This is a genomic window from Sphingomonas astragali, from assembly GCF_051400615.1.
Classification (GTDB): Bacteria; Pseudomonadota; Alphaproteobacteria; order Sphingomonadales; family Sphingomonadaceae; genus Sphingomonas.
In genome coordinates this window covers 389,287-444,561 of record NZ_JBLFFH010000003.1, presented here as the reverse complement: position 1 = coordinate 444,561, position 55,275 = coordinate 389,287, and the positions used below count along the sequence as shown (strand labels likewise).

Below are 55,275 nucleotides of genomic sequence, written 5' to 3'. Positions count from 1 at the left end.
TCAACGGCGCATAGAGCAGGCCAAGGCGCTGATCGCCGCCGGGGACATCTATCAGGCCAATCTGACCTTCATGGCCGAGCTGGCCTTCGCGGGCGATCCCCTCGCCCTCTATGGACGTCTTCGCACCAGTCAACGCGCCGCGCATTCGGCGCTGATCTCGACCGGGGACGAAATGATCCTGTCGCTTTCGCCCGAACTGTTCTTCTCGATCGACGGCGACACGGTGACGTGCCGGCCCATGAAGGGCACGGCACCGCATCGCGGTGCCGGCGACGCGCAAAGGCTGGCGAGCGATCCCAAGCAGCGCGCCGAGAATCTGATGATCGTCGATCTGATGCGCAATGATCTCGCACGGATCGCCGAACCCGGTAGCGTTGCCGTTCCCGAGCTTTTCGCGGTCGAGCATTACCCGACGGTCCTGCAGCTCGTCTCTTCCGTCACGGCGCGGAAACGCCGGGACATCGACACGGTCGCGGTGCTCGAGGCCCTGTTTCCTTGCGGCTCGGTGACCGGGGCGCCCAAGATTCGCGCGATGCAGGTGATCGGCGACCTCGAAGACGGCCCGCGCGGCGTCTATACGGGCGCGATCGGTCACATCGCTCCAAGCGGCGACGCGCGCTTCAACGTGGCGATCCGAACGTTGCGCCATGTTCCTGGGACTGGCCGCATGACGATCGGGCTCGGATCAGGAATCGTCGCGGACTCCGATCGCGCCGACGAATGGGCGGAATGCCTGGTGAAGGCGCGGTTCCTCGATGCGGCGAGGCGCGATCTCGATCTCGTCGAGACGATGGCGTATGAGCCTGAGGAGGGACTGCGTCATCGCGATCGCCACCTCGCACGGCTGTCGCGCAGCGCCGCGGCGCTTGGGTTCGCCTGCGATCTCGCCGCGATCGAGCGCCAGCTCGACCGGACGCTCGATGGCACAAACGACCCGCGACGTGTACGCCTTGCCCTCGCCGGAAGCGGGGCGGTCACGATCGAGATCGCCGACATGCCTGCCGCGGTGAGGGGCCCGGTATCGGTCCGATTGATGCCCAGGATCGCCGGCGCCGGAGATTTCCGCCTCATGCACAAGACGAGCGATCGCTCGCTCTATCGCTGGCCCGAGCGCGAATCCGAGGTATTCGAGTATCTGCTCGTCGACGAGCAGGGCTATTTGACCGAGGGAAGCTTCACGAGCATATTCGTCGAACGAGACGGCGTGCTGGTGACGCCGCCGCTATCGCGCGGGCTGTTGCCGGGCGTACTCAGATCGGTGCTGATCGAGACCGGACGCGCGGTCGAAGGCGAGTTGCGTCCGGACGACTGCCGGACTGGCCTCGTGCTGGGAAATTCCTTGCGCGGACTCATTCCCGCGCGATTGCAGGTGTGAGAGCCAGAAGAGAACTGGCGACCAACGGCAACTTTCGACTATGCCGCGCTCGCTTACGGTGACGAGACGTAGCGCGCCAAGTCGACGCGAGCTATTCGACCGTCACCGACTTGGCGAGGTTACGGGGCTGGTCGACGTCGGTGCCCTTGGCCACGGCGACATGATACGCCAGCAGCTGCACCGGCACGGCATAGACCAAGGGCGCGATCAGGGGATGGACTTCGGGCATCTCGATCGTCGCGATCGTGCCCTCGCCCGCCTGGGCGATGCCGGCGGCGTCGGAGATCAGCACCACCTGTGCGCCGCGGGCCTGGGCCTCCTGCATGTTCGACACCGTCTTGTCGAACAGCGGGCCTGACGGGGCCAGCACGATCAGCGGCACCTTGTCGTCGATGAGGGCGATCGGGCCGTGCTTCATCTCGCCCGAGGCATAGCCTTCGGCGTGGATGTAGCTGATCTCCTTGAGCTTGAGCGCGCCCTCGAGCGCCATCGGATATTCGGGGCCGCGGCCGAGGTAGAGCACGTCGCGGGCGCCGGCGATGGTGTGGGCCATCTCGGCGATCTCCTCGTCATGGGCGAGCGCGGCGTTGATCGCGGCGGGAGCCTCGATCAGGTGGCGGACGATCTCGCGCTCCTCCTCCGGCGTCAGCTTGGCCTTGGCGCGGGCGAGGTTGACCGCGAGCGCGGCCATCACCGCGAGCTGGCAGGTGAAGGCCTTGGTCGAGGCGACGCCGATCTCCGGCCCGGCATGGGTGGAGAGGAGCAGGTCGACCTCGCGCGCCATCGAGCTGGTCGGCACGTTGATGATGCCGGCGGTGGTGACGCCGTTCGCCTTCATATGGCGCAGCGCCGCGAGCGTGTCTGCGGTCTCGCCCGACTGCGACACCACCACGCCGAGGGTGCCGGGCGACAGCACCGGATCGCGGTAGCGGTATTCGGAGGCGACATCGACCTCGACCGGCAGCCGCGCGAAGCGCTCGATCCAATATTTGCCGATCATGCCGACATAGCTGGCGGTGCCGCAGGCGATGATCGCGACGCGATCGATCGCGCCCAGATCGAAATCCATGTCGGGCAGCGCCACCATCTGCTCGACGGGGCGGACGTAGCTCCTGAGCGTGTCGCCGACCACGACCGGCTGCTCGTGGATCTCCTTGAGCATGAAGTGGCGGTAGTTGCCTTTGTCGATCGTCGCCGGCGACACGCCCGAGACGACGATCTCGCGGGTGACAGGGTTGTTGTCGCGGTCGAAGATCTCGATGCGCTCGCGGGTCAGGACGGCCCAGTCGCCCTCGTCGAGATAGGCGATGCGCTGGGTGAGGCCGGCGAGCGCATGGGCGTCGGAGCCGAGATAGTTCTCGCCCTCGCCGTAGCCGACCGTCAGCGGGGCGCCGAGGCGGGCGGCGATCAGCAGGTCCGGCTCGCTCGCGAACAGCACCGCGAGCGCGAAGGCGCCATGGAGGCGCGGCAGCACCGCCGCCACCGCCTCGCGTGGAGGCTTGCCGGCCTGGAGCTCGCGGTCGACGAGATGCGCGACCACCTCGGTATCGGTCTGCGACCTGAACTCGCGGCCGGCGGCGATGAGCTCGTCGCGGAGCGGCTTGAAGTTCTCGATGATGCCGTTGTGGACGATCGTCACGTCGCCGACGATGTGCGGATGGGCGTTGTCCTCGGTCGGCGCGCCGTGCGTCGCCCAGCGGGTGTGGGCGATGCCGATCGTGCCCGGCAGCGGATCGGCGGCGAGGCGGGCGGCGAGATTGGCGAGCTTGCCCTCGGCGCGGCGGCGCTCGATGCCGCGGCCGGTGAGCGTGGCGATGCCCGCCGAGTCATAGCCGCGGTATTCGAGGCGCTTCAGCCCCTCGAACAGGCGCTGTGCGACCTCGCTGGTGCCCAGGATACCGACAATTCCGCACATGGCGCGATGCTCTCCCCCGCGCCTCAGCGCGCAAAATTGGTGTCGACGAAGGTCCGGACGAACTCGCGCGGGTCCGGTTCATGGCCCTGCGTCTCGACGAAGCGCCGGCGCCCCTTCGTCCACAGCTCGCGAAGCGCGCCGGGCATCCCGTCGGGAAACTTCATCTCCGCGGCGACCATCTCCCGCCAGCCGCCCGACAGGCCGTAGGTTTCGCGCACCGCCGTCTCGGCATCGCGCGCGGCCGCCTCGCCGTCGCGGTCGAGGAAGCCGATCGCGTCGAGCACATAGCTGTCGAGCAGTCGCAGGAACGGCTTGCCGTCGTACCGGTCGGTCATTTGGCGGCCTTCTTGCGGGCGAGCATCATCTCGCGAAAGCGCTTCGCCCAGCCGGGCTTGGCGGTCTGCTCGGGGCGGGCGAGAGCGAGCGCGTCGGGCTCGACGTCCTTGGTGATCACCGCGCCCGCACCGGTCATCGCACCGGCGCCGATCGTGACCGGCGCAACCAGAGCGCTGTTCGAGCCGATGATGGCGCCCTCGCCGATCTCGGTCCGGTATTTGAAGAAGCCGTCGTAGTTGCAGGTGATCGTCCCGGCGCCGATGTTCGCGCCCGCTCCCACCGTCGCGTCGCCGAGATAGGTCAGGTGGTTGGCCTTGGCGCCCTTGCCCAGCACCGCCTTCTTGGTCTCGACGAAGTTGCCGACCTTGGCGCGCTCGCCGATCACCGTACCGGGACGGAGGCGTGCATAAGGGCCGATCTTGGCGCCCTCCCCCACCACGGCGCCTTCGAGATGGCAGAAGGCGTGGATCGTCGCGCCGTTGGCGATGCTGACGCCGGGGCCGAACACGACATTGGGCTCGATCGTCACGTCGCGGCCCAGCTCGGTATCGTAGGAGAACCACACGGTCTCCGGCGCGATCAGCGTGGCACCCTCGGCCATGGCGCGGGCGCGGCGCTGCGCCTGCCAGAATGCTTCGACCTCCGCGAGCTCGGCACGGCTGTTGACGCCGGCGACCTCCGTCGCGTCGGTCTCGATCACCGCTGCGACGCGGCCGTCGCCGACGGCGAGCATGACGATGTCCGGAAGGTAATATTCGCCCGCGGCATTGGCGTTGCCGACGCGGGCGAGCAGCGCGAACAGATCCTCGTTGCGCACCGCCATCAGGCCCGAGTTGCACAGGGTCTCCGCCCGCTCCTCGGGGCTCGCGTCCTTGAACTCGACGATCTTGACCATGCGGCCGTCATCGTCGGCGATCACGCGGCCGTAAGCGCCCGGATCGGGCGGGCGGAAGCCGAGCACGACGCAGGCGGGCTGATCCGACCCATGGAGGCGCTCGATCATCCGGCGCATCGTCGCGGCGGTCACCAGCGGCGCGTCGCCGTAGAGGATCAGCACGTCGCCCGCGAACCCGCCGAGCGCGTCCTCGGCCTGCGCGACGGCATGGCCGGTGCCGAGCTGCTCGGCCTGATGGACGATCTCCGCCCCGACCGGCGCCACCACCGCCTCGACCTGCTCGCGGCGCGCGCCGACCACCACCAGCGTGCGCTCCGGCGCCAGCTCGCCGACGCCGGCGATGAGGTGGAGCAGCATCGGCCGCCCCGCGATCGGGTGCAGCACCTTGTGAAGGTCGGACTTCATCCGCGTGCCCTGGCCGGCGGCGAGGATGATGGCGGCGATCGGTCGAGGACTGGTCACGTCGGCGCCCCTGCCACGAACGTCTTGCCAATTCCATAGCGATGCGGCCATGCGCGGCGGCGATGCGTGATTTCCCTTTCGCGATCGTCGGGTTCGACCTCGACGGCACCCTGCTCGACACCTCCGGCGACCTGACGGCGGCGGTCAACCATGCCCTGGGCGAGGCCGGGCGGCCGCTGCTGACCCGCGACGAGGTCGAGCCGATGATCGGCGGCGGCGCCAAGACCATGCTGCGCCTCGCGCTCGATGCCACCGGCGGCTGCTCCGACGAGGAGTTCCGGCGGCTCTACAAGCTGCTGCTCGGCTTCTACGAGGCGCATATCGCGGTCGAGAGCCGGCCCTTCCCCGGCATGGTCGAGACGGTCGACGCGCTGCGGGCGATGGGGGTGAAGGTCGGGATCGTCACCAACAAGTTCGAGGCGTTGGCCGAAAAGCTGATGCGCGAGCTGAACCTTCGCGACCGCTTCGACTGCCTGATCGGCGGCGACACGCTCGGCAAGGGCAACGCCAAGCCCTCCGCGGCGCCGATCCTGCGCATGATCGCGCTGCTGGGCGGCGGTCCGGCGGCATTCGTCGGCGATTCGATCTATGACGTGCAGGCGGCGCAGGGCGCCGGCATCCCGGCGGTCGCGGTCAGCTTCGGGTTCCTCATGCAGCCGGTCGAGAAGTTGGGGGCGGATGCGGTGATCGAATCCTACGACCGGCTCGTGCCGGTGCTGCAGGGATTGAGCTCGGCGACGACTTAGCTCCTCCCCCGCACGGGGAGGAGCTTTGAACCACCGCTTGCTCGCCGCCCTATCGCATTGCACGCTTGACGTTTAAGGCATTCCCATGGGGTTCGGCTTGTCCGCACGTGCGCTCGTCGCCTTCGGTCTGATCGCGATCGCCGCACTGCTCGGCTATCTGCTCAACGGTGACGTTTCGGCGATGCTGCTGGTGATCGTCGCCGGCTTCGCGGCCGTGCTGTTGCTCGCGGCGCTGCCGGAGGGGGAGCGTCGCGTGTCGGAACCGGCGCCGCCACCAGCGCCTCCCGCCGCCGAAGCGCTGATCGAGGCGATCGGCGAGCCGTTGCTGGTGATCGCCGGCACCCGCGTCACCCACGCCAACTCCGCCGCCCGGCAACTGCTCGGCGAGCATATTCTGGGGGAGGACGTCCGTCTCGCGATACGCCATCCGGCGGCCGCCGAACGGCTGGTCAGCGCTGGCGGCGACGAGGCTCATCCGCCGACCCATCTCGTCGGGCTGGGTGCCCGCGACCAGCGCTGGGCGATGCAGGTCAGCGCGCTGCCCGACGGCCGCCGCATCGTCCACCTGACCGATTCGACCGGCCGCCATGCCGCCGAGCGCATCCGCGTCGATTTCGTCGCCAACGCCAGCCACGAACTGCGCACGCCGCTTGCCGCGCTGCTCGGCTTCATCGAGACGCTCAGCGACGAGGCCGGCGACGATCCGGACATCCGCAAGCGCTTCCTCGGCGTGATGTTCGACGAGGCGCGGCGGATGCAGCGGCTGATCGACGACCTCATGTCGCTGAGCCGGATCGAGGCGGAGAAATATCGCGCGCCGGAGGAGAAGGTCGACCTCCGCACGCTGGTCGAGGAGGTCCGCGCGGAACTCGCCGCGACGCCGGATCCGCGGGGAGCGGACGTGGTGGTCGAGGCCGGGGCAGTCCCCGCGGTGATCGGCGATCGGGCGCAGCTTTCGCAGCTCCTCCATAATGTCGCCGGCAACGCGATGAAATACGGGAAGGTCGGAACGCCGGTCAGGATCGCCGTCGCGCCGGCCGGCAGCACGATGGTACGGCTCACCGTCAGCGACCTGGGCGAGGGCATCCCGCCGGAGCACCTGCCGCGGCTCACCGAGCGCTTCTACCGCGTCGATTCGGGGCGCAGCCGCTCGGTCGGCGGCACCGGCCTGGGGCTCGCCATCGTCAAGCACATCGTCGAGCGGCATCGCGGGCAGCTCGACATCGCCAGCCAGGTCGGGCGCGGCACCACCGTCTCGATCCTGCTGCCGGCAGCGGTGTCATCAACACGTAACGCGACTGAAACACAGGACGCCTGAGGGCGGGCACGAGTCGGCCCATTCCTCTGGAGGCATCGACATGGGCATGTTGGGGAAGCTGGTGGCGGCGGCGCTGCCGGTATTGGCGCTCGCCGGCTGCGGCAGCCAGTCGCGCGACCAGATCAAGATCGTCGGCTCGTCGACGGTCTATCCGTTCACCACCGCCGTCGCTGAGCAGTTCGTCAACAAGCACTCGAACATGAAGGCCCCCGTGGTCGAATCGACCGGCACCGGCGCGGGCATCAAGCTGTTCTGCGCGGGCGTCGGCCCGCAGCATCCCGACATCCTCAACGCCTCGCGCCCGATGAAGAAGTCCGAATACGCGACGTGCCAGCAGAACGGCGTCGGCGAGATCATGGAGATCCAGATCGGCACCGACGGCATCGCGCTCGCCGAATCGAACAACGGCCCGAAGTTCAAGCTCACGCGCCAGGACGTCTATCTGGCGCTCGCCGCCAACCCCAGGGGCCAGAAGAACACCGCGAAGATGTGGAAGGACGTCAATCCGTCGCTGCCGGCGATCCCGATCCAGGTCTACGGCCCGCCATCGACCAGCGGCACGCGCGATGCGTTCGTCGAGCTGGTGATGGAGACCGGCTGCGAGGCCGCCATGCCCGAAGCCAAGGCGCTCAAGACCGGCGATCCCGACCGCTTCAAGGCGGTGTGCAGCACGATCCGCGACGACGGCCCCTATGTCGACAAGGGCGAGAACGACAATCTGATCGTCCAGAACCTCACCGCCAACCCGAACGCGGTCGGCATCTTCGGCTACAGCTATCTCGAGGAGAACGAGGACCGGCTGCACGGCGTGCCGCTGGAGGGGGTCGAGCCGACCTATGAGACGATCGCGATGGGCCGCTATCCGGGCGCGCGGCCGCTCTATCTCTATGTCAAGAAGGCGCATCTGAGGGCGGTTCCGGGCCTCAAGGAGTTCCTCGACGAATATGCCGAGGCGTGGAAGCCGAGCGGCCCGCTGGTCAAGCGCGGACTGATCGCGGCGACCAACACGGTCCGGCTGCATTCGCAGGACATCCTCAACAACGGCATTGCGCTCAACCCGGCGACGCTCCACTGAGACGGCAGCCGATCATCTTCATGCTCCGTCCGGGTTTCACCGTTTGAATCCTTATGCGCTCCTGTTCCTGGTCGCCGGACTCGGCCTGATCGGCTGGCTGACCGCCCGCGCCCGCGCGGCGCGCTTCGCCGGCGGGCCGGCACGGCCGCATTCGCTGCCGAGCCAGCACGGCAGCTATGTCGCGCTGTGGGTGGTGGTGCCGACGCTGGTCTTCATCGCCGTCTGGGCGGCGATCGAGCCGCAGATCGTCGCCGCGAGCGTGCTCGCCGATCCGGCCGCCGCCGCGCTGCCGCCGTTCGGCTTCGAGCGCGATTCGATCCTCGACGAGGCGCGGGCGCTCGCCAACGGGCACGCCTATGGCGCCTTCTTTCCGCTGTCCGAGCGGCTCGCGCCGCTGTTCGCCGCCGCGGAGCATCGCTACCGCTGGATCGCGACCGGCATCGCGGTGCTGCTCGCCTTCGCCGGCGGCGCCTATGCGCTGAGCCGGGTCGCCCCGGCCTTCCGTGCGCGCCAGCGGGTCGAGCGCACGATGATGCTGACCCTGCTGGTCGCCTCGCTGATCGCGATCCTGACCACGCTCGGCATCTTCGTGTCGCTGCTGTTCGAGAGCGCGCGCTTCTTCGCGGTGGTGCCGGTCACCGACTTCCTGTTCGGGCTGCACTGGAGCCCGCAGGTGATCCCGGCCAACGATCCCGGATCGGTGCTGGGCGCGGTGCCATTGTTCTGGGGCACCTTCTTCATCGGCGCGGTGATCGCGATGGTCGTCGCGATCCCGTTCGGGCTGATGAGCGCGATCTATCTCACCCAATATGCCGCGCCGGCGGTACGGCGGTGGATGAAGCCGATCCTGGAGATCCTCGCCGGCGTGCCGACCGTGGTCTACGGCTATTTCGCCGCGCTGACCGTGGGGCCGGCGATCCGCGATCTCGCGGTGATGCTGGGCATGACCTATGCCTCGTCGGAGAGCGCGCTGGCGGCGGGGCTGGTGATGGGCGTGATGATCATCCCGTTCGTCTCCTCGATGGCCGACGATTCGATCGCGGCAGTGCCGACGGCGATGCGCGACGGCAGCCTGGCGATGGGCGCCACCACCAGCGAGACGATCTCCCGCGTGCTGCTGCCCGCGGCGTTGCCGGGGGTGGTCGCAGGCATCCTGCTCGCGGTCAGCCGCGCGATCGGCGAGACGATGATCGTGGTGATGGCCGCCTCGGGCGCGGCGACGATCACGCTCAACCCGTTCGAGAGCGCGACCACCGTCACCAAGCAGATCGTCGACCTGCTGACCGGCGAGGCCGAGTTCGACAGCCCGAAGACGCTCGCCGCCTTCGCGCTGGGCCTCACGCTGTTCATCATCACCTTCCTGCTCAACATCGTCGCGCTGCGCGTGGTCAAGCGCTATCGGGAGGCCTATGAGTAGCGTGCTCGTCCCCGGCGCCCCGGCAGAGGGCCATGAGCCCGCGGCGCGCGTGCCGACCGACTGGCGCACCCAAGCGATGCAGCGGCGTCTGAGGCGGCGCTATGCCGCCGAGCGGCGGTTCCGGCTGCTCGGGCTCGGCGCGATCGTGCTGTCGGCGGCGTTCCTCGTCTATCTGCTGGCGACGATGATGGGGAGCGGCCTCCAAGGCTTCCAGCGCACCGAGGTCAAGCTGCCGATCGACTTCGCCGCGCTGAGCCTGCCGGTGACGCGCGAGCAGCTTTCGGGGCGCGGCGCCGACCTCGCCCTCGCCAGCGCGGGGCTGGAGGAGCAGGTCTCGGTGGCGGCGGTGAAGGCATTCGGCGCCGGCGCCGACGACTGGATCGCCGACAACGCCTGGACCACGGTGCGCGAGGCGGTGAAGGACGATCCGTCGCTGCTCAAGCGCAACGCGGTGATCGCCGTCCCCGCCTCGACCGAGATCGACGGCGCCGCGCGCGGATCGGGTCGTCCGGAGGCCGAGGCCGCCTATGCCAGGCTCGCGCAGGCCGATGCCGTGCGGAGCGGCTTCAACTGGGGCTTCCTCACCCGCGCCGATGCGACCGATCCGGGCGCGGTCGGCATCTGGGGGGCGCTCAAGGGATCGCTCCTGACCATGCTGGTGACGCTGCTGATCGCGTTCCCGGTCGGCGTGCTGACGGCGATCTATCTCGAGGAATATGCGGTCAAGAACCGCTGGACCGACCTGATCGAGGTGTCGATCAACAACCTCGCTGCGGTGCCGTCGATCATCTTCGGCCTGCTCGGGCTGGCGGTGTTCCTCGGCACGCTGGGCCTGCCGCGCTCGGCGCCGATCGTCGGCGGCATGACGCTGGCGCTGATGATCATGCCGGTGATCGTCATCGCCGGACGGAACGCGATCAAGGCGGTGCCGCCCTCGATCCGCGACGCCGCGCTCGGCATCGGCGCGAGCCGCATCCAGGTAGTGTTCCACCACGTCCTGCCGCTCGCGCTGCCCGGCATCCTCACCGGCACGATCATCGGCATGGCGCGCGCGCTCGGCGAGACCGCGCCGCTGCTGATGATCGGGATGCGCGCCTTCATCGCCCAGGCGCCGTCGGGCCTCACCGATCCGGCGACGGTGCTGCCGGTGCAGATCTTCCTGTGGTCGGACGAGGTCAGCCGCGGCTTCGTCGAGAAGACCAGCGCCGCGATCCTGGTGCTGCTGGTGTTCCTGCTGGCGATGAACAGCCTCGCCATCTACCTTCGCAACAAGTTCGAGACCCGCTGGTGACGACCGACACAACCGACACGCTCAAGATGGCCGCCCGCAACGTCAGCGTCTTCTACGGTGCCAAGCAGGCGGTGAGCGACGTGTCGATCGACATCGACATGGAGCATGTCACCGCCTTCATCGGCCCGTCGGGGTGCGGCAAGTCGACCTTCCTGCGCACGATGAACCGCATGAACGACACCATCCCCTCGGCGCGGGTCGAGGGGAGCATCACGCTCGACGGCGAGGACATCCATGCCTCGTCGATGGACGTGGTGCAGCTGCGCGCCCGCGTCGGCATGGTGTTCCAGAAGCCGAACCCCTTTCCCAAGTCGATCTACGAGAACGTCGCCTACGGCCCGCGCATCCACGGGCTCGCCGCGGGCAAGGCCGATCTCGACGCGATCGTGGAGCGCTCGCTCAAGCGCGCCGGCCTGTGGGACGAGGTCAAGGACCGGCTCCACGACAGCGGCACCGCGCTGTCGGGCGGCCAGCAGCAGCGGCTGTGCATCGCCCGCGCGATCGCGGTCGACCCCGAGGTGATTCTGATGGACGAGCCCTGCTCGGCGCTCGACCCGATCGCCACCGCCCGCATCGAGGAGCTGATCCACGAGCTGCGCGGCAACTATGCGATCGTGATCGTCACGCATAACATGCAGCAGGCCGCGCGCGTCTCGCAGCGCACTGCGTTCTTCCACCTGGGACAGCTCGTCGAGTATGGCGAGACCAGCGAGCTGTTCACCAATCCGCAGCAGCCGCGGACGAAGGATTATATTACGGGGCGTTATGGTTGAGTTCCCTGTCCCCGTCGAGGCCGAAGCGAGGCCAGGAGAGCGTTAAATGGCGACCGGCCACGAACATACCGTCAAGGCTTTCGACCAGGACATCGGCGAGCTGCGCGGGCTCATCAGCCAGATGGGCGGACTGGCCGAGCAGGCGATCGCCGACGCGATCACCGCGCTCCAGCGCAACGACACCGCGCTGGCAAGCGAGGTCCGCGCCAAGGACAAGAACCTCGACGCGCTGGAGGCCGAGGTCGAGAAGCTGGCGGTCCGCGTGATCGCGCTGAGGGCGCCGATGGCCGACGACCTGCGCGAGGTGATCGCCGCGCTCAAGATCGCCGCGGTGATCGAGCGGATCGGCGACTATGCCAAGAACATCGCCAAACGCGTCCCCGCGATCCATGGCGAGGACCGCATCGAGCCGATCTCGATCCTGCCGGCGATGGCCGGCCTCGCCGCCGACATGGTGCACGACGTGCTCGACGCCTTCTCCGCGCGCGACGCCGAGGCGGCGGTGCGCGTATGCGACCGCGACAGCGCGCTCGACGATTTCTACAACTCGATCTTCCGGGTGCTGGTCACCTACATGGTCGAGAACCCGCGCACGATCAGCCAGGTCGCGCACCTGCTGTTCGTCGCCAAGAACCTGGAGAGGATCGGCGACCACGCCACCAACATTGCCGAAATGGTCTATTTCGCCGCCACCGGACGCCATCTCGCCGACCGCGAGACCGGCGACGCTGCCGGCGTCTAGAAGAGCGGGAAACTGATATGAGCCGAGCCCGAATGCTGCTGGTCGAGGACGATCCGGCGCTTGCCGAACTCGTCACCTGGCACTTCCGCCGCGAGGATTTCGAGGTGCGCCAGACGCCCGACGGCGAGGAAGCGCTGCTGCTCGCCCGGGAGGCGACGCCCGACATCGTGCTGCTCGACTGGATGGTCGAGGGCCTGTCCGGCATCGAGGTGTGCCGGCGCCTGCGCCGCTCGCCCGACACCGCGAACGTGCCGATCATCATGCTGACCGCGCGTGGCGAGGAGGAGGACCGCGTGCGCGGCCTCGAAACCGGCGCGGACGACTATGTCACCAAGCCGTTCAGCCCGCGCGAGCTGGTCGCTCGCGTCAACGCGGTGCTGCGCCGCGTGCGCCCGGCGCTGGCGGGCGAGGCGCTGACCTATGCCGACATCGAGATGGACACCGTCGGCCACAAGGTCCGCCGCGGCGGCGACGTGGTGCCGCTCGGCCCGACCGAGTTCCGGCTGCTCAAGCATTTCCTCGAGCATCCCGGCTGGGTGTTCTCGCGCGAGCGGCTGCTCGACGCGGTATGGGGCCACGACAGCGACATCGAGAGCCGCACCGTCGACGTCCACATCCGGCGCCTGCGCAAGGCGATCAACGTCGGCGGCCGGCCCGACATCATCCGTACGGTCCGCTCCGCGGGATACGCGCTCGATTCGGGGGGGTAATTCCGGCCGTCATCCCGGCGAAAGCCGGAATCTCAGGCGAACATAGGGGCCCTGCCCTCGTGAGATCCCGGCTTTCGCCGGGATGACGGCTGAGAGGGGCGATCGCCTTCCGTCCCGCATGACAATTGCGTCATACGCGAAACGACTTCTGCCGATCTGCGTTAGCCCCTCGACGCACGCGCTTCGTGCGCCGTTTTCGAGGAGAGACTGATGAAGTCGATCATCGTGGCGGGGATGCTCGCCATCGCCGCTCCCGCCTTTGCGCAGGATCAGACGCAGACCACGCCGCCCGCCGACCAGACGACTGCGCCGGCCGGGCAGACTCAGGCCACGCCGCCGGCCGACACGACCACGGCGACGTCGACCACCGATGCGGCCGCGCCCGACCCGGCCGGCGGCTATCAGCCGAGCACGCCCGCCCTCCAGGGCACGCCGCAGCCGGGGGTGCAGCCCACCTTCCAGCCGGCGCCGCCGCCGGACCAGGCGTTCCCGCCGCCGGCGCCGCTCGCCAAATACCCGCCGTGCAAGAAGGGCCAGTACGACAATTGTATGCAGCGCGGCGGCCGCAAATAGCCCGCTTTCCGTTCACGTAAACTTGCTCTACAGCCTCCCCGGATCACGGATTCGGGGAGGCTTTTTCCATGTCCATTCGCTTCGACGGCAAGGTCGCGATCGTCACCGGCGCGGGCGGCGGCCTGGGGCGCGCCTATGCGCTGGAGCTCGCGCGGCGCGGTGCCAGGGTGGTGGTCAACGACCTCGGCGGCGCCCGCGACGGCACCGGCCATTCGGACGCCGCGCTCAAGGTGGTCGAGGAGATCAAGACCGCCGGCGGCGAGGCGATGTCGAACGGCGGCAGCGTCACCGAATATGGCCAGATGGTCGAGATGGTCGCCAAGGCCAGGGAAGCCTGGGGCGGCGTCCATATCCTGATCAACAACGCCGGCGTGCTGCGCGACAAGAGCTTCGCCAAGATGGAGCCGGAGGATTTCCGGTTCGTCGTCGACGTCCACCTCAACGGATCGGCCAACTGCACCAAGGCGGTGTGGGAGACGATGCGCGAGCAGAATTACGGCCGCATCCTGATGACCGCCTCTTCGACCGGCCTGTTCGGCAACTTCGGCCAGGCGAACTACGGCGCCGCCAAGCTCGGGCTCGCCGGCCTCACCAAGACGCTGTACCTCGAGGGCGCCAAGTACAACATCCGCGTCAACACCATCGCCCCGACCGCAGGCACGCGGATGACCGAGGACATCCTGCCGGGAGAGGCGTTCAAGCTGTTCGCGCCGGAAGCGGTGGCGCCGGCGGCGCTGTATCTGGTGAGCGAGGACGCGCCGACCAACATGATCGTCGGCGCCGGCGCCGGCGTGTTCCAGGCGGCTTACGTCACGCTGACCCAGGGCAAGCGCCTCCAGGGTGACGAACTGAGCCCCGAGGGCGTCGCCGCGCACTGGGCCGAGATCGTCGACCGCACCGGCGAGATGACCCCGCAGTCGGGCGCCGAACAGGCGATGTCGATCATGAAGCTGCTGCAGGGGTGATTCGCCATACTCAGCCCCTCCCCTTGAAGGGGAGGGGCTGAGGCATTCGCACCAACTGTATTGCGTAAGCAATACACCCCTGCTATCCTTCCTGGCGCGAGGGGGAGGAGCAGGCCATGTACAGCGAAACCGACCTGAACGGCGCGGTCGACGCGGGGGTGCTGACCCCCGAGGCGGCCGCGGCGTTCCGCAACCATGTCGCCGCGACCCGGCTCGCGCCGGCGGTCGACGAGGAGTCCTTCCGGCTACTCACCGGCTTCAACGACATCTTCGTCGCCATCGCGATCGCGCTGCTGCTGACCGCGGTGGCGTGGATCGGCGAGCGGGTCGCCGATCCGGCCGGCGGCGCGGCGGTGGCAGCGGTGTCCTGGGCTCTCGCCGAATATTTCACGCGCCGGCGCCGGATGGCGTTGCCGTCGATCCTGCTGCTGCTCACCTTCGTCGGCGGCGTCGCCGCGGCGCTGGTCGGCGTAATGACCGAGACCAATCCCGACCTGCCCGACCAGCTCGACATGACGATCCTCGCCGGCATCGCGCTGATGAGCGCCGGCGCGGCATGGCTGCACTGGCGCCGCTTCATGGTGCCGATCACCGTCGCCGCAGGCGGCGCGGCGCTGGTCGGGGTGGCGGTTGCGCTGTTCATGGCCGCGACCGGGGCGCGCGAGCAAGCGGTCTATCCGATGGTGCTGGTCGGCGGCGTCGCGATGTTCGCCTTCGCGATGTGGTGGGACATGAGCGACCGCGAGCGCCGCACCCGCCGCGCCGACGTCGCCTTCTGGCTGCACCTCGCCGCCGCGCCGATGATCGCGCATTCCGTGTTCCACTTGCTCGGCGTGTTCGACGAGACCATCGGGATCGGCACGGCGCTGGTGGTGCTGGCGCTATACGTCGCGTTCGGTTTCGTCGCGCTGGCGGTGGACCGGCGCGCGCTGCTCGTCTCCAGCCTCGCCTATGTGCTCTACGCGCTCTACGCGCTGTTCCAGAAAGCCGGCGCGGTCGAGCTGTCGGCGGCGTTCACCGCACTGGTGATCGGATCGGCGCTGCTGCTGCTCTCCGCCTTCTGGCACCCCGCGCGGCGGCTGGCGGTGTCCCTGCTCGGCGGCCTCGCCAAGCGGCTGCCGCCGGTGCAGCAGGTGATGGCGGCGTGATCCTAATAGCCCTCCCCCCAATGGGGAGAGGGAGCTAAGCCTCGACGATCTTGAGCAGCCGCCGCTCCACCGGCGCGAGCACCGGGCTCAGCTCATGACCCCGCTTCAGCACCATGCCGTGCTCCCCGACCAGCGCCCACATTCCCTGGCGATGGCGGAGCGCCGGGCGTTTCTCGATACGATATTCGGGCCGTTCGGCCGCACGGCGGAAGGCGGCGAACACCGCGGCCTCGTGGCCGAGCTGGATCGCATAGTCGCGCCAATGCCCCGCCGCGACCATCCGGCCGTAGAGATCGAGGATGCGGGTGAGCTCGAGCCGCTCGAAACCGATCTGCAGCGGGGTGCGGCCCGGCAGCGGGAAGGGCGTGACCGTCCCCATCAGGCGCGGTCGCGCTCCACCTCACGCTCGGCGAGCAGCGTGTCCAGCCGCTTGCGCAGCCCCTCCAGCTCGGCGCGCATCGCCTCCAGCCGCTGGCCGGCGGGGTCGCAGTCGCTGCTGCACGGGGTGCCGTAGGGCACGAACTCGCGCTGATAGGTACCGGCCTCGACCAGCGTCGGCTTGGCGGGGATGCCGACCATCACCGCGCCCGGCTGGACGTCGCGCGTGACCACGGCATTGGCGCCGATCCGCGCGCGCGGTCCGACCGTGATCGGTCCCAGCACCTGCGCGCCCGAGCCGATGATCGCGCCGTCGGCGATGGTCGGGTGGCGCTTGCCGGCGACGCCATTGTCCGGGCTGGTGCCGCCCAGCGTCACGCATTGGTAGATCGTGACGTCGTCGCCGATCTCCGCGGTCTCGCCGATCACGGTGAAGCCATGGTCGATGAAGAAGTTGCGGCCGATCCTGGCGCCCGGATGGATGTCGATCGCGGTCAGGAAGCGCGCATAATGATTGACCGCGCGCGCGAGGAAGAACAGCTCGCGGCGGTAGAGCGCATGGGCGATGCGGTGCATCCCGAGCGCGAGCACGCCCGGATAGAGCAGGATTTCCCAGCGTGACCGCGGCGCGGGATCACGCGCCTTGATCGAATCGAGATAGGCCACGAGCCTCGTGAACATCGGCGCGATCCCCTTGATCGGCTGCATGTAGGCTTCCACGCCGCCGAATTCCAGCGTCGGCAACTTTCGGTTTGGCGTGGTAAAACTCTATCTGTGTTGTGGGAGTTCGCCGCCGTAGCCATGTTCGCCGCCTCGTGAGCGGGAGACGTGCATGGGCGGTATCGATTGGTCGCAGATCCTGCCATTCATAGCGGTGGGCTTCGCGGCGCAGATCGTCGACGGCGCGCTCGGCATGGCTTTCGGGGTGATCAACTCGACCTTGATGGTGAGCGTGATGGGCGTCTCCCCCGCCCTCGCTTCGGCCAGCGTGCATGTGGTGGAGACCTTCACCACCGCCGCGTCCGGTATCAGCCATGTCGCGCATCGCAACGTCGACTGGCGACTGTTCCGGCGACTGGTGATTCCGGGCGTGATCGGCGGTGCGCTCGGCGCCTTCATGCTGTCCAACGTCGACGCCTCGGTCGCGCGGCCGTTCGTGATGGCCTATCTCGCGGCGATCGGCGTCTATCTGCTGATCCGCGCCTGGCGAGGACGGGTCGAGCCCAAACAACCAAAGGTGATCGAACCGCTGGGCCTCGTCGGCGGCTTCCTCGACGCGGCGGGCGGCGGAGGCTGGGGGCCGGTGGTGACGAGCAACCTGCTGATCCAGGGATCCACTCCCCGCATGACGATCGGCACGGTCAATACCGCCGAATTCTTCCTGACCTCGACCATCTCGGCGACCTTCCTCGTCGCGCTGGGGCCGGAGGCGTTCACGCTGCATACGGTGGGGCTGCTGATCGGCGGCGTCGCCGCGGCCCCCTTCGGCGGCTGGCTCGCCCGCCATGTGCCGGCGAGACCGATGATGGCGCTGGTCGGCACGCTGCTGACGATCATCAGCGCGTACAGCATCTATCGGGCGGTGATGTAGCCTAGAACTCCTCCCCGGCACGGGGAGGAGCTAAGATGGCAATCAATTCTCCCCGATTAATCGCCTCAATCGATCACACCGACCGAGGCTTCTCATTTTACCTCGGCCGCACGGTCCCTATATGCGGCAGTGCAGCGCCGCTTTGTGCCGCAACGCAAAACTGGAGAAAGAGACACATGTCGCTGATTGGTAGCACCATCAAGCCGTTCACCGCGCAGGCCTATAAGGAAGGCAAGTTCGTGACCGTCACCGACGCCGACGTGAAGGGCAAGTGGGCGGTGTTCTTCTTCTATCCGGCCGATTTCACCTTCGTCTGCCCGACCGAGCTCGAGGACCTGGCCGATATCTATCCGACTCTCCAGAAGATGGGCGTCGAGGTCTATTCGGTCTCGACCGACACGCATTTCAGCCATAAGGCGTGGCACGACACCTCGCCCGCGATCGGCAAGATCAACTATTACATGCTGGGCGACCAGAACCACGTCCTGTCGACCAACTTCGAGGTCCTGCGCGAGGGCCAGGGCCTGGCCGACCGCGGCACATTCGTGGTCGATCCGGAGGGCGTGATCCAGCTCGTCGAGATCACCAGCGAGGGCGTCGGCCGCAACGCGGCTGAGCTGTTGCGGAAGATCAAGGCGGCCCAGTATATTGCGGCGCACCCGGGCGAGGTCTGCCCGGCAAAGTGGGAAGAGGGCGAAGAGACCCTGGCCCCGTCGCTCGACCTCGTCGGCAAGATCTAAGTCGATCCGTCGAGACGGAAACAACGCCGGTGCTCCTGCGAAAGCAGGAGCCCAGGGGACTCACAGGCGGCCCGCTGGCGGCCTGAGCGCCTGCTTCCGCAGGAGCAGGTTTTCGTCTTTGGATCGGATTCAAGTTTGCCCAGCCCCCCCCTTGGGCGAACCGCGGCCCGGGGTGGAATGACCCTTCCGCCCCGGGCCGTTTTGTCTCTAGTTTCCGGAGGTATCCGATGCTCGACGCCAATCTCACGCAGCAGCTCAAGACCTATCTGGTCAACATCCGCGAGCCGATCGAGCTGGTCGCCAGCCTGGATGACGGCGCCAAATCGCGCGAGCTCGGCGAATTGCTGGACGAGATCGCCGCGCTGTCGGACAAGGTCGCGGTGGTCCGCGGCGGCGACGACGCGCGCCAGCCTAGCTTCCTGGTGCGCCGCCTGGGCACCGACATCGGCGTCCGCTTCGCCGGCATCCCGCTCGGGCACGAGTTCACCAGCCTCGTCCTCGCCCTCCTCCACGTCGGCGGGCATCCGTCGAAGGCTGCGCAGGAGGTGATCGAGCAGGTCAAAGCGCTCGACGGCGACTATCATTTCGAGACCTATTTCTCGCTGACCTGCCAGAACTGCCCGGACGTGGTGCAGGCGCTCAACCTGATGGCGGCGCTCAATTCCCGCATCACCCACACCGCGATCGACGGCGGCCTGTTCAAGGACGAGGTCGAGGCACGCCAGATCATGGCGGTGCCGACCGTGTTCCTCAACGGCGAGCCGTTCGGCCAGGGCCGCATGGAACTGGAGCAGATCGTCGCCAGGCTCGACAGCGGCGCCAACGAGCGCGCCGCGGAGGCGATCGCGAAGAAGGAGCCGTTCGACGTGCTGGTGGTGGGCGGCGGCCCCGCCGGCGCCGCGGCGGCGATCTATGCCGCGCGCAAGGGTATCCGCGTCGGCATCGCCGCGGAGCGGTTCGGCGGGCAGGTGCTCGACACCATGGCGATCGAGAACTTCATTTCCGTTCCCTACACCGAGGGACCGAAGCTCGCCGCGCATCTGGAGCAGCATGTCCGCGAGTACGACGTCGACATCATGAACCTGCAGCGCGCCGAGGCGCTGGTCCCGGCCGGCCATGAGGGCGGGCTGCATGAGGTGAAGCTTGCCAACGGCGCCTCGCTCAAGGCACGCACGGTGATCCTGTCGACCGGCGCGCGCTGGCGGACGATGAACGTGCCGGGCGAGGCCGAGTACCGCAACAAGGGCGTCGCCTATTGCCCGCATTGCGACGGCCCGCTGTTCAAGGGCAAGCGCGTCGCGGTGATCGGCGGCGGCAACTCGGGCGTCGAGGCGGCGATCGACCTCGCCGGCATCGTCGCGCACGTCACGCTGATCGAGTACGACAGCCGGCTGCGCGCCGACGCGGTGCTCCAGCGCAAGCTCGCCAGCCTGCCCAACGTCAGGATCGTCACCTCGGCGCTCACCACCGAGGTGCATGGCGACGGGCAGAAGGTGACCGGCCTCAGCTACAAGGACCGCAACCACGACACGATGCACCAGATCGAGCTGGAGGGCATCTTCGTGCAGATCGGGCTGGTGCCGAACACCGAATGGCTGAAGGACGCGGTGGCCCTCACTCCGCGCGGCGAGATCGAGATCGACCATCGCGGCGAGACCTCGCAGCCCGGCGTGTTCGCGGCGGGCGACGCCACCACCGAGCCCTACAAGCAGATCGTGATCGCGATGGGCGCCGGCTCGACCGCGGCGCTGTCGGCATTCGATTACCTGATCCGGCTGCCGGCGGAGCTGTCGGAAGCGGCATAAGCGTCTTCGCGCAACATTCAAGCACGTCGCACGGTCATGTTCTAAGCCCCTCCCCTTCAGGGGAGGGGTTGGGGTGGGGACGCGCCCAAGCGACAGAACCTGCCGCACTCCCCCGCCCCCAACCCCTCCCCTGAAGGGGAAGGGCTAAGTTGTTGAATGTTGATCGTCCCTAAAACTCCCGCGTCAGGCGCATCACGCGGCCGAGCACCTCGACCTCGGCCTTGTCGCGCAGCTCGTCGGGCCAGTCGGGATTGTCGCTGCTGATCCGCCAGTGCCGGCCCTCGCCCGCCAATCGCTTGACCCGCAGGGTATCGTCGACCCGGATCACCCAGATCGCCGCGCGCGCGCCCGGACGGCGCCGGCTGAGGTCGACGAGGATGCGGTCGCCGTCGTGCAGCGTCGGCGCCATCGAATCGCCGCTGACGGTGATCTCCGACGCATCCTCCGGCCGCACGCCCATGCGGGCCAGTTCCTCGGCCGGATAACGGGTCGGCCGCATCGCCTCGCCGTCGACCAGCCGTCCCGATCCGGCGGCGGCGCTCACCTCGATCCGCGGCACGGCGACGAGCTTGGTCGCCGGCCCGCCGAGCACCGCCTCGTCCACCCCGAAGAAGCGCGCGAGCCGCCCGCGATCCTCCTCCGGCAACAGCCTGGGCGTGCCGCGCTTCAGATACTGCTGCAGCCAGGCAGGGTTGCGGCGGAGCATCCGCGAGAGCGCGGAGAGGCTCGCGTCCCCCTCGACGATCAGCGCCTCCAGGACGCGGCGTTGCTCGGCTCCATCCACATCCGATCCATAGCGTAGGAAATTTCCTAGACAAGTTGGAAATTGCCGAACAGAACATATCAGGAACATAAACGAGCGAGTCGGAGGTATGGATCGTGGTGGACGTGCTGGCGCGGGTGCGCCGCTACATCAGGCAGACCGGTATGGCGCCAACCCAGTTCGGACGGAGGGCGGTCAACGATCCGCGGCTCGTCTCCGACCTTGTCAACGGCCGCGAGCCGAGGTCGGCGACGGTCGCGCGGATCGACGCCTATATCGCCGCGCATCCGGAGGGCCGGCCATGAGCCGGGGTCCGGACGCGGCGACGCTGCTCGAGCGCGCGCTGATCCAGGATGCAGGGCGCGCCGGCGTGCGCGCGCATGTCGCCGAGGCGCAATCGACGCGCTGGGCGAGCGCGACGTTCAGCGGCGCCCGGCATGTGCTGACGGTGATGGCCGGCGCGGGCGAAGCGGGCGGGCGCTGGCTCGCCGCCTTGCCCGAGGCCGAGCTGCCGCTGCGCGGCCATCTGGTCGCCGATCTGGCGGTCGTGCGCGAGCAGCGTTCGGCCGACCGGATCGAGGCGGTGATCGAGGCGCTGACGGTGGAGGAGCGATGAAACCCGCCAAAGTGAACGAAAGTGAACGAATGCGACGCGATTCCCTTCACTTTGGCTGCGGTGGCCGAGCCTGACCAACCAGAGCGAACCGTGCTCCTGCGAAGGCAGGTGCCCTGGATCATAGGTGCATCGGTTGCGGCCAGGGCTCCTGCCTTCGCAGGAGCACCGGTGCAGCTTCAAGCTGAGCAAACGCAACCGGCATCCCGAAGGGACGATCCTTCGCCTTACACCCTCACCGCCAGCCGGCGGAGCTCGTCGAGCGCGCGCTCCAGGCCCTGCAGCGACGTTTCGGCAGACCGTGCCGGCTCAGGCGCCGCCTCGGCACGGCGCGCGACGCCGTTTTCCAACCGGTCGAGCAGCGCCTGGATCGTTGCCTCGGTGCGCGGTGCGGCAAGCGGGCGCTCGTCGATCGGCAGCGGCGCCGGGCGGGCGAGCTCGAAAGTCTCGATCCGCTCGCCGGGCTGGAGCTCTGGCTTGCGATAGAGCGGCGCCACCGGCGGGACCGGCACCGCCGGCACGTCCGGGATCGCGCCCGGATCAAAGACGGAAAGCGGTGTCCCCAAGTCACACGGCAGATCGCGCTCAATCGGTGCCGGCGCCGGATCGACCCGCTCGGGCGGGAACGGCGGCGGGCCGAGGTCGCGCGTGGCGAGCAGCGGCGCGCGCGGCGGTGCATCGGGATGGGCGTCGGCACGGCGAAGCACGGGCACCGTCTCCTCGTCCGACGGCGGTCGCGCGGCCGGGCGCGGCCGCGGCAGCAGCGTCACCACCGCCCAGCCGACCGCGCCGGCAAAAGCGCCGCCCAGCATCGCCAGCAGCGTGCGCGCGGTGGGGCCGAGCGGCGGCTCAGCCGAAGGTACGAAGGCGGCGATGCCGCTGTCGGCCGCGGCCGATTCGAGGATGTGGGCGGGCAGCGCGACCATCGCGGCCGCGGCCGCGCCCGCCGCGACGATCGCAGCGAGCGCGGCCGGCGAAAGCGTCAGGCGCTGACGGAAGGAGAACGCGACCATGGCGCCTTCCTTGCCCCGGATTGAGTGATCTTTTGGTAAACGGGATCGTAGCGAGCCACATTGGCCGCCCAGTCGCGCTCCGATTCGACGAAGGCGCGGGCTCGCTCGCGGCGCGCCTCCCAGCCGGCGCGATCGGCGAACATCGCCGCCACCGCCGCGGCCAGCGCCGCGGGATCGCCGGCGGCGAACAGGGCGCCGGTATCGCCGTCGCGAATCAGCTCGCGGTGCCCGCCGACGTCGGACGCGGCGACCAGGCGGCGCTGCGCCATCGCTTCCAGCGGCTTCAAGGGCGTGACGAGATCGGTGAGTCGCATCGCCTTACGTGGATACACCAAGACGTCGATCAGACTGTAGTAGCGTTCGACCTCCCGGTGCGGCACCCGTCCGACGAAGCGGATCGCCTCGGCCGCGGGAGAGGCGGCGGCCTGCGCCCGCAATGCCTCCTCTTCCGGCCCGCCGCCGACGAGGACCAGCCTGAGCCCCGGCCGCGCCGCGACCAGCGCCGGCATCGCCGCGATCAGCGTGTCGAGTCCCTCGTAGTCGTAGAAGCTGCCGATGAAGCCGATCGTTTCCGCCCCGCCGACGCCCAGCTCCGCGGCCAGCGCCATATCCGGCGGAACCGGCGCGCCGAACAGCGTCATGTCGACGCCGTTGGGCGACACCATGATCTTGTCCGCCGCGATGCCGCGCTCCACCAGGTCGGAGCGCAGCCCTTCGCAGATCACCGCAACCGCATCGGCACGTCGCACCGCCCAGCTCTCCAGCGCCCTGGTCAGCCGATAGCGGAGCGATCCCTCGCTGCCGTTGCCGTTGCCGACCGCCGCATCCTCCCAGAAGGCGCGGATCTCATAGACCAGCGGCAGCCCCCGCCGTGCCTTGAGCGCCGCCAGCGCGTCGATCACCGGCGAATGGGCGTGGAGCACGTCGGGCCGGAAATCCTCGATCACCTCGCCGATCCGCCGCGCGAAGGCGGCGACCTCGCGCCATTCGCCGAGCGGAGTCGGCGCGGGCGCGAAGGCGGACGTGCGGAAGAAGCGGATGCCGTCGATCGTCACCTCGCCCGTCTCCCCGTCATGGTAGCGCGGGCCGGTGACGGCGGCGACCTCGTGCCCCCGCCGCATCTGCGCGGTCAGGATGGCGCGGGTGCGGAACGCATAGCCGCTGTGCAGCGGCAGGCCGTGATCGAGGACGTGGAGGATACGCATGACGGGGCTCCCCTGCCACGCGACTGTTTAACGGCGCGTCAACCGGCAGCGCTTAAGCGGATTTCAGGCGCCACTCCGGGGACGAGACGACGAGCCGATGATCGACAATTTCGCGCTCGCGCTGACCCACGGCCTGATGCTGATCGCCGCGATCCGGCTGTGGCGGCGGGACGATCTCGACCGCGAGTCGGGCCCGCAGGACGAGGCGACGGCGCCACGGGCGAAACGGTGGGGACGGCCCGGTGCGTGATCTCGTCTTCCTCGGTTTCATCGCGACGCTGCTCGGGATCGGCGTCAAGCGGCCGTTCCTGTTCGTGCTCGCCTATGTCTATATCGACACGCTGTCGCCGCAGCTGATGATGTACACGGCGCTGGGCTCGATCCCCTATTCGCTGATCACCGCCGCGCTCGCCGTGCTGTCGTTCGCCGCCGAGGACAAGCGCGACGTGCGCGTGGCGCCGCGCCAGGGTCTGATGTTCCTGCTGCTGCTCTACTGCTGGTACACCACGATCAACGCGGACTTCCCGGTCGAGGCGCAGTTCAAATGGGGATGGGTGTGGAAGGCGATCGCCTTCGGCATCTTCCTGCCGCTGACCCTGCGCACGCGGCTCAGGATCGAGGCGCTGCTGCTGTTCTCGCTGCTGTCGGTCGGCGCGATCGTCATCGTCGGCGGGATCAAGACGCTCGCCTCGGGCGGCGGCTATGGCGAACTCAACCTCATGGTCGCCAACAACACCGGGCTGTTCGAGGGCAGCATCATCTCGGCGGTGGCGATCGCGATCGTTCCGATCTTGCTGTGGTTCACCCGCCACGGCACCATCTTCCCGCCCGACTGGCGGGTGAAGCTGTTCTGCTACGCGCTCGTCTTCGCTTGCCTGCTGATGCCGATCGGCACCTCGGCGCGCACCGGCCTGCTCTGCGTCGCGCTGCTCGGCGTGCTGATGCTGCGCGACGTCAAGCGGCGGCTGCTCTACGTCGCCGGCATCGGCGTGCTGGGGCTGGCGGCGGTGCCGCTGCTCCCTTCCGCCTTCACCCAGCGCATGGAGACGATCCGCACCTATCAGGCCGACGCCTCGGCCTCGACCCGCCTCGCGGTGTGGAAGTGGACGCTCAACTATGTGCAGCGCAATCCCTTGGGCGGCGGGTTCGAGGCCTATCGCCAGAACCACATCCGCTACGACAAGGTCGCGGTCGAGAAGGACGGCAACAACGCCACCATCGAACGCTCGCTCGAGGTCGACAAGGCCCGCGCCTATCACAGCGCCTATTTCGAGATGCTGGGCGAGCAGGGCTATCCCGGCCTCGCGCTGTGGCTGCTGATCCAGCTGATCGGCCTCGTCCGCATGGAGGTGCTGCGCCGTCGCTATGCGAAGGCCGGGGGCGACGAGGCGTGGATCGCCCCGCTCGCCAGCGCGCTCCAGCACGCGCATCTCATCTACCTGCTCGGCGCCGCTTTCGTCGGTATCGCGCTCAATCCGTTCCTGTTCCTGCTGCTGGGCACCCAGATCGGCTTCGACACCTATGTCGGGCGAAAGCGGAGCGAGACGAGCTGGCGGCCGTTCCGCAAGCCGGGCACGGCCGCCGCCGCGGCGATCGCCTGATGGCGGGCCTGTTCCTCGTCCGCTCCGGCGATTCCGACTTCGCCGAGGTCGCGCTGACCGCAGCCCGTGCGCAATATGCGCGCCACGGCTTCGGTGAACCCGTCGCGGTCACGTTGCCCGGCTGGGAGCTGCTGCACTGGCCTTATGCGATCGGCGGGCCCGACTGCCTGCTGGTCGACGGCGAGGATTGCGTCGCGGTCGCAGGCACGATCACCGTCGACGGCCAGATGGGCCGGCCGGCGCTCGAGCGGCTGCGGGCGATGCCGCTGCCGGCGCCCGACTGGTCGCGCGTCGGCGGCCAGTTCGTCGCGCTGGTGCGGCGCGGCGGCCGCACCTTCCTGTTCGCCGACTATTTCGCCGCCTTCCAACTCTTCCACGACGCCGATCACCGGCTGTTCTCCACCTCGCTGCTCGCCGCCGCCGGGGCGCTGCCGCGCCTGAGCTTCGACGCGCAGGGCGTGTACGAGCTCGCCTTCAACGTCATGCCGATCGGCGACGATACGGTGTTCGCCGAGCTGAAGACGCTCGGCCCCGGGGCAGTCCTGGAGCTGACCGAGAGCGGCACGATCGCCCATCCTGCCGCAAAGCCGCTCCCGCACATCACGACGATGCCGATCGCCGAGCGGATCGAACGTCACCGCACGCGCTTGGCGGCGATCGTCGACGCCCATATCCGCCAGTTCGGCAACGCCGTGCATTGCCCCCTCTCGGGCGGCCTCGATTCGCGGCTGCTCCTCGGCGCCTTGCGCGCGGCAGGGTCACGGCCCGACGTCTACGTCTACGGCCCGCCCGGCGATGCTGACGTCGCCATCGCCCGCGCGATCGGCGCCGCCGAGGGCTTCCATGTCGAATGGATCAACAAGGCGGCCGAGCCGCTCGCGCCCGACGCCTTCGCCGAGCAGGTCGAGCGCAACTTCCACGCCTTCGACGGCCTGCCGACCTACGGCAACATCTTCGACAACGGCGGCAACCACGCTGCCCAGCAGGCGCGCCACGCCGGCGGCGCGCTCGCGGCGTCGGGCGGATGCGGCGAGATCTACCGCAATTTCTTCTACCTCCCCGACCGCCCGATCGGCGCGGCGGCGGTGGCGCGCACCTTCTACGCCCGCTTCGTGCGCGAGGACGCCACCGGGCAATTCGACGAGTCGGCATTCCTCCGCCGCGTCGCGGAGAAAATCGCGGACGCGGCGGGGGTCGCCGACGGCCCGCTCCCGCGTGGCCTCGTCGAGCACATCTACCCGCGCGTGCGCTGCCGCGCGCTGTTCGGTCGCGAGATCAGCCTGGAGGCGCGGCTCAGCCCCTATCTCATGCCGTTCCTCGACCATCAGGTGGTCGCCGAAGCGATGACGCTGCCGCTGGCGCTCAAGCACGCCGGCCGCTTCGAGGCGATGCTGCTCAACGCCATCGACCCGGCCCTGGCGCGGCACACCTCCGCCTACGGCCACGACTTCGCCGGCTCGCCGAGCCTCCGGCACCGCTTCGACGAATGGTCCTCGCGCATCCGGCCGATCTGGCTGCGCCGGCGCAGCTACGCGATCCAGCGACGCCTGCGCCCGCTCTCGGACGAGCACGGCGGGCTGCTCGGCGGCGATTACATGGGCCGGGTGATCGATCCCGCCTTCCCGGCGATGCGTCGCTACTTCCGGATGGACCGGGTCACCGACAGCGGCCTGTGGCGGCGGATCGCCAATCTCGAATATCTGGCGCAGCAGCTGGGCGCGCGGCTGGCGAGCTGAACGCAGGCCGTGCTCCTGCGAAAGCAGGAGTCCTGGACTGCCGCGAACAGCTTGCGGCCAGAGCTCCTGCTTTCGCAGGAGCGCCGCAGGCCGTTAGAAATACCGCGCACCTTCCGGCGCGATCCGCTCGGCGAGCTGGTTGTTCCGCACCGTCACCTTGTCGCCCGACCAGTTGCCGACGAGAGTGGTCTTCCACTTGAAGCCCTCGGCCAACCAGGCGCGGTTGTTCTCGACCACCAGCCCGGCGGACGAGTTCTTGATCCCCTCTGGCGCGACGGTGATCATCGTCGAGTAATTCTCCTTGTTCGGTCCGACCACGAAGCTGTTGCCCGCGATCCGGCCGGAGGCGCCGTTGGAGAGGTCGATCATATAGTTGGTCGCCTGCCCCCGGCTGTCGTCGAAGCTCGAATCGAGCACCTCGATCCTCGGCGCGCGGCTCTTGAGGTAATGGCCGCCGGTGCCGCGCTCGAAGCGCGAGCGGGTGACCTTCAGCGCGCCATATTCACCCACGTAGACAGCGTGCGCGCCGTTGCCGGTCGGGTCCTTGCCGAGTCCGGCGAAGGTCGAGCGGTCGATGGTGATGGTGCTCGCAGGATCGCTCGCCGACAGGATGCCGCACTGGCCGTCGATGAACATCGCGCCGGCGACGGTGAGGTTGCCCTTCTCGATACGGATGCCGGCGCCGTTCCCGTCGTTGACGTAGGTATGCATGAAGACGATGCCGTCCACCCGCGCGCTCGCGCCGCGCAGCACCAGGGTCGCCTTGCCCTCGCAGATCGCCCGCTCGAAGATAACCTTGCCCGGTACCTCGGCGACATAGGCGACGTTGCCCGAATCCTGGACGACGCACTCGTGATAGGTGCCGGGCGCGATGCGGATGGTGCCGTCCCCGCCCTGGAGCGAGGCCAGCGCCTCGTCGAAGCTGCGGAAGCTGCGGCCGGCCTCGACCACGGTGAACGGCGCACGTTCGCCTTGCGACATGGCCGGCGCGGCGAGCGTAACGACGGAAGCGAGCAGGAGCGGCAGGCGCATTGCGGATTCCCAAACGACGCGAGACTTGGATTGTCGCGCGCCGCCGTCCTAACGCCAATGCGTTATCGGCGAGTTAGAGCCGGGCCATCGTCCCGAATCGATACGTCGCTGCCCCTCAGGCTTCCACCTTCGCCAGCGCCGCGATCAACGCCTCGTTGAACGCCGGGATGTCGTCGGGCTTGCGGCTGGTGATGAGGTTATCGTCGACCACCACCTCGCGGTTCACCACCTCCGCCCCGGCATTGGCGAGGTCGGTGCGGATCGACGGCCAGCCCGTCACCGTCCGCCCGTCGAGCACGTCGGCTTCGGCGAGCAGCCACGGCGCATGGCAGATCGCCGCCACCGTCTTGCCGTCGTCGATGAACTCCTGGACGATCGCGACCGCCCGCTCGCTCATCCGGAGCTTGTCGGGATTGGCGACGCCGCCCGGCAGCACCAGCGCGTCGAAATCCTCGGTGTCGACCTCATCCACCGTCGTGTCGGGCGTGATCGCTTCGCCTTTCTCCCCGCCCTTCTCGCTCACGATCGGATCGGTCTTGAGCGATGCCAGCGTCACCCTGGCGCCCGCATCGAGCAGCGCCTGTCGGGGCTTCATCAGCTCGTCCTGTTCGAAGCCATCGGTGGCGACGATCAGCACGCGGGTGTCGGTGAAGGCGGGCATGATACTCTCCATGAAAACTGGCGAGCATCAAAACCACCGGGACTGGCGCCCCGTTCCGGAACCCATCGACCGTCCGGGCATTGGTCGGACCCGATGACGGCACGACTGGTCTACAGCGACGACAGCATACCCGGGATCACGCGCCGCAAGGTCCGTCGCGGCTGGGGCTATTGGGACGCGGACGGCAACCGCATCACCGATCGCGACGAGATCGACCGGCTAAACGCGATCGGGCTGCCGCCGGCCTATGCCGACGCCTGGTTCAACCCCAAGTCCAACGGTCACATCCAGGCGGTCGGCCGCGACGAGAAGGGCCGCAAGCAGTACCGCTACCATCCCGCATTCCGCGAGGCGCAGGAGGCGGAGAAGTACGAGGGCTGCCCGCGCTTCGGGCGCAAGCTGCCGAAGCTGCGCGCCCGGGTCGAGGCGGACCTCCGCCGGCCCGGACTCAGCAAGGAGAAGGCGGTCGCGGCGGTCGTGCGCCTGCTCGACCTCGGCCAGATCCGCGTCGGCAACGAGGGCTATGCCAAGGCGAACAAGAGCTTCGGCGCCACCACGCTCAGGAAGCGCCACGGCAGGATCGAGGGCGCACGGCTGCGCCTCCAGTTCCGCGCCAAGTCGGGCAGGCTGCGCCAGCTCATCGTCACCGACCGCAGCCTCGTCCGCTTCGTCAAGCGTTGCCAGGACCTGCCCGACCAGCATCTGTTCGCCTGGCTCGACGATGCCGGCGAAGCGCACGGCGTGACCTCGAGCGACGTCAACGACTATATCCGCGAGGCGACGGGTGAGGACTTCACCGCCAAGCATTTCCGTACGTGGGGCGCCAGCGTGATCGCCTTCACCGCACTGGTGGAGGCGGAGAAGGACATCGGCCTCAACACCATGCTGGCGCCGGTCACCGAGACGCTCGGCAACACCCCCGCGATCGCGCGCAAGAGCTATGTCCACCCGCTGCTGATCGAGCTCGCCAAGTCAGACGCCCAGGCCGCGCTCCGCGCCCAGCCGCTGCCGCGCTCCACCAAATATCTGAGCCGCCACGAGCGCGGATTGATCGCCCTGCTGGAAAAGGGCGTCCCGACCGTCCACAAGCGCGCCGCCTGAGGAGTCGTCAGATGAGCAACACGACCGTCGCCAACGCGGCCGCGCCCGCCAAGGATCCGATCACCGCCGTCGAGCTGCAGGCCCACGCCAATGCCCTGTTCACCGACAGCCTGTCCTGGCTGCAGACGCACTGGCTGCAGATCCTGATCGCGGTCGGCATCGCCGCGGCGATCGCCGCGCTGCTCCATGCGGCGCGCAGCATCGGCATGAAGCTGTGCCGGCGGCCGAGGCTCGCCGACGGCTGGGGCGGCGTCATCGGCCGGGCGATCGCACGCACCGGCAACTTCTTCATCGTGATGACCGCGGCCCAGCTGGTAGTCGGCTATGCCGCGGCGCCGCCGGTCGTCTCGTCGACGATCACCTTCCTCTTCACCGTCGCCGCCGTGTTCCAGGCGGCGCTGTGGGCGCGCGAGCTCATCCTCGGCACGATCGAGAACCGCAGCCGCGTCGACGATCGCGCGATGCTCGGCAGCGCGTTCGGTCTCATCCGGCTGCTCGTCACCTTCGCGCTGTTCGCGATCGCGTTGGTGGTGGTGCTCGACAATCTCGGCGTCAACATCACCGGCCTGGTCGCCGGCCTCGGCGTCGGCGGCATCGCGATCGGCCTCGCCGCGCAGGGCATCTTCGCCGACCTGTTCGCCGCGCTCGCGATCATCTTCGACCGGCCGTTCCGCGTCGGCGACAAGGTCCAGTACGACAACACCTCCGGCGTGATCATGGCGATCGGGCTCAAGTCGACCCGCATCCGCGCCTTCACCGGCGAGGAACGGGTGATCGCCAACAAGAACCTGCTCGACAAGGAGATCCAGAACACCTCGAACCGCGATCACGTGCGGATCAGGCTGCCGATCGGCGTCGCCTACGAAACCCCGCCCGAGACGCTCGCCGCCCTGCCGGCGATGCTGACCGATATCGTCGAAGCCGAGAAGGCGACGGTCGCCCGCGCCAGCTTCGAGACGTTCGGCCCGAGCTCGATCGACTTCGTGCTCGAATTCGACGTCCCCGGCGACGACTGGCCGCTCGCGCACGCGACGCGCGACAAGGTGATCGTCGCGATCCTGCGCAGGTTCGCCGACGAGGGGATCACCATCCCCTTCCCCACCCAGACCACCTACACCGCGGCGCCCGACGGCCGGCTGGTCATGCCCTATCCCGAGAAGCAGCCGGCCGCGCGCGTGGTTCCCAACGGCGGGGAAACGGCCTGACCTTACAGCGATTCGAAATAGCGCACGCGCTCCGACGAGGCTTTTTTGAAGCTCGGGTTTCACCGGCGTCAGTCACCCGGGGCTTGTTTCCGCTACGTCAGTCCCGATTTCGTAATTACGGTTCGCCAAGGCCTTGCGATGCGTCCGCAGCCGTGCTGAGAGGAGCCGCATCGTCCCGCAACAAACGCGCCCCAGAGAGGAATGCCGTGCCGACAATCACCGTCCAGGAGCGGGCCCAGCAGATCGGGCAGGAGGTCGTCTCCGACTGGGTCGAGGTCACCCAGGAGATGATCGACAAGTTCGCCGACGCCACCGGCGATCATCAGTTCATCCACGTCAATCCGGAGATGGCGAAGCTGACGCCGTTCGGCGGCACCATCGCCCACGGCTTCCTCACACTGTCGCTGATGCCGCTGCTCGCGTCCAAGACCGACCAGCCGCAGATCGAGGGCATCCGGATGGGCGTCAACTACGGGGGCAACAAGGTCCGCTTCCTGACGCCGGTCCGCTCGGGCAGGCGCGTGCGCGGCCGCTTCAAGCTCATCGAGTTCAGCGAGAAGCGCCCCGGCCAGTGGCAACAGGTCAACGAGTTCACCGTCGAGATCGAGGGCGAGGACAAGCCCGCGATGGTCGCCGAATGGATCAGCCAGATTTTCGTCTAAGCCCGAGAGGATAGCCCAATGCGCTCCGCCGTCATCGTCTCCACCGCCCGCACCCCGATCGGCCGCGCCTATCGCGGCGCGTTCAACGCCCTGCCCTCGCCCACCCTCGCCAGCCACGCGATCAAGGCCGCGGTCGAGCGCGCCAGGATCGACCCGGCCGAGGTGCAGGACGTCGTGTTCGGCGCCGCGCTCCAGCAGGGCGTGCAGGCCGGCAATATCGCCCGCACCTCGCTGCTGCGCGCGGGGCTGCCGGTCAGCGTCGCCGGCATGTCGGTCGACCGGCAGTGCGCCTCCGGCCTGATGGCGATCGCCACCGCCGCCAAGGAAGTCGTCGAGGACCGCATGGACGTGACGATCGGCGGCGGCGTCGAATCGATCTCGCTGATCCAGACGCCGGAGATGCGCGTCGGTCCCGACCGCGAGCTGCTGGCGATGCACGGCGACATCTACATGCCGATGCTGCAGACCGCCGAGGTGGTGCAGAAGCGCTACGGCATCAGCCGCGAGCGCTGCGACGAATACGCCCTCCAGTCGCAGCAGCGCACCGCCGCCGGCCAGGCCGCGGGCAAGTTCGACGACGAGATCGTCCCGGTCACCGCGGTGATGAACGTGACCAACAAGGAGACCAAGGAGGTCACGCAGAAGGAGGTCACCCTCGCCAAGGACGAGGGCAACCGTCCCGACACCACGCTCGAGGGGCTGAAGGCGCTGCAGCCGGTGCTGCCCGACGGATCGGTCACCGCCGGCAACGCCTCGCAGCTGTCGGACGGCGCCGCCGCATCGGTGCTGATGGAGGAGAAGCTGGCGGAGCAGCGCGGCCTCCAGCCGCTCGGCCGTTACGTCGGCATGGCGGTGGCGGGCACCAAGCCCGACGAGATGGGCATCGGCCCCGTATTCGCCATCCCCAAGCTGCTCGACCGCTTCGGGCTCAAGATGGACGACATCGGCCTGTGGGAGCTGAACGAGGCGTTCGCGGTGCAGGTGCTCTACTGCCAGGACAAGCTCGGCATCCCGAACGAGCTGCTCAACGTCAACGGCGGCTCGATCTCGATCGGCCATCCCTATGGCATGACCGGCGCCCGCTGCACCGGCCACGCGCTGATCGAGGGCAAGCGCCGCAGCGCCAAATATGTCGTGGTGACGATGTGCATCGGCGGCGGCATGGGCGCGGCCGGGCTGTTCGAGGTGCTGTAAGCGGGCCGCCGGCGCGGCCTACGCTGGCTATCTGCGCACCCGCGATGGACGGCTCGTCGAGACCGTCCGCCTGACCGCGGCAACCAACTCGCCCGGGTTCTCGTTGTCCTCCCCGAACATCCATCGAGGAGCGCACGCCATGGCCGACACGGAAGAGATCAAGCGCACGTTCTGGAAGAAGGTGGCGGACAGCCCCTTCGTCATGATCGGGCTGATGCACGACGAGCGGCACAGCGAGCCGCTGACCGCCCAGCTAGACGAGGATCAAGTCGATACGCTGTTCTTCTTCGCCGGCCGCGACAACCGGCTCGCGCCGGGCGGCATGGCGATGGCGCAGTTCGTGTCGAAGGGACACGACTTCTTCGCCTGCCTGATGGGCGAGGTCCGCCAGGACAACGATCGCGCGATCGTCGACAGGCTGTGGAACAACCAGGTCGAGGCCTGGTTTCCGGGCGGCAAGGACGACCCCAACCTCGCGCTCTACCGGTTCGGCATCGACAGCGCCGAGATGTGGGAGGCCGACATGTCGCTCTCGGGCCGGGTCAAGATGCTGTTCGGCGGCAGGATCCGCAAAGAGGAGGAAGGCAGCCACGCAGTGGTGGAGACGACCGCGAGCTGAGGCGCGTTTGACAGAGCCGCTCTCGGCGCGGCATCGCCGGGCGATGCCGCCGCCTTCGCTGGTCCACCGCCTCCGCGTCGAAGCGCACGCCCTTTGGCTGGCGGTGCGCGACCCGCGTACGCCGTGGCCGGCGCGGGCGATCGGCCTGCTCGTTGCGGCTTATGCGCTTTCGCCGATCGACCTGGTGCCGGACTTCATTCCGGTACTCGGCCTCATCGACGATGCCATCCTGGTCCCCGCCGGTATCTGGCTCGCGACGCGCTTCATCCCGGCCGCGGTGCTGGCCGAGCATCGCGCCGCCGCCGAAGCCGCTGCCGAGCGGCCTGCTTCGCGTTGGGGGCTCCTCCTCGTTCTGCTCGCCTGGGCGACGATCGTGTGGCTGGCCTGGTCGCTGGTGCGCACCTTCTACGATTGACCGATCGACGTTCAGTTCAGGCAGGACGGCAACTGCTTCCCCTCCACCCCGGCCTCCTGACCGGCTCGGCACGGGCTTGATCCGATGCCCTTCGGGAGTGACGGGCAGGGAAGTCGCGCCCAAACTACGTCACCACCTGTCTCGGCAAAGCTGGACGGTCGAGAGTCGTTAGAGCATTGATCATTGGCGCACGACCGATAGTCTGGGTCGTGCACGGGCGCGTTCGTGGAAGCGGATCGTGCGCAAGAAGCGCGATGTGCCGGTCGACGGCAGGAGATAAAGAAATAATGGTTCCTGTATTCGGCGCCGTCGTGCTGTTCGCAAATTTGCCGCCGTCCGCCCTCGAAGTGCCGCTCCCGCCAGCCGTGATCCAAACGGCAAGCACCCAGCAGGTTCCTGTCACGACACCGGAATCGCCTGTGCCGGCGGCGGTGCCGGTCCCCGCACCGGTAGCGTCCGGCGCTCCGCCGGAGGTTTTGCCCGTGGCCCCGGCTGCCCAGAGTCCGGCAACGACGGTCCAAATCCCGGCAACGCCCGACGTGGCGGCTGCGGCGGCGCAGGAGGTGCCCGCCGGCGAGCTGACCGGTGACGACATCGTCATCTCGGGGCGGCGGCGCTCTGCCGGCGATCCGGCCGAACGGGTCAATGTCGAATCCTACAAGGCGGTGCAGGCGGTCGATCGCGCCGTCGTCGCCCCGATCGCCAAGGGCTATAAAAAGGGGATTCCCAAGCCGGTGCGCGACGGCATCCACAATTTCCTCGATCATATTCAGGAACCGATCGTCTTCCTGAACTATCTGCTGCAGCTGAAGCCGGGAAAGGCGGCCGAGACGCTGGGCCGCTTCGCGATCAATACCACGGCCGGGCTTGCCGGGACGATCGACATCGCCAAGCGCCGTCCATTCAAGCTGCCGCACCGCCCGAACAGTTTCGCCAATACCTTGGGCTATTATGGCGTGAAGCCGGGTCCTTACCTGTTCCTGCCGCTGATCGGGCCCACGACGGTGCGCGATCTCGTCGGGATATCGATCGACCGGCTCATCCTGCCGACGACCATCGGGAAGCCGTTCAATCAGGCCTATTACACCATTCCGGTCAATACGCTCAGCGCACTGGATTACCGGGTGGCGTTCGACGACAGGCTGACCGAGCTCCAGGCGGCCAAGGACCCCTATGCCGCGACGCGCGACGATTATCTCCGCAAGCGAAAGGCGGAAATCGATCGTCTGCACAGCCCGCGCTGGCGCGGACATCGCGTGCCGGAGCAGCCGATCGCGCCGACTGCTGCGCCAGTGCCCGCGGCAGAGGATGTGCCTCCCCTAACGGTCGTGCCCACCGCGCCGGCATCGGCCGCGCCGGTGCTTGCCCCCTCAATGCCCTCAGTGGCGATTCCATCGGTGCCCGGCACCGAAGCCAGGGAGCCGGAGAGGACGTCTCCTACGCCGCCCAAGCCATAAGGGTAGGGCTATTCACCCCAGGGATGACGGCTTTCATTCCGCCTCGCCCAAATCATACGGATTCAGGCCTATCCATAGCCTCCGCTCGATCGCGGAGCCCCATGAATCAGCACCAGCTCTTCGGAATCCTGAACGTCGATCAGCCCTGGGCCGCGTGGGCGGTGATCCACTCCTCGACCATCGGAGCGATCTGACCGCGCCACTTGGAGCCGTTGAAGATGCCGTAATGGCCGACCCTCGGCGCCATGTGGTACTTCTTCTCCGCGGCCGGCAGCTTGGTCGCGAGCGTCAGCGCCGCCTTGGTCTGCCCCAGGCCGGAGATGTCGTCGCGCTCGCCCTCGATCGCGAGCAGGCCGATGTCGGTGATCGCCGCGGGATCGACCCGGCGCCCGCGATGCTCCATCTCGCCCTTGGGCAGCGCGTGACGCTGGAACACCGCGTCGATGGTCTGGAGGTAGAACTCGGCGGTCATGTCGCACACCGAGCGGTATTCGTCGTAGAACGCCATCGTCGCCTCGGCGCTGTCGTCGTCCCCCTGGACGAGATGCTTGAACAGCTCCCAATGCGAGATCATGTGGTTGCCGAGGTTCATCGTCATGAATCCGGCGAGCTGCAGGAAGCCCGGGTACACCCGCCGCCCCGCGCCGGGATAGAGCAGCGGCACCGTGGCGATGACGTTCTGCTCGAACCAGGCGTGCGGCCGCTCGGTCGCGAGCGTGTTGACCGCGGTCGGCGCCTCGCGCGTGTCGATCGGGCCGCCCATCAGCGTCAACGTGCGGGGGCGGTTGGGGTGCTTGTCGGCGCTCATCAGCGCCGCGGCGGCATAGCAGGGCACCGAGGGCTGGCACACCGCGAGCATATGCGGGCGCGGATCGCCGTCGCGGCCGATGAACTCCAGGAACTCGACGACGTAATCGATATAGTCGTCGAGATCGAAGCGTCCCTCGTCCGTGGGGACCAGCTTCGCGTCGCGCCAGTCGGTGATGTAGACGTCATGGCGCGGCAGCATCCGCTCGACCGTGCCGCGCAGCAGCGTCGCATAATGGCCCGACATCGGCGCCACGATCAGCAGCTTGGGTCCGCCCGCGACGCCCTCCCGCGCGAAATGCTTGAGCTGGCCGAACGGCTTCTTGAGCACCACTTCCTCACGGACCGCGACCTGGCGATCGTCGACGGTGGTGCGATCGAGCCCGAACTCGGGCTTGCCGCGCGGCGATGCAGCATGGGCGAACACCTCCAGCGCAGAGGCGAGCACCGGCCCGCCGCCGAAATAGGCGAACGGGTTTGCCGGATTGTTCAGCAAGCCGGCCGAAAAATTCGCGAACGCGCTCGCCCCCGCCAGCATCGACCGCTGCATTTCATACGCATCATAGAGCATTCGGTATGTTCCCCACCGTGGGTGGAAGCCACGGCCCCGATATAGCTATAGCGTACCGCAGTTGCGAGACAATGCGCATGACGGGGAAAGCGATGAAGCGAGTGGGGAAGGTCCATCATCTAAGCATCTCAAGCCCCTCCCCTTCAGGGGAGGGGGTTGGGGTGGGGCAGTGCGACAGGCCGTTCGCTCGCGGATAGCCCCCACCCCCAACCCCTCCTCTGAAGGGGAGGGGCTTGAGAAAGCCGCCAGATCACGGCGCCACTTCAGCCGCGCGGAATGACGAAGGAGCCCCTACCCTTCCGAATCCATTGCCGATCGCTCCGGCAGGTCCTAGTCCCCGCGCATGGCCGACGCCCCTCCTCCGCCGCGCGCCTCGCTCGGCAACCTCGCGCTCGTCTGGCGCTTCACCGTGCGCTACCCGCTGCGAATCGCTCTCGCCCTGATTGCGCTCGTCACCGCCGCCGGCGCGACGCTCTGGGTGCCGCGCACCTTCAAGCAGGTCGTCGACAAGGGCTTCGCCAGCGGCGATTTCGACGCTGCCGCCGTCGCACCCTATTTCGAGGGGTTGATCGCGGTCGTGGTCGTGCTCGCCATCTCGACCGCGGTGCGCTTCTACATGGTCTCGTGGCTCGGCGAGCGCACCGTCGCCGACATCCGCGCCGCGGTGCACCGCAACCTGCTCCGCCAGCCGCCCGGCTGGTTCGAGACCAACCGCCCGTCCGAGATCGCCTCGCGCCTGACCGCCGACACCGGCGTCATCGAGCAGATCGTCGGCGGCACCGTCTCGATCGCGCTCCGGAACCTGCTGGTCGGCGTCGGCGGCGTCATCACCCTGTTCGCGCTGGCGCCCAAGCTCGCGATCTATCTGATCATCGGCCTGCCGCTGGTGACGCTGCCGATCATGATCCTCGGCCGCCGCGTGCGCAGCTTCTCCCGCACCAGCCAGGACCGCATCGCCGACATCGGCGCGATGACCGCCGAGACGCTGGGCGCGATGCGGATCGTCCAGGCGTTCGGCCAGGAAGACCGCGAGAGCGAGCGTTTCCACGGCGCGGTCAACCGCGGCTTCCAGGCGGCGCGGCGCCGCTTCGCCACCCGCGCGGCGATGACCGCCGCCGTCATCTTCCTGCTGTTCGGCGCGATGACGCTGCTCTTGTGGGAGGCGGTACAGGACGTCGCCAACGGCACCATCTCCGGCGGATCGATCACCGCCTTCGTCATCACCGCCGGGCTGGTCTCGGGCTCGTTCGGCGCGCTGACGGAGGTCTATGGTGACCTGCTGCGCGGTTCGGGCGCCGCCGCGCGACTGGCCGAGCTGCTCCGCGTCGAACCCGAGATCCGCGCACCGGCCGACCCGGTGCCGCTGCCCGAGCCGGCGCGCGGCGCCATTGCCTTCGACCATGTCACCTTCCGCTACCCCACCCGCCCGGATCTCGCCGCGCTGCACGATTTCTCACTCGAGGTGAGTCCCGGCGAGACGGTGGCGGTGGTCGGCCCCTCGGGCGCGGGCAAGTCGACGCTGTTCCAGCTCGTCCAGCGTTTCTACGATCCCCAGGCCGGCGAGATCCGCGTCGACGGCGTGCCGGTCCACCTGGCCGATCCGGCCAAGGTCCGCGCCCGCGTCGCGATGGTCCCGCAGGAGACGGTGATCTTCGCCGCTTCCGCCCGCGACAATCTGCGCTACGGCCGCTGGGACGCGAGCGACGAGGCGATCTGGGCGGCGGCCGAGGCCGCCAACGCCGCCGAGTTCCTGCGCGCGCTGCCGGAGGGGCTCGACACCTTCCTCGGCGAGGCGGGCGCGCGTCTGTCGGGCGGCCAGCGCCAGCGCGTCGCGATCGCCCGCGCGCTGCTGCGCGACGCCCCGATCCTGCTGCTCGACGAGGCGACCAGCGCGCTCGACGCCGAGAGCGAGCGGCTGGTCCAGTCCGCGCTCGACCGGCTGATGGCGAACCGCACCACGCTGGTGATCGCCCACCGCCTCGCCACCGTCCGCGCCGCCCAGCGCATCGTCGTGATGGACGGCGGCCGCATCGTCGAGACCGGCACCCACGCCGAACTGATCGGCGGCGGGGGGCTCTATGCGCGATTGGCAAGCCTGCAGTTCAGCGAGGCGGCTTAGCCCGAGAGTCGATTGAAGCGATGTCAGTGCTCCTGCGAAGGCAGGAGCCCAGGCCGCAAACGCGGTTCCTATGATCCAAGGCTCCTGCCCTCGCAGGGGCACGATTCCGCTTCATCCGGACAGTCCCGAGTTCCTCCCGCACCGGGGAGGAGCCGAACTTACCTGGTCGCGTTGTACTTGAGCTGGTCGTCGGTGAGCTGGAATCCCACCAGCGCCTCGAAGGTCGCGCGCAGCACCGCCTGACGCACGGCGGGATTGGCGAGCGGGTCCATCGCCGCTTCCTGCTGGCCGGCCTTGCGGCGCCGGGTGATCTGGTTGCGCACTTCGGGCGGCAGCGTCGCCGCGGCGCGGTCGACATAGGCGCCAGCGGTGCCGCTCGCGGTCGCGCGCTCCTGGCCGGCCTCGAAATGCACGGTGACCTGGCTCACCCGCTTGGCGGTGACGACGGTGCCGCCCTGCACGACCGCGCTGTAGAAGGGCAAGGTCACGTCGCGCGCGGCATCGGTGCGGGTCCGCCGCGCCTGCACGTCGAAAGTGATCGACGTGTAGATCGGGTCGACCGTGTCGTTGCAGGTCGAGCGCACGTTGGTGATGCTCGCGACCACGTCGATCGCGTCGGCGGTGCGTGCCGTCTCCGGGTTGAACAGGGTGACGTCGCCGGTCGCCGCCGGCACGCCCACCGACGGGCAGGCGGTGCGCACCGCGGTGATGCCGCCCGAAGGATCGATCTCGCCCCGATTCGAGCAGCCGGCGGCGAACAGCGCCAGGACGGAGAGGGCAGTGAGGCTGCGGACGTTCACGAATGACCTTTCAAATACGGGCGGGCACGGCCGCAGCCCGCGTGGCTACCAAGCGCCTTCCGCCTACGCAAGCAATCGCGTAGAGCGGCACCCGATGACCAAGCCCGCGCTCACCCTGCTGATCGCCGCCCCGCGCGGCTTCTGCGCCGGCGTCGACCGCGCCATCCGCATCGTCGAGCTGGCGATCGAGCGCTACGGCGCGCCGGTCTACGTCCGGCACGAGATCGTCCACAACCGGTTCGTCGTCGACAACCTCAAGGCCAAGGGCGCGGTGTTCGTCGAGGAGTTGGATCAGGTGCCGGACGGCGTGCCGGTGGTCTTCTCGGCCCACGGCGTGCCCAAGGTGGTACCGGCGAACGCCGCCGAGCGCGGCCTCGAATATCTCGATGCCACCTGCCCGCTGGTCTCCAAGGTGCATCGCCAGGCCGAGCGGCTGGTCGCCGCCGGCAAGCACATCCTGTTCGTCGGCCACGCCGGCCATCCCGAGGTGATCGGCACCTTCGGCCAGGTGCCGGAGGGATCGATGACCCTGGTCGAGACCGTCGCCGATGCCGAGGCGCTCGAGCCCGCCGATCCCGACAACCTCGCCTTCCTCACCCAGACCACGCTGTCGGTCGACGATACCGCCGCGGTGGTCGGCGTGTTCACCCGCCGTTTCCCGAGCATCGTCGCGCCGCGCGCCGACGACATCTGCTATGCGACCTCGAACCGCCAGGCCGCGGTCAAGGCGATCGCCGCCAGGTGCGAGCTGATGCTGGTGATCGGCGCGCCGAACTCGTCCAATTCGGTCCGTCTGGTCGAGGTCGCCGAGCGCGAGGGCACGCCGGCCAAGCTGATCCAGCGCGCCACCGATCTCGAATGGGACTGGCTGGAGGGCGTGACGACGCTCGGCCTCACCGCCGGCGCCTCCGCGCCGGAGCTGCTGGTGCGCGAGCTCGTCGACCGCCTGTCCACCCGCTACGAGGTCGCGGAGCGCGAGGTGGTGACCACGCTCGAAGACCTGACCTTCAAGCTGCCGCGGGGATTGCAGGCAGCGTAAGGGCCCCACGGAGCGACGTGGCGGCGATCGCCTCGTTCCAAGCTTTCGGAAAATCTCAGCGCGATAGCGTGATGGGGGGCGAATAGTCGGTCATCGCCATGAACACGCTGTCGACCTTGGTCACCAGCTTGCCGCCAGCCTCCGACCTGGCGACCACCGCGCGCCATTCGGGGTCCTCGCCAAACGCCTTCCAATCCTCGTCCCTTGCCTCCCGGCTGGGGTATGCGAGCACGTAGATCACCCGCCCGCCAGGAGCCTCCTTGGTCGGCAGCTCGTTCCAGTAGGCGACGTTGCGCATACCATGCTTCTCGAAAAGCTTGAGCGTATGGTCGCGAAACCGCGCGTTGAGCGCGGCGAGCTTGCCCGGCGCCGGATAGTAGATGCGCAATTCATAAACCGCGACCCGCGGATCGAGCGGCGCAGGTTGCGCAAACGCTGGCATCGCAGTCGCGGCCAGAGCGAGGCAGGCGAACAAGGCAAAGCGCATTGACGAACTCCCGAGTAGTAAAGAACGAACGATCGCACGCAATGCAGCCTTTCTACCATCCCTATGCTTCAACAGGAGGGTAGGTGAGTGACGAACTGATGGCAGCTATTGCCCCAATTTGCGGATCTGGACCGCGACGGCAAATAACCACCTACAGCGTACATTCCCCATCTGCTGTGTATTCGTCGAAACGTCCGCGTCATTCCACTCCGCCGGAATGCGCCGCCTCGCCCGCCGCCCGGTAGACCGCCTTCAGATTCATGAACTCGTGCAGTCCGAACGGCCCGAGCTCGCGGCCGTGCCCGGAGCGCTTGATCCCACCGAACGGTGCCTCGGGCGCCGAAGCGAGCATCTGGTTGATCGCAACCATGCCCGCCGCGATGTCGCGGACGAAGCGTTGCTGCTCGACGGGATCGTCGGTCCACACCGACGATCCGAGGCCGAACGGCACGTCGTTGGCGATCCGGATCGCCTCGTCGATGTCGGCGGCACGGAATACCATCGCGATCGGGCCGAAGACCTCCTCGTCCGCGAACGGGCTGTCCAGCGGCACGTCGGTCAGGATGCCGGCCGAAAGATAGGCGCCCGGCAGATCGAGCCTCTCGCCCCCGAACAGCAGCCTGGCGCCGAGGCGCTTCGCCTCCTCGAGCTGCCCGAGCACGGTATCGCGCTGCTCGAAGCTCGACAGCGGCCCCATGTCGCTCGCCGGATCCATGGGATCGCCGGCCTTCACCGCCCGCATCCCCGCCGAAAACCTATCGAGGAAAGCATCGTAGACGTCGGCATGGACGATCATCCGCTTCGCGCAGATGCACGACTGGCCGGTGTTCTGGATGCGCGCTCTCACCGCTTGCTGGACGGCCTTGTCGAGATCGGCCGAGGGCATCACGACGAACGGATCGGACCCGCCGAGCTCCAGCACCACCTTCTTGAGGTTGCGCCCCGCCTGCTCCGCCACCGCCGCGCCGGCGCTCTCGCTGCCGGTCAGCGTCACCGCGACGACGCGGTCGTCGGCGATGATGCCGGCGACCGCGCCCGACTTGATCGCCAGGTTCTGGAACAGCCCTTCGGGACCGCCGGCGGCCAGCACCATCTCCTCCATCAGCCCGGCGACGCCCTGGACGATGCTGGCGTGCTTGAGCAGGCCGACATTGCCGGCGAGGATGGTCGGCGCGAGGAAGCGCACCACCTGCCAATAGGGGAAGTTCCACGGCATCACCGCCAGCACTGGCCCCTGCGGCTGCCACTGCGCTTCGGCGACGCCGCCGCTCGCCAGCGTGAACGTCTGCGGTTCGAGCATCTCCGCGCCGTGCTCGGCATAATGGCGGAAGGCGGCGGCGCATTTCTCCACCTCGGCGACGGCGGAGGCATAGGTCTTGCCCATCTCCACGGTCGCCATCCGCGCCAGCCGCGCCTTGTCGGCCTCGTAGCGATCGGCAAGCCGCGCGAGCAGCTCCGTCCGGGTCCATAGCGGCGTGGTGCGCCATTGCCGATAGGTGCCGGCGGCGCGAGCAAGCTTCGCGTCGACCTCCCCGCTCGTCAGTTCCGGATAGGTCGCGATCTCTTCGCCGGTGGCCGGGTTGATGCTCTTGAACATGGCTGGTCCCTGGATTGCGGGGTTCGTGTCTGGGCGATGCCAGGCGGCGACGGGGCGGGTGGCGGTTGCTGCAACGCCGTGCGGCTGCCGGAGTTTCCGATTCCGGTCGTTGCCAGTCCTCCGCACCCCTTCTAGAGCCAGTCCCGATAACGTGGAATCGGGCTCCTGCGAAAGCAGGAGCCCTGGGTTACGGAGGGTATCGTCGGCGGCCTGAGCTCCTGCCTCCGCAGGAGCACTGACGGCTTCAATCGGGACGGGGCAGGCCCTGAGCAGAAAAGGCTTTCCTACAGCGCAGACGTCCATGTATAACCATATAGGCACGAAAGATTGTGCCATTCGGACGGGATCGGCTAATGTCCGTTTCCCGGAACTTTCGGAACCTTCGGCGGGAACCGCCGGTGTCGGGGGCAAGGGCTTGGCAGTCTATACGCAGGTTTCGGCGGAAGCGCTCGCGGCCTTCCTCGCGCGCTACGACGTCGGCGAGCTGGTGTCGGCCAAGGGCATCGCCGAGGGGGTCGAGAACAGCAATTACCTGGTCGACACCACGCGGGCACGCTTCATCCTGACCCTCTACGAGAAGCGCGTCGCGGCCGGGGACCTGCCCTTCTTCTTCGCGTTGCTCGACCATCTCGCCGCACGCGGCAATCCGGTGCCGCCGGGCGTCGCCGACCGCGACGGCCGGGTGATCCACGAACTGCAGGGTCGCCCGGCCTGCCTCATCAAGTTCCTGCCCGGCGTATCGGTCAGCCATCCGACGGCGGCCCAGGCGCGCGCGGCAGGCGCGGCGATGGGACGGATGCACGGCTCGCTCGCCGATTTCGGCCCGGTGCGCCCGAACAGCCTCGGCGTCGACGCCTGGCCCGGCCTGCTCGCGCAATGCGGCCGCTCGCTCGACGAGATCGAACCGGGGCTCTACGCGAGAATCGAAACGGCGCTCGCCGAGGTCTGCGTGCAGTGGCCCGCCGGCCTCGCCACCGCCGCTATCCACGCTGACCTGTTTCCGGACAATGTGCTGATGCTCGGCGACGAGGTGACGGGGCTCATCGACTTCTACTTCGCCTGCACCGACCTGCGCGCCTACGACCTTGCGGTGATGCACTCGGCGTGGTGCTTCGATGCGGCCGGCGCCCCGCTCGATCCGAACGTCGGCCGGGCGCTGGTCGAAGGCTATGCCGCCGCCTTCCCGCTCTCGCCGGAAGAGCGCGCCGCGCTGCCGGTGCTCGCACGCGGCGCCTGCATCCGTTTCCTGCTGACCCGCGCCTGGGACTGGCTCCACACGCCGGCCGACGCGTTGGTGACGCGCAAGGATCCGCTCGCCTATCGCCGCCGGCTCGACTGGTACGATGCCCATCCCGACGCTTTCGCCGCATGACCGCCCTCCCTCATGTCGAGATCGCTACCGACGGCGCCTGCAAGGGTAACCCCGGCCCCGGCGGCTGGGGCGCGGTGCTGCGCTTCAACGGCAAGGAGAAGGTGCTGTCGGGCGGTGAGAAACTTACCACCAATAACCGCATGGAGCTCACCGCGGCGATCCGCGGGCTGGAGGCGCTGACCCGGCCATGCCGCGTCACGCTGTCGACCGACAGCCGCTACGTGATGGACGGCCTCACCAAATGGATCCACGGCTGGCAGCGCAACGGCTGGAAGACCGCGGATCGGAAGCCGGTCAAGAACGCCGAGCTGTGGCAGGAGCTGCTCGCCGCGGCGAAGCCCCACGAGATCGATTGGGTGTGGGTGAAGGGCCACGCTGGCCACCCCGACAACGAACGCGCCGACCGGCTGGCGAGCGACGCCGCGCTCGCCGCCGGGGCGGGATGATCATTCCTCGACAGGCGCGCCCGGTCCGTTCTTGAGTATCGAATCGATGGCGTTCTTGGCCGATGCCTTGCTGGTGTAGCCTTCGGTCCAGAAGATCACTTCGCTGTTGTACTTGAACTTGGCGACATAATCGCCTGCCTTGTTCTGCTCGATCACGAACTTGTGCGCCATCACTCACTCTCCCGAATCGCTTGGGCTAACCTATGTTAATAGTGACCCTGGAAGCTGTCACCGTCCGAAACGATCCGGCGCATAGGGCGCAGGATCGAGCTCCGGCACGGTGCCGAGCAGCAGTGCGGCGGCGAGCCGGGCAGCGGCGGGCGCGGTCTGGATGCCGAAGCCGCCCTGCCCCGCGCACCAGAAGAAGCCCGGCCGGTCGGGCGCGAAGCCGTAGACCGGCCGCCGGTCGGGCGCGAAGCTCCTGAGGCCCGCCCATCTCCGCTCGACCGCCGCCACGCGCCAGTCGACCACCCGCTCGAATCGGTCGATGGCGACGGCGACGTCGATCTCCTCGGGCTGCGCGTCGCAGGGGTCGGTGAGGATCTCGTCATGCGGGCTCAGCCACAGCCGACTGCCGGCCTCGGGCTTGAAATAGAAGCTGCCGCCGATGTGCGTGACCAGCGGCAGCGTCATCGGCGTCGCCGGATCGGTGCGCAGCTGCGCCATCGTGCGGCGATAGGGCCGGATGCCGAGCGGTCGGGCGCCGCAGCGTTCGGCGACCGGATCGGCCCAGGCCCCAGCGGCGTCGATCAGGATTCCGGCGGCGAGCGGCCCGTCCGCGGTCTCGATCCGCCAGTCCGTTCCGGTGCGCTCTGCGGTACGGAGGCCAGCGCCCAGCCGCATCTCTGCTCCCGCCCGCCTCGCCCGCGCGAGCGCATCGGCATGGAGTCCGGCGACGTCGATATAGGCGCAGCTCGGCTCGATCACGCCCAGCACCCATTCCGGCCGCAGGCCCGGGACATGGTTCGCCGGATCGACCACGTCGAGCTCGACGCCGCTGCCGGCGAACTCGGCGAGAAAGCCCTCGATCGCCGCCGCTTCCTCCGCCCGGCCGATGTGGAGCGATCCCAGCGGCGCAAGAAACGGATCGAGCGCCGCACGCGAGGCGGTGGTGAGCGGCTGGACGGCAGGCCCGCCATAGGTTTCCGACCAGAAGGCGGCCGAACGCCCGGTCGCGTGGTAGCCGGCGACCTCCTCCGCCTCGAGCACGACCACCGACCCATGCGGCGCCAGCTCGGCGGCGAGTGTCGCGCCGGCGATCCCCGCGCCGGCGACGGCGAAGTCGAACCGGCTCACCGCGGCGCCTTCGCCTCGAGGAACAGGTCGATCTCCTCGATCGCGCGGTCGCGCACCGGATCGGCCTCGCGCAGGATCTCGTGCGCCGACTCCTTGCCGAAGCGCGCCACCCGCACGTCGGGCAGCTTCGCGGCCACCGCCAGCGCCGCCCTCGCGTCGACCAGCCCGTCCGCCTCGGCGATCAGCATCAGCGTCGGCACCGTCATCGACGCGAGCGCCGGCGAGGCGCGCAGCTCGCGGGTCGACGCGAACGCCTCGCTCACCCAGCGCCAGCTCGGCGGACCGGTGAGCAGCGAGCGATCGTGCTGCTGCCACCACAGCTCGTCGGCGTAGCGGTCGGGATCGAAGGTCAGCAGGGTCTGCCGCGTCTCGGTGGTGTAGGGCTTCTCGTTCCCCTTCCACGCCGCCCGCGCCGGATCGCCGAGGCTCCCCATCCGCCGCGCCAGCCATTCGCCGAACCGGGGCCCGATCGGGGCGTGGAGGCCGAGCATCGGCGCCACCAGTACCGCCGCGTCCGGCGCAACCGTCCGTTCCGCCAGCGCGCGGAGCAGCAGATGGCCGCCCATCGAATGCCCCATCGCCACGCGGGGCCCCGATGCCTCCCGCGCCCACTCGTGCCAGAAAGCGGAGATGTCGGCGATGAACTGCCCGAAGCTCTCGATATGCCCGACGTGCGGCCGCGCGGTGAGCCGGCCCGACCCGCCTTGTCCGCGCCAGTCGAACGAGGTCACCCGCCAGCCACGGCCGTGCCAATGCGCGAACGTCTCCAGATATTTCTCGAAGATGTCGCCGCGCCCGCCCTGGAACAGGATCGATCCGCGCGCCTGCGCGCCGTCGGGCGCGGGCCAGTCGAAGGTGCGCAGCGCATGGCCGTCCGGCGCGGCCCAGCGGCCGATGACGGCGCCCGCCGGATAGGAACGGCGGTCGAAGGCGGGAGAGGTCATGCCTGCTGGTTACGTTTTGGAAAGCGCGCTCGTCTAGGCAATTACGATTGATGGGGGATTATCTTTCTTTGGCGCTGCTCGGCGCCCTCGCGCTGCTCCTGGTCTCGGCCGGGATCGAGGACGTGCGCACCCGCGAGATCGCCAATTGGAAGAATGCCGCGATCGCATCGCTCGCGCCCGCCTGGTGGTGGGCAAGCGGGCTGGAATTGTGGCCGGGCGCGGCGATCCAGCTCGGCGTCGCGCTCATCGTGTTCGCCTTCTTCGTCGGCGCCTTCGCGCTGGGACAGATGGGCGGCGGCGACGTCAAGCTGATCGGCGCGCTGGCGCTGTGGCTGCCGCCGATGCCGCTGATGTGGATGCTGGTGGTGATGTCGCTGGTCGGCGGCGCGCTGACGCTGGTGATGCTGGCCGAGAGATGGTGGCGCGGCGAGGAGCGCCGGCTGGAGATTCCCTACGGGGTCGCGATCGCCATCGCCGGCCTGCTCAGTCTTCACGAACCGATAATTAACCAATTGCGGTGATTGCTCAATCGCGGGTCGACCCCGCCGAATCTGGAAAGGCCTGTCTCGGCATGGATGGACGGAAGATTATGCTGCTGGTGGCCGCGTTGCTCGTCGCCGCCGTGACCGCCTTCATGGCGCGCAGCCTGATGCAGGGCGCCGCCACGCCTGTGGCCGTCGCCAACAATGTCGCGCCGACCGCCGACGGGCCGGAAGTGCTGATCGCGACGCGCGCGCTGCCCGTCGGCACGATTCTCGACGCGAGCTCGATGAAGTTCCAGCCCTGGCCCAAGGAGCTGGTTGAAGGCGCCTATTACCTCAAGGACAAGACGCCCGACCTCAAGGCGCTGCAGGGCACGGTCGTGCGCTTCGCGATTCCCGCGGGCCAGCCGATCACCCAGGGCGCGCTGGTCAAGCCCGGCGACCGCGGCTTCCTCGCCGCCGCGCTGGCGCCGGGGATGCGCGCGGTGACCGTGCCGGTATCGGCCCAGACCTCGGTGGCGGGCTTCGTCTTTCCGGGCGATCGCGTCGACCTGATCCTCACCCAGTCGGTGACCGGCGGCGGCGACGGCGCCCCGCTCAAGACCTCCGAGACGGTGCTCCGCAATCTGCGCGTGCTCGCGACCGACCAGAAGACCGACAAGAGCGTCGACGACAAGGGCAACACCGTCGTCAACACCTATTCGACCGTGACGCTCGAGGCCACGCCCAGGATCGCCGAGAAGATCGCGGTGGCGCAGACGATCGGCTCGCTGTCGCTGTCGCTGCGCTCGATCGCCGACAATGCCGGCGAGCTCGAGGAAGCGATCGCGTCCGGCGAGGTCGACGTGCCCGACGGCGACGCCAAGGCCGAGAAGGCGATGCTGGCCGCGGTCGCCGCGCGCCCGATCGACGGCAAGGGGACCTTCTCGACCGGTGCCGACGTGTCGCGCTTCCAGCGCAGCACCGTGCCCAGCAAGCCCGTGGAAGCGGGGGGCAGCGGCGCGCCGTCGGTCCTGGCGGCACCCAGCGGGCCGATGGTGCGCGTCGTGCGCGGCAACAATGTCCAGGACGTCGTCATCGGCGCCAGAGCGACGCCGACTGCGGCAGCAGCTCAGGCTCCCGCTGGCGCGCCTTCGGGGGGAACCAACTAAGATGCACAGGAAAATCTTCCTGCGGCGATCGCTCGCGGCGACCGTGGCCATGGCCCTGATCGCCGGCTCCGCGGCCACCGCGCGCCCGGGCCCGGCGGAACGGGCAAGCCCCGCGCGGGTCGCCAAGTTTCCAGCCGGCGCCCAGCGCCCGACCACGGAAGTCACGCTGTCGGTCGGCCAGGGCGAACTCATCAACCTGCCGGCCAACGTGGCCAGCGTGTGGACATCCAATCCGGGGGTCGCGGACGTCTTCGTCAACAACCCGCGCCAGATCCATCTGTTCGGCAAGGAGTTCGGCGAGGCGACCGTGTTCGCCACCGCCACCAACGGATCGGTAGTCTATGCCACCAACGTCCGCGTCAGCCAGAACATCACCTCGATCGACCGGATGATGAGGCTGGCGATGCCCGACGCCGACGTGAAGGTCACGACCGTCGGGCAGATCGCGGTGCTGACCGGCACCGTCGCCTCCCCCGACGACAGCGCCGAGGCGCAGCGGCTGGTGACGGCGCTGCTCAACCCAGGCGTCAACGTGAGCTCGCCGGACGCGCAGCTTAAGATCGGCGTGGTGAACCGCCTGCGCACCGCGACGCCGCTGCAGGTCAACCTGCGCGTCAAGATCGCCGAGGTCAGCCGCAGCTTCCTCAAGAACATCGGTTCCAACCTCTCGGCACGCGACACCACGGGCGGCTTTCGGTTTGGACTGTCTTCGGGCCGTGATCTCTCCGGGCTTCCTCCGACCTACACCGGCGAGCAGCGTACGACCCTCGGGATCGGCGGCCGCCTGCTCGGCCTCGACATCCTGTCCGCGATCGATCTCGGCGAGACCACCGGCCAGGTGACGATGCTCGCCGAGCCCAACCTGACCGCTTTGTCGGGCGAGACGGCGACCTTCCTCGCCGGCGGTGAGGTCCCGCTCCTGATCAGCCAGCCGCTGGGCGGCGTGTCGGTCGAGTACAAGCAATATGGCGTCAGCCTCGCCTATACCCCGACGGTGCTGACCGACGGACGCATCTCGCTGCGGGTGCGGCCGGAGGTGTCGGAGCTCTCGGCGGCAGGCTCGATCGTCGTCGGCAACACGCAGATACCTGCGATGACGACCCGCCGCACCGAAACGACGGTCGAGCTGGGATCGGGCGAGAGCCTGGTGATCGGCGGCCTGCTCTCGAACCGGCACGACAACGGCTTCGAGAAGACGCCCGGCGTCGGCGACCTGCCGGTCCTCGGGGCCCTGTTCCGCTCGAACAGCTTCAAGCGCAACGAATCCGAGCTGGTCATCGTGGTGACGCCGTATCTGGTGAAGCCGGTCAACGCGAACGACATCGCGCTGCCCACCGACGGCTACAAGGCGCCGACCGATCTCGGCCGCGTCTTCCTCGGCGACCTGGCGGCTGGCGAAAGCGGCGGCCGGCGGCCCAGGCCGGCGATGGCGACGCCCTCGGCTCCCCCGCCGTCGATCGGCGCGGTGACGCCCGCCGCCCCGGCGCCGGCGGTGCCGCAGCGGCAGGAGACCGCGCCACCGCCCGAGCCGCGCAAGGCCAATGGCAAGAAGGACGCCGGCGCCATGCCCGGCTTCAGCTTCCGGTGATGGAGATGGCAATGACGATGCCTGGACGCCTGCTCGCCCTTCTCGCACCGGCGCTGCTGCTCGGCGGATGCGGGATGGGCAATCGCGGTCTCGAATCGGTCCACCAGCCGGTCGTGTCGCGCGCCGACTATGCGCTCGACCTCGCTGTGTCGGGCGATGCGCTCGCGTCGGGCGAGCGGCAGCGTCTCGCCGGCTGGCTGGCCTCGCTCAACCTTCGCTACGGCGATCGCATCGCGGTCGACGACGGCAGCCGGGAATATGCGGGCGGCGTGCACGCCTCGGTTGCGGAGGAGGCCGCGCACTACGGGCTGCTGGTAGGCAACGAGGTGCCGGTGACCGTCGGTCCGCTGACGCCCGGAACGGCACGCGTGATCGTCTCGCGTATGACCGCCTCGGTTCCCGGCTGCCCCGATCACAACGGCCCCGCGGGAAGCGACCTCAATGCCAACACCTGGTCGAACTACGGCTGCGCGACCAACGCCAACCTGGCCGCGATGGTGGCCCGGCCCGAGGATCTGATCCGCGGGCAACAGGGCGATCCCACCGTCGACACGACGACCAACTACAAGGCCGTCGCCACCTTCCGTGCGAAGGCGCCGACGGGTGCCGGCGAGGTCAAGGGCGAATCGACGAAGGGCGGAAACTGATGAATGCTCCCTGGAATCCCGCGCGCGTCGGCAACCGCGATCCCTTCGTCGCCTTCGTCTGCGACGAGACGACGGCCGAGGCGATCCGGCCGATCGCGATCGAGATGGGTTGGCCGCCCGAGAAGGTGAACAAGGGTGGCCTGCGCAACGCCGTGCAGACGCTGTCGGTGTCGGCCAGCCCCAACATCCTGTTCGTCGACCTCTCCGAATCGGGCGATCCGCTCAACGACATCAACGCGCTTGCCGAGGTCTGCGAACCGGGCACGGTGGTGATCGCCGCCGGGCAGGTCAACGACGTCCGCCTCTACCGCGACCTCGTCGCCAGCGGCATCCAGGATTATTTGCTGAAGCCGCTCAATCCCGACATGCTGCGCGAGAGCCTGGCGCAGGCGCAGGCGATCCTGAACGCCCCTCGCACCGCCGAGGCGATGGCGGAGCGGCCGCATTGCGGCATCGCGGTGATCGGCGCCCGCGGCGGCGCCGGCGCGTCGACCATCGCCACGTCGCTCGCCTGGCTGCTGAGCAGCAAGAGCAGCCGCACCACCGCGCTGCTCGATCTCGACGTTCATTTCGGCACCGGGGCGCTGGCGCTCGATCTCGAGCCCGGCCGCGGCCTCACCGACGCGATCGAGAACCCGAGCCGCATCGACGGGCTGTTCATCGAACGCGCGATGATCCGCGCGTCGGAACGGCTCGCCGTGCTCTCCGCCGAGGCGCCGATCCATTCGCCGATCGTCACCGACGGCGCGGCCTTCTATCAGCTCCAGGAGGAGCTGAAGGGTGCGTTCGAGGCGACCGTCGTCGACCTGCCGCGCGCGATGCTGGTCAACCATCCGCATCTCGTCAGCGAGGTGCAGATCGCGGTGCTGGTGACCGAGCTGACCCTCGCCTCCGCCCGCGACACCATCCGCCTTCTCGCCTGGTTCAAGTCGAACGCGCCGCACGTCAAATCGCTGGTCGTCGCCAACCGCGTCCATCCCGCCTCGCAGCTCGAGATCAACCGGAAGGATTTCGAAAGCTCGATCGAGCGCAAGATCGATTTCGTGGTGCCGTTCGAGCCCAAACATGCCGCCCAGGCGGCCAAGCTGGGCAAGCCGCTCGCGGAGGCCGCCAAGGGCGTCAAGTCGCTCCAACCGCTCGCCGTGCTCGCCGAGCAGTTGGCCGGCATGGCCGAAGCCGGCGAGGTCGAAGGCCCGAAGGGCAAGAAGGTGCCCGGCAAGGCGCAGAAGCCGGACAAGGACGGCGGCTCGCTGCTGGGCAAGCTCACCCAGCTGACGGCGAAGCTGCCCGGCAAGGCGCGGAAGTGATCGATTGGCCGCGGCCCGCCCGCGGCATGGTCCAAGGGGGTTGATCGCGTGGAACTGCTGCCGCTGATGATGCTGGGGGCCGGCGCGTTTCTGACGCTCGCGATGATCGCGTTCGCGATCGGCGGGCCGTCGCCGACCCGCGTCGCCGCGCGGCGGCTGACGATGGTGCGCGCGCGTCATTCCGGCGCCGACTCTGCGGTCGCGATCGAGGCGCAGGTCCGCAAGATCTCGGCCAACCGCGCGACCAGGATGGACGAAACCTTCTCGCGGCTGCTGCCCAATCCGGCGCAGCTCCAGAAGCGTCTCAACATGACCGGCCGCAACTGGAGCGTCGGCCGCTACGGCCTGGCGACGCTCGGCCTCACCGCCGTCCCGGCGCTGCTGCTCGCGCTGCGCGGCACGCCGGTCCTGCTCGCGCTGTTCGTCGGCCTGTTCGTCGGCGTGGGCCTGCCCCACACGACCGTCGGTTTCCTCATCAAGCGCCGCATCGCCCGGTTCAACGCCAAGTTCCCCGACGCGATCGAGCTGCTGGTGCGCGGCCTGCGCTCGGGCCTGCCGATCACCGAGACGATCGGCGTCGTCGGGCAGGAGGTCGTCGGCCCGGTCGGCGAGGAATTCCGTGCGATCTCCGACCGCATGAAGATCGGCCGCACGATGGACGCTGCGTTGCAGGAGACCGCCGACCGGCTCGGCACGCCCGAGTTCCAGTTCTTCTGCATCACCATCGCGATCCAGCGCGAGACGGGCGGCAACCTCGCGGAAACGCTCGCCAACCTCGCCGACGTGCTGCGCAAGCGCGCGCAGATGAAGCTCAAGATCAAGGCGATGTCGTCGGAATCGAAGGCGTCCGCCTACATCATCGGCGCGCTGCCGTTCATCGTCTTCGGCCTGATCTGGTACATCAACGGCAGCTACATGCAGAATTTCTTCGTCGACGAGCGGCTGATGATCGTCGGCGGCGGCGGGCTGGTCTGGATGGCGATCGGCGCATTCATCATGCGCCAGATGATCAACTTCGAGATATGAGGACGGTACGGTGACCCCTCCTCCCCACAGCCCGAGCATCATGGGCATCGACGTGATCTGGGCGGCGACCCTGCTCTCGGGCATCGCCGCGCTGGCCGTCATGTTCGCGATCTATACCGCCACCACGGTACGTGATCCGATGGCCAAGCGCGTCAAGGCGCTCAACGACCGGCGCGAGCAGCTCAAGGCCGGCATCACCGCCTCGACCTCGAAACGCCGGGCCAAGCTCGTCCAGCGCAACGAGACCACCGACCGCATCCGCGCGCTGCTCTCGTCGCTCAAGGTATTGCAGGATTCGCAGATCAAGATCGCGCAGCAGAAGCTGCTCCAGGCCGGCATCCGCTCGAAGGACTGGGCGGTCGCGGTGATCTTCGGCCGGCTCGTGCTGCCGATCGCGTTCGGCGGGCCGATGCTCTATCTCGTCTACGGCACCGAAGCGTTCGCCGAATGGAGCCCGATCAAGGCCTATGCGCTGGTCGCCGGCACCTTCATCCTCGCCTACAAGGCGCCGGACCTCTACCTCAAGAACAAGATCGACAAGCGTTCGGCGGCGATCCGCAAGGGCCTGCCGGACGCGCTCGACCTGCTGGTGATCTGCGCCGAGGCGGGCCTCACCGTCGACGCCGCTTTCGGCCGCGTCGCCCGCGAGCTCGGCCGCGCCTATCCCGAGCTCGGCGAGGAATTCTCACTGACCGCGATCGAGCTGAGCTTCCTCACCGACCGGCGGCAGGCGTTCGAGAATCTCGCCCATCGCGTCAAACTCGAGGCGATCAAGGGCGTCACCACCACCATGATCCAGACCGAGAAGTACGGCACGCCGCTTGCGTCGGCGCTGCGCGTGCTCTCGGCCGAGTTCCGTCACGAACGCATGATGCGCGCCGAGGAGAAGGCCGCGCGCCTGCCCGCGATCATGACGGTGCCGCTGATCCTGTTCATTCTGCCGGTACTGTTCATCGTGATCCTCGGCCCGGCGGCCTGCTCGATCAACGACGCGCTGATCAAGTAAGCCGATCGCGCGAAAGGCACCGCCGCCGCCGTACCGCGCCGGTCGGCGCCCCTTCCGGTCACGCGGCCAGGCCGCACTCCCGGCCATGCGCCAGCAGGCGCTCGCGGAGCGCCTCCCATTCCTCCGGCGACCAGCGGCGGGGCCGTTCGATCGCGACGATCGGGTCGAACGCCGTATCGATGCGCTCATACGGCACCGCACGGCTCGTCGCGTTGCAGTGGAAGGCGAGCGCGGGCGGCGTCGCGGTGCTGCCGCTCCCGTCGTCGAGCACCACCGCCAGCCGGTCGCTCGACAGTCGCACCAGCGTGCCGGCGGGAAAGGCGCCGACCAGCCGGCGGAACGCCAGGAACATGCGCCGGTCGAAATGCCCTTCGACCCCGGTCATCCACTCCAGCGCCTGCGCCGGCGACCAGCTTTCCTTGTAGGGCCGCGCCGAGGTGATCGCGTCATAGACGTCCGAGATCGCGGCGATGCGCGCGAAGATGCTGATCTGCTCGCCCGCCAGTCCCTCCGGATAGCCGGTGCCGTTGAACCGCTCGTGATGATGGAGGCAGACGTCGAGCACGATCGGCGCGGCGCAGCCGCACCGCCTGAGCAGCGCATGGCCCAGCGCCGGATGGGTGACGATCGTCGCCCGCTCCTCGTCGGTGAGCGGCCCGGCCTTGTCGAGCATCGCCACCGGCACGCGCGCCTTGCCGATGTCGTGCAGCAGCCCGGCAAGCGCGATCTCGTTGATCAGCGATTCGTCGACGTCGAGCTCGCGCGCCAGCCCGACCATGAAAGCGCACACCCCGACCGAATGCACATAGGTATAGTCATGGCGGGACCTGAGGCGCGTCAGCCCGGTGATCGCGAAGGGATTGCGCCGCATCGAGCTCGCGATCTCCTCCGCGACCTCGGTCAGCGCGTCGAGCGGCAGGCTGCGGCCGAAACGGACCTCCTCGAACGCCTCGATCAGCACCGTGCGCGAACGCTCGACGATCGCCTCGGCGTGCTTGCGTTCGACGGCGAAGCTGGTCGGGCGCGTGGAGGGCTTGCGCTTGACCGGGCCGCGCCGG

The 55,275-nt window shown here is 68.6% G+C and carries 56 protein-coding genes (2 of these 56 cut by a window edge); 38 read left to right on the top strand and 18 right to left on the bottom strand.

Going from position 1 to position 55,275, the window contains the following annotated elements:
* Positions 1-1,375, top strand: partial view of an aminodeoxychorismate synthase component I gene (gene pabB / locus ACMGER_RS16780; RefSeq protein ID WP_436813303.1) — the 3' portion only. Its footprint begins 374 nt before the window's first position; the window shows 1,375 of its 1,749 coding nt (coding positions 375-1,749); its start codon lies beyond the left edge, outside the window; the stop codon is at positions 1,373-1,375.
* A 91-nt stretch (positions 1,376-1,466) separates the two neighbouring features.
* Here pabB and glmS read toward each other — a convergent pair whose 3' ends face one another.
* Genes glmS through glmU form a run of 3 tightly spaced genes read right to left on the bottom strand, consistent with a single transcriptional unit; the run spans position 1,467 to position 5,034 of the window.
* Complete coding sequence (gene glmS, locus ACMGER_RS16775; protein WP_436813302.1) at positions 1,467-3,290, bottom strand: glutamine--fructose-6-phosphate transaminase (isomerizing); 1,824 nt, start codon at positions 3,288-3,290, stop codon at positions 1,467-1,469.
* A gap of 23 nt (positions 3,291-3,313) precedes the next feature.
* A complete protein-coding gene (locus ACMGER_RS16770; protein ID WP_436813301.1) occupies positions 3,314-3,625 on the bottom strand; it encodes a hypothetical protein in 312 nt (103 codons plus the stop codon).
* The gene (gene glmU / locus ACMGER_RS16765) at positions 3,622-5,034 is read right to left on the bottom strand and encodes a bifunctional UDP-N-acetylglucosamine diphosphorylase/glucosamine-1-phosphate N-acetyltransferase GlmU (protein ID WP_436813300.1); all 1,413 of its coding nucleotides are present in this window, start codon (positions 5,032-5,034) and stop codon (positions 3,622-3,624) included. Before glmU ends, ACMGER_RS16770 begins: the two co-directional genes overlap by 4 nt.
* Positions 5,035-5,045: 11 nt before the next feature.
* Here glmU and ACMGER_RS16760 point away from each other — a divergent pair, with 11 nt between their 5' ends.
* From ACMGER_RS16760 to ACMGER_RS16710, 11 genes are all read left to right on the top strand, one after another.
* Entirely contained in the window at positions 5,046-5,729 is a 684-nt protein-coding gene (locus ACMGER_RS16760; protein WP_436813299.1) for an HAD-IA family hydrolase, read from the top strand.
* A gap of 85 nt (positions 5,730-5,814) precedes the next feature.
* Entirely contained in the window at positions 5,815-7,047 is a 1,233-nt protein-coding gene (locus ACMGER_RS16755; protein ID WP_436813298.1) for a sensor histidine kinase, read from the top strand.
* Between the two features lie 40 nt (positions 7,048-7,087).
* Positions 7,088-8,122 (top strand): PstS family phosphate ABC transporter substrate-binding protein, encoded by a 1,035-nt coding sequence (locus tag ACMGER_RS16750; RefSeq protein WP_436813297.1) that lies wholly within the window; start codon positions 7,088-7,090, stop codon positions 8,120-8,122.
* A 43-nt stretch (positions 8,123-8,165) separates the two neighbouring features.
* Positions 8,166-9,539: a phosphate ABC transporter permease subunit PstC gene (gene pstC / locus ACMGER_RS16745; protein WP_436813296.1), complete on the top strand. Its 1,374-nt coding sequence runs from the start codon at positions 8,166-8,168 to the stop codon at positions 9,537-9,539.
* Entirely contained in the window at positions 9,532-10,830 is a 1,299-nt protein-coding gene (gene pstA / locus ACMGER_RS16740) for a phosphate ABC transporter permease PstA (protein ID WP_436813295.1), read from the top strand. Before pstC ends, pstA begins: the two co-directional genes overlap by 8 nt.
* 26 nt (positions 10,831-10,856) lie before the next feature.
* Positions 10,857-11,603 (top strand): phosphate ABC transporter ATP-binding protein PstB, encoded by a 747-nt coding sequence (pstB, locus tag ACMGER_RS16735; RefSeq protein ID WP_436813561.1) that lies wholly within the window; start codon positions 10,857-10,859, stop codon positions 11,601-11,603.
* Positions 11,604-11,649: 46 nt separating this feature from the next.
* Positions 11,650-12,345 (top strand): phosphate signaling complex protein PhoU, encoded by a 696-nt coding sequence (phoU, locus tag ACMGER_RS16730; protein WP_436813294.1) that lies wholly within the window; start codon positions 11,650-11,652, stop codon positions 12,343-12,345.
* 17 nt (positions 12,346-12,362) lie between these two features.
* Positions 12,363-13,055 (top strand): phosphate regulon transcriptional regulator PhoB, encoded by a 693-nt coding sequence (phoB, locus tag ACMGER_RS16725; RefSeq protein ID WP_436813293.1) that lies wholly within the window; start codon positions 12,363-12,365, stop codon positions 13,053-13,055.
* A gap of 210 nt (positions 13,056-13,265) precedes the next feature.
* Positions 13,266-13,628, top strand: coding sequence for a hypothetical protein (locus ACMGER_RS16720; protein WP_436813292.1), 363 nt, complete (start codon positions 13,266-13,268; stop codon positions 13,626-13,628).
* Positions 13,629-13,696: 68 nt separating this feature from the next.
* The gene (locus ACMGER_RS16715; RefSeq protein WP_436813291.1) at positions 13,697-14,593 is read left to right on the top strand and encodes an SDR family NAD(P)-dependent oxidoreductase; all 897 of its coding nucleotides are present in this window, start codon (positions 13,697-13,699) and stop codon (positions 14,591-14,593) included.
* A gap of 116 nt (positions 14,594-14,709) precedes the next feature.
* Complete coding sequence (locus ACMGER_RS16710; RefSeq protein WP_436813290.1) at positions 14,710-15,741, top strand: hypothetical protein; 1,032 nt, start codon at positions 14,710-14,712, stop codon at positions 15,739-15,741.
* A 34-nt stretch (positions 15,742-15,775) separates the two neighbouring features.
* On the opposite strand, the gene ACMGER_RS16705 is transcribed toward ACMGER_RS16710, so the two are convergent.
* Both ACMGER_RS16705 and epsC read right to left on the bottom strand, forming a co-directional pair.
* Complete coding sequence (locus ACMGER_RS16705; RefSeq protein WP_436813289.1) at positions 15,776-16,120, bottom strand: DUF2794 domain-containing protein; 345 nt, start codon at positions 16,118-16,120, stop codon at positions 15,776-15,778.
* Positions 16,120-16,800 (bottom strand): serine O-acetyltransferase EpsC, encoded by a 681-nt coding sequence (gene epsC, locus ACMGER_RS16700; RefSeq protein ID WP_436813288.1) that lies wholly within the window; start codon positions 16,798-16,800, stop codon positions 16,120-16,122. The genes ACMGER_RS16705 and epsC overlap by 1 nt, the downstream gene beginning before the upstream one ends.
* A gap of 151 nt (positions 16,801-16,951) precedes the next feature.
* On the opposite strand from epsC, the gene ACMGER_RS16695 reads away from it, so the two are divergent.
* The 3 genes from ACMGER_RS16695 (at position 16,952) to ahpF (ending at position 20,255) form a co-directional block, all read left to right on the top strand.
* Positions 16,952-17,710, top strand: coding sequence for a sulfite exporter TauE/SafE family protein (locus ACMGER_RS16695; RefSeq protein WP_436813287.1), 759 nt, complete (start codon positions 16,952-16,954; stop codon positions 17,708-17,710).
* Between the two features lie 176 nt (positions 17,711-17,886).
* On the top strand, positions 17,887-18,450 hold the full coding sequence (ahpC, locus tag ACMGER_RS16690) for an alkyl hydroperoxide reductase subunit C (protein ID WP_436813286.1): 564 nt from the start codon (positions 17,887-17,889) through the stop codon (positions 18,448-18,450).
* A 227-nt stretch (positions 18,451-18,677) separates the two neighbouring features.
* Complete coding sequence (gene ahpF, locus ACMGER_RS16685; protein ID WP_436813285.1) at positions 18,678-20,255, top strand: alkyl hydroperoxide reductase subunit F; 1,578 nt, start codon at positions 18,678-18,680, stop codon at positions 20,253-20,255.
* A gap of 169 nt (positions 20,256-20,424) precedes the next feature.
* On the opposite strand, the gene ACMGER_RS16680 is transcribed toward ahpF, so the two are convergent.
* Positions 20,425-21,039 (bottom strand): S24 family peptidase, encoded by a 615-nt coding sequence (locus ACMGER_RS16680; RefSeq protein WP_436813284.1) that lies wholly within the window; start codon positions 21,037-21,039, stop codon positions 20,425-20,427.
* Positions 21,040-21,134: 95 nt separating this feature from the next.
* Between ACMGER_RS16680 and ACMGER_RS16675 the strand changes: the two genes are divergently transcribed.
* Both ACMGER_RS16675 and ACMGER_RS16670 read left to right on the top strand, forming a co-directional pair.
* On the top strand, positions 21,135-21,323 hold the full coding sequence (locus tag ACMGER_RS16675) for a hypothetical protein (RefSeq protein WP_436813283.1): 189 nt from the start codon (positions 21,135-21,137) through the stop codon (positions 21,321-21,323).
* Entirely contained in the window at positions 21,320-21,634 is a 315-nt protein-coding gene (locus ACMGER_RS16670; RefSeq protein WP_436813282.1) for a hypothetical protein, read from the top strand. Before ACMGER_RS16675 ends, ACMGER_RS16670 begins: the two co-directional genes overlap by 4 nt.
* A gap of 224 nt (positions 21,635-21,858) precedes the next feature.
* Here ACMGER_RS16670 and ACMGER_RS16665 read toward each other — a convergent pair whose 3' ends face one another.
* Entirely contained in the window at positions 21,859-22,644 is a 786-nt protein-coding gene (locus ACMGER_RS16665; RefSeq protein ID WP_436813281.1) for a hypothetical protein, read from the bottom strand.
* Positions 22,614-23,849: a TIGR04063 family PEP-CTERM/XrtA system glycosyltransferase gene (locus ACMGER_RS16660; protein ID WP_436813280.1), complete on the bottom strand. Its 1,236-nt coding sequence runs from the start codon at positions 23,847-23,849 to the stop codon at positions 22,614-22,616. Before ACMGER_RS16660 ends, ACMGER_RS16665 begins: the two co-directional genes overlap by 31 nt.
* 97 nt (positions 23,850-23,946) lie before the next feature.
* On the opposite strand from ACMGER_RS16660, the gene ACMGER_RS16655 reads away from it, so the two are divergent.
* Genes ACMGER_RS16655 through ACMGER_RS16645 form a run of 3 tightly spaced genes read left to right on the top strand, consistent with a single transcriptional unit; the run spans position 23,947 to position 27,186 of the window.
* A complete protein-coding gene (locus ACMGER_RS16655; RefSeq protein WP_436813279.1) occupies positions 23,947-24,099 on the top strand; it encodes a hypothetical protein in 153 nt (50 codons plus the stop codon).
* Positions 24,092-25,450: a DUF5935 domain-containing protein gene (locus ACMGER_RS16650; RefSeq protein WP_436813278.1), complete on the top strand. Its 1,359-nt coding sequence runs from the start codon at positions 24,092-24,094 to the stop codon at positions 25,448-25,450. The genes ACMGER_RS16655 and ACMGER_RS16650 overlap by 8 nt, the downstream gene beginning before the upstream one ends.
* The gene (locus ACMGER_RS16645) at positions 25,450-27,186 is read left to right on the top strand and encodes an asparagine synthetase B family protein (RefSeq protein WP_436813277.1); all 1,737 of its coding nucleotides are present in this window, start codon (positions 25,450-25,452) and stop codon (positions 27,184-27,186) included. Before ACMGER_RS16650 ends, ACMGER_RS16645 begins: the two co-directional genes overlap by 1 nt.
* A 93-nt stretch (positions 27,187-27,279) precedes the next feature.
* On the opposite strand, the gene ACMGER_RS16640 is transcribed toward ACMGER_RS16645, so the two are convergent.
* Together ACMGER_RS16640 and ACMGER_RS16635 are read right to left on the bottom strand one after the other, a co-directional pair.
* Positions 27,280-28,218 carry a right-handed parallel beta-helix repeat-containing protein gene (locus tag ACMGER_RS16640; RefSeq protein WP_436813276.1) on the bottom strand — a complete coding sequence of 313 codons (939 nt, stop codon included), beginning with the start codon at positions 28,216-28,218 and terminating at the stop codon, positions 27,280-27,282.
* Between the two features lie 115 nt (positions 28,219-28,333).
* Positions 28,334-28,879, bottom strand: a complete 546-nt coding sequence (locus tag ACMGER_RS16635; protein WP_436813275.1) for a DJ-1/PfpI/YhbO family deglycase/protease — start codon at positions 28,877-28,879, stop codon at positions 28,334-28,336.
* Between the two features lie 93 nt (positions 28,880-28,972).
* On the opposite strand from ACMGER_RS16635, the gene ACMGER_RS16630 reads away from it, so the two are divergent.
* The 7 genes from ACMGER_RS16630 to ACMGER_RS16600 all read left to right on the top strand — a co-directional run bounded on the left by ACMGER_RS16630 (position 28,973) and on the right by ACMGER_RS16600 (position 35,532).
* A complete protein-coding gene (locus ACMGER_RS16630) occupies positions 28,973-29,980 on the top strand; it encodes a DNA topoisomerase IB (RefSeq protein ID WP_436813274.1) in 1,008 nt (335 codons plus the stop codon).
* A gap of 11 nt (positions 29,981-29,991) precedes the next feature.
* Positions 29,992-31,185: a mechanosensitive ion channel family protein gene (locus tag ACMGER_RS16625; protein ID WP_436813273.1), complete on the top strand. Its 1,194-nt coding sequence runs from the start codon at positions 29,992-29,994 to the stop codon at positions 31,183-31,185.
* A gap of 206 nt (positions 31,186-31,391) precedes the next feature.
* Complete coding sequence (locus ACMGER_RS16620) at positions 31,392-31,847, top strand: MaoC family dehydratase (RefSeq protein WP_436813272.1); 456 nt, start codon at positions 31,392-31,394, stop codon at positions 31,845-31,847.
* Positions 31,848-31,865: 18 nt separating this feature from the next.
* The gene (locus ACMGER_RS16615; RefSeq protein WP_436813271.1) at positions 31,866-33,041 is read left to right on the top strand and encodes an acetyl-CoA C-acyltransferase; all 1,176 of its coding nucleotides are present in this window, start codon (positions 31,866-31,868) and stop codon (positions 33,039-33,041) included.
* A 139-nt stretch (positions 33,042-33,180) separates the two neighbouring features.
* On the top strand, positions 33,181-33,660 hold the full coding sequence (locus tag ACMGER_RS16610; protein ID WP_436813270.1) for a pyridoxamine 5'-phosphate oxidase family protein: 480 nt from the start codon (positions 33,181-33,183) through the stop codon (positions 33,658-33,660).
* A gap of 7 nt (positions 33,661-33,667) precedes the next feature.
* Positions 33,668-34,075, top strand: a complete 408-nt coding sequence (locus ACMGER_RS16605) for a YkvA family protein (RefSeq protein ID WP_436813269.1) — start codon at positions 33,668-33,670, stop codon at positions 34,073-34,075.
* Between the two features lie 254 nt (positions 34,076-34,329).
* The gene (locus tag ACMGER_RS16600; RefSeq protein WP_436813268.1) at positions 34,330-35,532 is read left to right on the top strand and encodes an MlaA family lipoprotein; all 1,203 of its coding nucleotides are present in this window, start codon (positions 34,330-34,332) and stop codon (positions 35,530-35,532) included.
* A gap of 139 nt (positions 35,533-35,671) precedes the next feature.
* Here the strand turns inward: ACMGER_RS16600 and ACMGER_RS16595 are convergent, their stop codons facing one another.
* On the bottom strand, positions 35,672-36,910 hold the full coding sequence (locus tag ACMGER_RS16595) for a polyhydroxyalkanoate depolymerase (RefSeq protein ID WP_436813267.1): 1,239 nt from the start codon (positions 36,908-36,910) through the stop codon (positions 35,672-35,674).
* Between the two features lie 343 nt (positions 36,911-37,253).
* On the opposite strand from ACMGER_RS16595, the gene ACMGER_RS16590 reads away from it, so the two are divergent.
* Positions 37,254-39,029: an ABC transporter transmembrane domain-containing protein gene (locus tag ACMGER_RS16590; RefSeq protein ID WP_436813266.1), complete on the top strand. Its 1,776-nt coding sequence runs from the start codon at positions 37,254-37,256 to the stop codon at positions 39,027-39,029.
* 158 nt (positions 39,030-39,187) lie between these two features.
* Here ACMGER_RS16590 and ACMGER_RS16585 read toward each other — a convergent pair whose 3' ends face one another.
* Positions 39,188-39,829 carry a hypothetical protein gene (locus ACMGER_RS16585; RefSeq protein WP_436813265.1) on the bottom strand — a complete coding sequence of 214 codons (642 nt, stop codon included), beginning with the start codon at positions 39,827-39,829 and terminating at the stop codon, positions 39,188-39,190.
* 94 nt (positions 39,830-39,923) lie between these two features.
* On the opposite strand from ACMGER_RS16585, the gene ispH reads away from it, so the two are divergent.
* Complete coding sequence (gene ispH / locus ACMGER_RS16580) at positions 39,924-40,868, top strand: 4-hydroxy-3-methylbut-2-enyl diphosphate reductase (protein WP_436813264.1); 945 nt, start codon at positions 39,924-39,926, stop codon at positions 40,866-40,868.
* 55 nt (positions 40,869-40,923) lie between these two features.
* Here the strand turns inward: ispH and ACMGER_RS16575 are convergent, their stop codons facing one another.
* Positions 40,924-41,355 carry an NIPSNAP family protein gene (locus ACMGER_RS16575; RefSeq protein WP_436813263.1) on the bottom strand — a complete coding sequence of 144 codons (432 nt, stop codon included), beginning with the start codon at positions 41,353-41,355 and terminating at the stop codon, positions 40,924-40,926.
* Positions 41,356-41,554: 199 nt separating this feature from the next.
* The gene (locus ACMGER_RS16570; RefSeq protein WP_436813262.1) at positions 41,555-42,952 is read right to left on the bottom strand and encodes an NAD-dependent succinate-semialdehyde dehydrogenase; all 1,398 of its coding nucleotides are present in this window, start codon (positions 42,950-42,952) and stop codon (positions 41,555-41,557) included.
* Positions 42,953-43,367: 415 nt separating this feature from the next.
* On the opposite strand from ACMGER_RS16570, the gene thrB reads away from it, so the two are divergent.
* Both thrB and rnhA read left to right on the top strand, forming a co-directional pair.
* Positions 43,368-44,324, top strand: a complete 957-nt coding sequence (gene thrB, locus ACMGER_RS16565) for a homoserine kinase (protein ID WP_436813261.1) — start codon at positions 43,368-43,370, stop codon at positions 44,322-44,324.
* The gene (gene rnhA / locus ACMGER_RS16560; RefSeq protein WP_436813260.1) at positions 44,321-44,770 is read left to right on the top strand and encodes a ribonuclease HI; all 450 of its coding nucleotides are present in this window, start codon (positions 44,321-44,323) and stop codon (positions 44,768-44,770) included. Before thrB ends, rnhA begins: the two co-directional genes overlap by 4 nt.
* Here rnhA and ACMGER_RS16555 read toward each other — a convergent pair whose 3' ends face one another.
* Genes ACMGER_RS16555 through ACMGER_RS16545 form a run of 3 tightly spaced genes read right to left on the bottom strand, consistent with a single transcriptional unit; the run spans position 44,771 to position 47,010 of the window.
* Entirely contained in the window at positions 44,771-44,941 is a 171-nt protein-coding gene (locus tag ACMGER_RS16555) for a YegP family protein (RefSeq protein ID WP_436813259.1), read from the bottom strand. It abuts the gene before it with no gap.
* A 57-nt stretch (positions 44,942-44,998) separates the two neighbouring features.
* Positions 44,999-46,066: an NAD(P)/FAD-dependent oxidoreductase gene (locus tag ACMGER_RS16550; RefSeq protein ID WP_436813258.1), complete on the bottom strand. Its 1,068-nt coding sequence runs from the start codon at positions 46,064-46,066 to the stop codon at positions 44,999-45,001.
* Positions 46,063-47,010, bottom strand: a complete 948-nt coding sequence (locus ACMGER_RS16545) for an alpha/beta fold hydrolase (RefSeq protein ID WP_436813257.1) — start codon at positions 47,008-47,010, stop codon at positions 46,063-46,065. Before ACMGER_RS16545 ends, ACMGER_RS16550 begins: the two co-directional genes overlap by 4 nt.
* 50 nt (positions 47,011-47,060) lie before the next feature.
* Here ACMGER_RS16545 and ACMGER_RS16540 point away from each other — a divergent pair, with 50 nt between their 5' ends.
* Genes ACMGER_RS16540 through ACMGER_RS16510 form a run of 7 tightly spaced genes read left to right on the top strand, consistent with a single transcriptional unit; the run spans position 47,061 to position 54,217 of the window.
* Positions 47,061-47,531, top strand: coding sequence for an A24 family peptidase (locus tag ACMGER_RS16540; protein WP_436813256.1), 471 nt, complete (start codon positions 47,061-47,063; stop codon positions 47,529-47,531).
* Positions 47,532-47,581: 50 nt separating this feature from the next.
* Complete coding sequence (cpaB, locus tag ACMGER_RS16535; RefSeq protein ID WP_436813255.1) at positions 47,582-48,643, top strand: Flp pilus assembly protein CpaB; 1,062 nt, start codon at positions 47,582-47,584, stop codon at positions 48,641-48,643.
* Between the two features lie 49 nt (positions 48,644-48,692).
* Positions 48,693-50,231 carry a type II and III secretion system protein family protein gene (locus tag ACMGER_RS16530; RefSeq protein ID WP_436813254.1) on the top strand — a complete coding sequence of 513 codons (1,539 nt, stop codon included), beginning with the start codon at positions 48,693-48,695 and terminating at the stop codon, positions 50,229-50,231.
* A gap of 11 nt (positions 50,232-50,242) precedes the next feature.
* Positions 50,243-50,878, top strand: a complete 636-nt coding sequence (locus ACMGER_RS16525; protein WP_436813253.1) for a CpaD family pilus assembly protein — start codon at positions 50,243-50,245, stop codon at positions 50,876-50,878.
* Positions 50,878-52,185 carry a CpaE/TadZ family protein gene (locus ACMGER_RS16520; protein WP_436813252.1) on the top strand — a complete coding sequence of 436 codons (1,308 nt, stop codon included), beginning with the start codon at positions 50,878-50,880 and terminating at the stop codon, positions 52,183-52,185. Before ACMGER_RS16525 ends, ACMGER_RS16520 begins: the two co-directional genes overlap by 1 nt.
* Positions 52,186-52,233: 48 nt before the next feature.
* Positions 52,234-53,211, top strand: coding sequence for a type II secretion system F family protein (locus ACMGER_RS16515; protein ID WP_436813251.1), 978 nt, complete (start codon positions 52,234-52,236; stop codon positions 53,209-53,211).
* A gap of 40 nt (positions 53,212-53,251) precedes the next feature.
* Positions 53,252-54,217 carry a type II secretion system F family protein gene (locus ACMGER_RS16510; RefSeq protein WP_436813560.1) on the top strand — a complete coding sequence of 322 codons (966 nt, stop codon included), beginning with the start codon at positions 53,252-53,254 and terminating at the stop codon, positions 54,215-54,217.
* A gap of 58 nt (positions 54,218-54,275) precedes the next feature.
* Here ACMGER_RS16510 and ACMGER_RS16505 read toward each other — a convergent pair whose 3' ends face one another.
* Positions 54,276-55,275 carry the 3' portion of an HD-GYP domain-containing protein gene (locus ACMGER_RS16505; RefSeq protein ID WP_436813250.1) on the bottom strand. 158 nt of this gene lie beyond the right edge of the window, so 1,000 of the gene's 1,158 nt are visible here — the last part of the coding sequence; its start codon lies beyond the right edge, outside the window; its stop codon occupies positions 54,276-54,278.

Coding starts and splice junctions, on each gene's coding strand:
- glmS (WP_436813302.1), bottom strand. CDS start 3,290: ATGTGCGGAATTGTCGGTATCCTGGGCACCAGCGAGGTCGCACAGCGC.
- pstB (WP_436813561.1), top strand. CDS start 10,857: ATGGCCGCCCGCAACGTCAGCGTCTTCTACGGTGCCAAGCAGGCGGTG.
- ACMGER_RS16750 (WP_436813297.1), top strand. CDS start 7,088: ATGGGCATGTTGGGGAAGCTGGTGGCGGCGGCGCTGCCGGTATTGGCG.
- ACMGER_RS16695 (WP_436813287.1), top strand. CDS start 16,952: ATGGGCGGTATCGATTGGTCGCAGATCCTGCCATTCATAGCGGTGGGC.
- ACMGER_RS16710 (WP_436813290.1), top strand. CDS start 14,710: ATGTACAGCGAAACCGACCTGAACGGCGCGGTCGACGCGGGGGTGCTG.
- ACMGER_RS16640 (WP_436813276.1), bottom strand. CDS start 28,218: ATGCGCCTGCCGCTCCTGCTCGCTTCCGTCGTTACGCTCGCCGCGCCG.
- ACMGER_RS16760 (WP_436813299.1), top strand. CDS start 5,046: ATGCGTGATTTCCCTTTCGCGATCGTCGGGTTCGACCTCGACGGCACC.
- ACMGER_RS16590 (WP_436813266.1), top strand. CDS start 37,254: ATGGCCGACGCCCCTCCTCCGCCGCGCGCCTCGCTCGGCAACCTCGCG.
- ahpF (WP_436813285.1), top strand. CDS start 18,678: ATGCTCGACGCCAATCTCACGCAGCAGCTCAAGACCTATCTGGTCAAC.
- ACMGER_RS16510 (WP_436813560.1), top strand. CDS start 53,252: ATGGGCATCGACGTGATCTGGGCGGCGACCCTGCTCTCGGGCATCGCC.
- ACMGER_RS16610 (WP_436813270.1), top strand. CDS start 33,181: ATGGCCGACACGGAAGAGATCAAGCGCACGTTCTGGAAGAAGGTGGCG.
- ACMGER_RS16545 (WP_436813257.1), bottom strand. CDS start 47,010: ATGACCTCTCCCGCCTTCGACCGCCGTTCCTATCCGGCGGGCGCCGTC.
- ACMGER_RS16705 (WP_436813289.1), bottom strand. CDS start 16,120: ATGGGGACGGTCACGCCCTTCCCGCTGCCGGGCCGCACCCCGCTGCAG.
- epsC (WP_436813288.1), bottom strand. CDS start 16,800: ATGTTCACGAGGCTCGTGGCCTATCTCGATTCGATCAAGGCGCGTGAT.
- ACMGER_RS16625 (WP_436813273.1), top strand. CDS start 29,992: ATGAGCAACACGACCGTCGCCAACGCGGCCGCGCCCGCCAAGGATCCG.
- ACMGER_RS16595 (WP_436813267.1), bottom strand. CDS start 36,910: ATGCTCTATGATGCGTATGAAATGCAGCGGTCGATGCTGGCGGGGGCG.
- ACMGER_RS16530 (WP_436813254.1), top strand. CDS start 48,693: ATGGCCCTGATCGCCGGCTCCGCGGCCACCGCGCGCCCGGGCCCGGCG.
- glmU (WP_436813300.1), bottom strand. CDS start 5,034: ATGGCCGCATCGCTATGGAATTGGCAAGACGTTCGTGGCAGGGGCGCC.
- ACMGER_RS16770 (WP_436813301.1), bottom strand. CDS start 3,625: ATGACCGACCGGTACGACGGCAAGCCGTTCCTGCGACTGCTCGACAGC.
- ACMGER_RS16715 (WP_436813291.1), top strand. CDS start 13,697: ATGTCCATTCGCTTCGACGGCAAGGTCGCGATCGTCACCGGCGCGGGC.
- pstA (WP_436813295.1), top strand. CDS start 9,532: ATGAGTAGCGTGCTCGTCCCCGGCGCCCCGGCAGAGGGCCATGAGCCC.
- ahpC (WP_436813286.1), top strand. CDS start 17,887: ATGTCGCTGATTGGTAGCACCATCAAGCCGTTCACCGCGCAGGCCTAT.
- ACMGER_RS16520 (WP_436813252.1), top strand. CDS start 50,878: ATGAATGCTCCCTGGAATCCCGCGCGCGTCGGCAACCGCGATCCCTTC.
- ACMGER_RS16615 (WP_436813271.1), top strand. CDS start 31,866: ATGCGCTCCGCCGTCATCGTCTCCACCGCCCGCACCCCGATCGGCCGC.
- ACMGER_RS16670 (WP_436813282.1), top strand. CDS start 21,320: ATGAGCCGGGGTCCGGACGCGGCGACGCTGCTCGAGCGCGCGCTGATC.
- ACMGER_RS16525 (WP_436813253.1), top strand. CDS start 50,243: ATGACGATGCCTGGACGCCTGCTCGCCCTTCTCGCACCGGCGCTGCTG.
- ACMGER_RS16600 (WP_436813268.1), top strand. CDS start 34,330: ATGTGCCGGTCGACGGCAGGAGATAAAGAAATAATGGTTCCTGTATTC.
- ACMGER_RS16570 (WP_436813262.1), bottom strand. CDS start 42,952: ATGTTCAAGAGCATCAACCCGGCCACCGGCGAAGAGATCGCGACCTAT.
- ACMGER_RS16555 (WP_436813259.1), bottom strand. CDS start 44,941: ATGGCGCACAAGTTCGTGATCGAGCAGAACAAGGCAGGCGATTATGTC.
- ACMGER_RS16755 (WP_436813298.1), top strand. CDS start 5,815: ATGGGGTTCGGCTTGTCCGCACGTGCGCTCGTCGCCTTCGGTCTGATC.
- ACMGER_RS16655 (WP_436813279.1), top strand. CDS start 23,947: ATGATCGACAATTTCGCGCTCGCGCTGACCCACGGCCTGATGCTGATC.
- phoB (WP_436813293.1), top strand. CDS start 12,363: ATGAGCCGAGCCCGAATGCTGCTGGTCGAGGACGATCCGGCGCTTGCC.
- ACMGER_RS16630 (WP_436813274.1), top strand. CDS start 28,973: ATGACGGCACGACTGGTCTACAGCGACGACAGCATACCCGGGATCACG.
- ACMGER_RS16575 (WP_436813263.1), bottom strand. CDS start 41,355: ATGCGCTTTGCCTTGTTCGCCTGCCTCGCTCTGGCCGCGACTGCGATG.
- ACMGER_RS16635 (WP_436813275.1), bottom strand. CDS start 28,879: ATGCCCGCCTTCACCGACACCCGCGTGCTGATCGTCGCCACCGATGGC.
- ACMGER_RS16665 (WP_436813281.1), bottom strand. CDS start 22,644: ATGGTCGCGTTCTCCTTCCGTCAGCGCCTGACGCTTTCGCCGGCCGCG.
- ACMGER_RS16540 (WP_436813256.1), top strand. CDS start 47,061: ATGGGGGATTATCTTTCTTTGGCGCTGCTCGGCGCCCTCGCGCTGCTC.
- ACMGER_RS16645 (WP_436813277.1), top strand. CDS start 25,450: ATGGCGGGCCTGTTCCTCGTCCGCTCCGGCGATTCCGACTTCGCCGAG.
- rnhA (WP_436813260.1), top strand. CDS start 44,321: ATGACCGCCCTCCCTCATGTCGAGATCGCTACCGACGGCGCCTGCAAG.
- cpaB (WP_436813255.1), top strand. CDS start 47,582: ATGGATGGACGGAAGATTATGCTGCTGGTGGCCGCGTTGCTCGTCGCC.
- ispH (WP_436813264.1), top strand. CDS start 39,924: ATGACCAAGCCCGCGCTCACCCTGCTGATCGCCGCCCCGCGCGGCTTC.
- phoU (WP_436813294.1), top strand. CDS start 11,650: ATGGCGACCGGCCACGAACATACCGTCAAGGCTTTCGACCAGGACATC.
- ACMGER_RS16720 (WP_436813292.1), top strand. CDS start 13,266: ATGAAGTCGATCATCGTGGCGGGGATGCTCGCCATCGCCGCTCCCGCC.
- ACMGER_RS16660 (WP_436813280.1), bottom strand. CDS start 23,849: ATGCGTATCCTCCACGTCCTCGATCACGGCCTGCCGCTGCACAGCGGC.